The 55,325-nt window shown below is 72.0% G+C and carries 52 protein-coding genes, 1 tRNA gene and 1 pseudogene (1 of these 54 running past the window's edge); 31 read left to right on the top strand and 23 right to left on the bottom strand.

Annotation, left to right across the window (positions count from 1 at the left end; all coding sequences use genetic code 11):
* From AB0F38_RS24170 to AB0F38_RS24160, 3 genes are all read right to left on the bottom strand, one after another.
* Positions 1-643: the 5' portion of a CaiB/BaiF CoA-transferase family protein gene (locus AB0F38_RS24170; RefSeq protein WP_361897041.1), read on the bottom strand. The gene continues 590 nt to the left of window position 1, outside the view; only the first 643 of its 1,233 coding nucleotides appear in the window; it begins with the start codon at positions 641-643; its stop codon lies beyond the left edge, outside the window.
* Between the two features lie 34 nt (positions 644-677).
* Positions 678-1,433, bottom strand: a complete 756-nt coding sequence (locus AB0F38_RS24165) for an ABC transporter permease (protein ID WP_361897284.1) — start codon at positions 1,431-1,433, stop codon at positions 678-680.
* A gap of 74 nt (positions 1,434-1,507) precedes the next feature.
* Entirely contained in the window at positions 1,508-2,476 is a 969-nt protein-coding gene (locus AB0F38_RS24160) for an ATP-binding cassette domain-containing protein (RefSeq protein ID WP_361897038.1), read from the bottom strand.
* A 63-nt stretch (positions 2,477-2,539) separates the two neighbouring features.
* Here AB0F38_RS24160 and AB0F38_RS24155 point away from each other — a divergent pair, with 63 nt between their 5' ends.
* Positions 2,540-3,250: a TetR/AcrR family transcriptional regulator gene (locus AB0F38_RS24155; RefSeq protein WP_361897035.1), complete on the top strand. Its 711-nt coding sequence runs from the start codon at positions 2,540-2,542 to the stop codon at positions 3,248-3,250.
* A 27-nt stretch (positions 3,251-3,277) separates the two neighbouring features.
* Here the strand turns inward: AB0F38_RS24155 and AB0F38_RS24150 are convergent.
* From AB0F38_RS24150 to hmgA, 3 genes and pseudogenes are all read right to left on the bottom strand, one after another.
* Positions 3,278-4,437 (bottom strand): annotated as a pseudogene (locus AB0F38_RS24150) (type ISP restriction/modification enzyme).
* A gap of 112 nt (positions 4,438-4,549) precedes the next feature.
* Positions 4,550-5,326 (bottom strand): GntR family transcriptional regulator, encoded by a 777-nt coding sequence (locus AB0F38_RS24145; protein WP_361897032.1) that lies wholly within the window; start codon positions 5,324-5,326, stop codon positions 4,550-4,552.
* Positions 5,327-5,366: 40 nt separating this feature from the next.
* The gene (gene hmgA / locus AB0F38_RS24140) at positions 5,367-6,686 is read right to left on the bottom strand and encodes a homogentisate 1,2-dioxygenase (protein WP_361897029.1); all 1,320 of its coding nucleotides are present in this window, start codon (positions 6,684-6,686) and stop codon (positions 5,367-5,369) included.
* Between the two features lie 353 nt (positions 6,687-7,039).
* Between hmgA and AB0F38_RS24135 the strand changes: the two genes are divergently transcribed.
* The 8 genes from AB0F38_RS24135 (at position 7,040) to AB0F38_RS24100 (ending at position 16,700) form a co-directional block, all read left to right on the top strand.
* Positions 7,040-7,414: a PadR family transcriptional regulator gene (locus AB0F38_RS24135; RefSeq protein ID WP_361897026.1), complete on the top strand. Its 375-nt coding sequence runs from the start codon at positions 7,040-7,042 to the stop codon at positions 7,412-7,414.
* A complete protein-coding gene (locus AB0F38_RS24130) occupies positions 7,411-8,010 on the top strand; it encodes a hypothetical protein (RefSeq protein WP_361897023.1) in 600 nt (199 codons plus the stop codon). Before AB0F38_RS24135 ends, AB0F38_RS24130 begins: the two co-directional genes overlap by 4 nt.
* Before the next feature lie 214 nt (positions 8,011-8,224).
* Positions 8,225-8,851: a TetR/AcrR family transcriptional regulator gene (locus tag AB0F38_RS24125; RefSeq protein WP_361897020.1), complete on the top strand. Its 627-nt coding sequence runs from the start codon at positions 8,225-8,227 to the stop codon at positions 8,849-8,851.
* 197 nt (positions 8,852-9,048) lie between these two features.
* Entirely contained in the window at positions 9,049-11,226 is a 2,178-nt protein-coding gene (locus AB0F38_RS24120; protein ID WP_361897017.1) for a molybdopterin oxidoreductase family protein, read from the top strand.
* A 121-nt stretch (positions 11,227-11,347) separates the two neighbouring features.
* The gene (locus tag AB0F38_RS24115; RefSeq protein ID WP_361897014.1) at positions 11,348-12,781 is read left to right on the top strand and encodes a citrate:proton symporter; all 1,434 of its coding nucleotides are present in this window, start codon (positions 11,348-11,350) and stop codon (positions 12,779-12,781) included.
* Positions 12,781-14,028, top strand: a complete 1,248-nt coding sequence (locus AB0F38_RS24110; RefSeq protein WP_361897011.1) for an MFS transporter — start codon at positions 12,781-12,783, stop codon at positions 14,026-14,028. The genes AB0F38_RS24115 and AB0F38_RS24110 overlap by 1 nt, the downstream gene beginning before the upstream one ends.
* 166 nt (positions 14,029-14,194) lie before the next feature.
* A complete protein-coding gene (locus tag AB0F38_RS24105; protein WP_361897008.1) occupies positions 14,195-15,589 on the top strand; it encodes an aldehyde dehydrogenase family protein in 1,395 nt (464 codons plus the stop codon).
* A gap of 31 nt (positions 15,590-15,620) precedes the next feature.
* Positions 15,621-16,700, top strand: coding sequence for a Zn-dependent alcohol dehydrogenase (locus AB0F38_RS24100; protein ID WP_361897005.1), 1,080 nt, complete (start codon positions 15,621-15,623; stop codon positions 16,698-16,700).
* A 31-nt stretch (positions 16,701-16,731) separates the two neighbouring features.
* Here the strand turns inward: AB0F38_RS24100 and AB0F38_RS24095 are convergent, their stop codons facing one another.
* Positions 16,732-17,688, bottom strand: coding sequence for a DMT family transporter (locus tag AB0F38_RS24095; protein WP_361897002.1), 957 nt, complete (start codon positions 17,686-17,688; stop codon positions 16,732-16,734).
* Positions 17,689-17,800: 112 nt separating this feature from the next.
* Positions 17,801-18,505: a TetR/AcrR family transcriptional regulator C-terminal domain-containing protein gene (locus AB0F38_RS24090; RefSeq protein ID WP_361896999.1), complete on the bottom strand. Its 705-nt coding sequence runs from the start codon at positions 18,503-18,505 to the stop codon at positions 17,801-17,803.
* A 65-nt stretch (positions 18,506-18,570) separates the two neighbouring features.
* On the opposite strand from AB0F38_RS24090, the gene AB0F38_RS24085 reads away from it, so the two are divergent.
* From AB0F38_RS24085 to AB0F38_RS24075, 3 genes are all read left to right on the top strand, one after another.
* Complete coding sequence (locus AB0F38_RS24085) at positions 18,571-19,722, top strand: acyl-CoA dehydrogenase family protein (RefSeq protein WP_361896996.1); 1,152 nt, start codon at positions 18,571-18,573, stop codon at positions 19,720-19,722.
* Between the two features lie 101 nt (positions 19,723-19,823).
* Positions 19,824-20,114 (top strand): YiaA/YiaB family inner membrane protein, encoded by a 291-nt coding sequence (locus AB0F38_RS24080; protein WP_329212709.1) that lies wholly within the window; start codon positions 19,824-19,826, stop codon positions 20,112-20,114.
* 85 nt (positions 20,115-20,199) lie between these two features.
* Positions 20,200-20,823 (top strand): TetR/AcrR family transcriptional regulator, encoded by a 624-nt coding sequence (locus tag AB0F38_RS24075; protein WP_361896992.1) that lies wholly within the window; start codon positions 20,200-20,202, stop codon positions 20,821-20,823.
* 50 nt (positions 20,824-20,873) lie between these two features.
* Here AB0F38_RS24075 and AB0F38_RS24070 read toward each other — a convergent pair whose 3' ends face one another.
* Positions 20,874-21,335, bottom strand: a complete 462-nt coding sequence (locus AB0F38_RS24070) for a MaoC family dehydratase (RefSeq protein WP_361896989.1) — start codon at positions 21,333-21,335, stop codon at positions 20,874-20,876.
* 165 nt (positions 21,336-21,500) lie between these two features.
* Here AB0F38_RS24070 and soxR point away from each other — a divergent pair, with 165 nt between their 5' ends.
* Positions 21,501-21,974, top strand: coding sequence for a redox-sensitive transcriptional activator SoxR (soxR, locus tag AB0F38_RS24065; protein ID WP_361896986.1), 474 nt, complete (start codon positions 21,501-21,503; stop codon positions 21,972-21,974).
* Positions 21,975-22,047: 73 nt separating this feature from the next.
* On the opposite strand, the gene AB0F38_RS24060 is transcribed toward soxR, so the two are convergent.
* The gene (locus tag AB0F38_RS24060; RefSeq protein ID WP_361896983.1) at positions 22,048-22,659 is read right to left on the bottom strand and encodes a hypothetical protein; all 612 of its coding nucleotides are present in this window, start codon (positions 22,657-22,659) and stop codon (positions 22,048-22,050) included.
* 221 nt (positions 22,660-22,880) lie between these two features.
* On the opposite strand from AB0F38_RS24060, the gene AB0F38_RS24055 reads away from it, so the two are divergent.
* Positions 22,881-25,709: a penicillin acylase family protein gene (locus tag AB0F38_RS24055; protein ID WP_361896980.1), complete on the top strand. Its 2,829-nt coding sequence runs from the start codon at positions 22,881-22,883 to the stop codon at positions 25,707-25,709.
* Between the two features lie 161 nt (positions 25,710-25,870).
* Here AB0F38_RS24055 and AB0F38_RS24050 read toward each other — a convergent pair whose 3' ends face one another.
* Positions 25,871-27,139, bottom strand: a complete 1,269-nt coding sequence (locus AB0F38_RS24050) for a DUF1343 domain-containing protein (protein ID WP_361896977.1) — start codon at positions 27,137-27,139, stop codon at positions 25,871-25,873.
* Positions 27,140-27,311: 172 nt separating this feature from the next.
* Here AB0F38_RS24050 and AB0F38_RS24045 point away from each other — a divergent pair, with 172 nt between their 5' ends.
* From AB0F38_RS24045 to AB0F38_RS24030, 4 genes are all read left to right on the top strand, one after another.
* A complete protein-coding gene (locus tag AB0F38_RS24045; RefSeq protein WP_361896974.1) occupies positions 27,312-28,076 on the top strand; it encodes an SDR family oxidoreductase in 765 nt (254 codons plus the stop codon).
* Positions 28,073-29,740, top strand: a complete 1,668-nt coding sequence (locus tag AB0F38_RS24040) for an AMP-binding protein (RefSeq protein WP_361896971.1) — start codon at positions 28,073-28,075, stop codon at positions 29,738-29,740. Before AB0F38_RS24045 ends, AB0F38_RS24040 begins: the two co-directional genes overlap by 4 nt.
* Before the next feature lie 37 nt (positions 29,741-29,777).
* Entirely contained in the window at positions 29,778-30,371 is a 594-nt protein-coding gene (locus AB0F38_RS24035; RefSeq protein ID WP_361896968.1) for a TetR/AcrR family transcriptional regulator, read from the top strand.
* A 231-nt stretch (positions 30,372-30,602) separates the two neighbouring features.
* A complete protein-coding gene (locus AB0F38_RS24030; RefSeq protein ID WP_361896965.1) occupies positions 30,603-31,931 on the top strand; it encodes a M28 family metallopeptidase in 1,329 nt (442 codons plus the stop codon).
* 44 nt (positions 31,932-31,975) lie between these two features.
* Here the strand turns inward: AB0F38_RS24030 and AB0F38_RS24025 are convergent, their stop codons facing one another.
* Both AB0F38_RS24025 and AB0F38_RS24020 read right to left on the bottom strand, forming a co-directional pair.
* Positions 31,976-33,190: an acyl-CoA dehydrogenase family protein gene (locus AB0F38_RS24025; protein WP_361896962.1), complete on the bottom strand. Its 1,215-nt coding sequence runs from the start codon at positions 33,188-33,190 to the stop codon at positions 31,976-31,978.
* Positions 33,191-33,197: 7 nt separating this feature from the next.
* A complete protein-coding gene (locus AB0F38_RS24020) occupies positions 33,198-34,220 on the bottom strand; it encodes a phosphotransferase family protein (protein ID WP_361896959.1) in 1,023 nt (340 codons plus the stop codon).
* 141 nt (positions 34,221-34,361) lie between these two features.
* Between AB0F38_RS24020 and AB0F38_RS24015 the strand changes: the two genes are divergently transcribed.
* Both AB0F38_RS24015 and AB0F38_RS24010 read left to right on the top strand, forming a co-directional pair.
* Entirely contained in the window at positions 34,362-35,651 is a 1,290-nt protein-coding gene (locus AB0F38_RS24015) for an enolase C-terminal domain-like protein (protein ID WP_361896956.1), read from the top strand.
* Between the two features lie 79 nt (positions 35,652-35,730).
* Positions 35,731-36,666 carry an NADP-dependent oxidoreductase gene (locus AB0F38_RS24010; RefSeq protein ID WP_361896953.1) on the top strand — a complete coding sequence of 312 codons (936 nt, stop codon included), beginning with the start codon at positions 35,731-35,733 and terminating at the stop codon, positions 36,664-36,666.
* A gap of 24 nt (positions 36,667-36,690) precedes the next feature.
* Here the strand turns inward: AB0F38_RS24010 and AB0F38_RS24005 are convergent, their stop codons facing one another.
* The 4 genes from AB0F38_RS24005 to AB0F38_RS23990 are packed head-to-tail and all read right to left on the bottom strand — an operon-like array spanning position 36,691 to position 38,831.
* Positions 36,691-36,999 carry a DUF202 domain-containing protein gene (locus AB0F38_RS24005; RefSeq protein WP_361896950.1) on the bottom strand — a complete coding sequence of 103 codons (309 nt, stop codon included), beginning with the start codon at positions 36,997-36,999 and terminating at the stop codon, positions 36,691-36,693.
* Positions 36,996-37,400 (bottom strand): DUF202 domain-containing protein, encoded by a 405-nt coding sequence (locus tag AB0F38_RS24000; RefSeq protein WP_361896947.1) that lies wholly within the window; start codon positions 37,398-37,400, stop codon positions 36,996-36,998. The genes AB0F38_RS24005 and AB0F38_RS24000 overlap by 4 nt, the downstream gene beginning before the upstream one ends.
* Complete coding sequence (locus AB0F38_RS23995) at positions 37,397-37,927, bottom strand: NUDIX domain-containing protein (protein ID WP_361896945.1); 531 nt, start codon at positions 37,925-37,927, stop codon at positions 37,397-37,399. Before AB0F38_RS23995 ends, AB0F38_RS24000 begins: the two co-directional genes overlap by 4 nt.
* Positions 37,911-38,831 (bottom strand): DMT family transporter, encoded by a 921-nt coding sequence (locus AB0F38_RS23990; protein WP_361896942.1) that lies wholly within the window; start codon positions 38,829-38,831, stop codon positions 37,911-37,913. Before AB0F38_RS23990 ends, AB0F38_RS23995 begins: the two co-directional genes overlap by 17 nt.
* A gap of 162 nt (positions 38,832-38,993) precedes the next feature.
* Here AB0F38_RS23990 and AB0F38_RS23985 point away from each other — a divergent pair, with 162 nt between their 5' ends.
* Complete coding sequence (locus AB0F38_RS23985; RefSeq protein ID WP_361896939.1) at positions 38,994-40,649, top strand: FAD-binding dehydrogenase; 1,656 nt, start codon at positions 38,994-38,996, stop codon at positions 40,647-40,649.
* Positions 40,650-40,843: 194 nt separating this feature from the next.
* Positions 40,844-42,046 (top strand): PQQ-binding-like beta-propeller repeat protein, encoded by a 1,203-nt coding sequence (locus AB0F38_RS23980; protein WP_361896936.1) that lies wholly within the window; start codon positions 40,844-40,846, stop codon positions 42,044-42,046.
* A 121-nt stretch (positions 42,047-42,167) separates the two neighbouring features.
* On the opposite strand, the gene AB0F38_RS23975 is transcribed toward AB0F38_RS23980, so the two are convergent.
* The gene (locus AB0F38_RS23975) at positions 42,168-42,593 is read right to left on the bottom strand and encodes an ASCH domain-containing protein (RefSeq protein ID WP_361896933.1); all 426 of its coding nucleotides are present in this window, start codon (positions 42,591-42,593) and stop codon (positions 42,168-42,170) included.
* A 236-nt stretch (positions 42,594-42,829) separates the two neighbouring features.
* On the opposite strand from AB0F38_RS23975, the gene AB0F38_RS23970 reads away from it, so the two are divergent.
* Positions 42,830-43,792, top strand: coding sequence for a hypothetical protein (locus tag AB0F38_RS23970; protein WP_361896930.1), 963 nt, complete (start codon positions 42,830-42,832; stop codon positions 43,790-43,792).
* A 34-nt stretch (positions 43,793-43,826) separates the two neighbouring features.
* Positions 43,827-45,398, top strand: coding sequence for an APC family permease (locus AB0F38_RS23965; RefSeq protein WP_361896927.1), 1,572 nt, complete (start codon positions 43,827-43,829; stop codon positions 45,396-45,398).
* 293 nt (positions 45,399-45,691) lie between these two features.
* Here the strand turns inward: AB0F38_RS23965 and AB0F38_RS23960 are convergent, their stop codons facing one another.
* On the bottom strand, positions 45,692-47,089 hold the full coding sequence (locus AB0F38_RS23960; RefSeq protein ID WP_361896924.1) for a gluconate:H+ symporter: 1,398 nt from the start codon (positions 47,087-47,089) through the stop codon (positions 45,692-45,694).
* Between the two features lie 9 nt (positions 47,090-47,098).
* Entirely contained in the window at positions 47,099-47,608 is a 510-nt protein-coding gene (locus AB0F38_RS23955) for a gluconokinase (RefSeq protein WP_361896921.1), read from the bottom strand.
* A 131-nt stretch (positions 47,609-47,739) separates the two neighbouring features.
* Here AB0F38_RS23955 and AB0F38_RS23950 point away from each other — a divergent pair, with 131 nt between their 5' ends.
* From AB0F38_RS23950 to AB0F38_RS23940, 3 genes are all read left to right on the top strand, one after another.
* A complete protein-coding gene (locus AB0F38_RS23950; RefSeq protein ID WP_361896918.1) occupies positions 47,740-48,441 on the top strand; it encodes a FadR/GntR family transcriptional regulator in 702 nt (233 codons plus the stop codon).
* Positions 48,442-48,520: 79 nt separating this feature from the next.
* Positions 48,521-49,606 (top strand): S-(hydroxymethyl)mycothiol dehydrogenase, encoded by a 1,086-nt coding sequence (locus AB0F38_RS23945; RefSeq protein WP_361896915.1) that lies wholly within the window; start codon positions 48,521-48,523, stop codon positions 49,604-49,606.
* A complete protein-coding gene (locus AB0F38_RS23940; protein WP_361896912.1) occupies positions 49,606-50,235 on the top strand; it encodes an MBL fold metallo-hydrolase in 630 nt (209 codons plus the stop codon). Before AB0F38_RS23945 ends, AB0F38_RS23940 begins: the two co-directional genes overlap by 1 nt.
* A 24-nt stretch (positions 50,236-50,259) precedes the next feature.
* On the opposite strand, the gene AB0F38_RS23935 is transcribed toward AB0F38_RS23940, so the two are convergent.
* Both AB0F38_RS23935 and AB0F38_RS23930 read right to left on the bottom strand, forming a co-directional pair.
* On the bottom strand, positions 50,260-51,225 hold the full coding sequence (locus AB0F38_RS23935; RefSeq protein ID WP_361896909.1) for a pseudouridine synthase: 966 nt from the start codon (positions 51,223-51,225) through the stop codon (positions 50,260-50,262).
* A 195-nt stretch (positions 51,226-51,420) separates the two neighbouring features.
* Positions 51,421-51,508, bottom strand: a tRNA-Leu gene (locus tag AB0F38_RS23930).
* A gap of 181 nt (positions 51,509-51,689) precedes the next feature.
* On the opposite strand from AB0F38_RS23930, the gene AB0F38_RS23925 reads away from it, so the two are divergent.
* From AB0F38_RS23925 to AB0F38_RS23915, 3 genes are all read left to right on the top strand, one after another.
* Complete coding sequence (locus AB0F38_RS23925; protein ID WP_361896906.1) at positions 51,690-53,024, top strand: M20/M25/M40 family metallo-hydrolase; 1,335 nt, start codon at positions 51,690-51,692, stop codon at positions 53,022-53,024.
* A 145-nt stretch (positions 53,025-53,169) separates the two neighbouring features.
* Entirely contained in the window at positions 53,170-53,403 is a 234-nt protein-coding gene (chpH, locus tag AB0F38_RS23920; RefSeq protein ID WP_361896903.1) for a chaplin ChpH, read from the top strand.
* Between the two features lie 139 nt (positions 53,404-53,542).
* On the top strand, positions 53,543-54,316 hold the full coding sequence (locus AB0F38_RS23915) for a chaplin (RefSeq protein ID WP_361896900.1): 774 nt from the start codon (positions 53,543-53,545) through the stop codon (positions 54,314-54,316).
* A gap of 59 nt (positions 54,317-54,375) precedes the next feature.
* Here AB0F38_RS23915 and AB0F38_RS23910 read toward each other — a convergent pair whose 3' ends face one another.
* Positions 54,376-54,564, bottom strand: a complete 189-nt coding sequence (locus tag AB0F38_RS23910) for a DUF5703 family protein (protein ID WP_361896897.1) — start codon at positions 54,562-54,564, stop codon at positions 54,376-54,378.
* A 47-nt stretch (positions 54,565-54,611) separates the two neighbouring features.
* Between AB0F38_RS23910 and AB0F38_RS23905 the strand changes: the two genes are divergently transcribed.
* Positions 54,612-55,274 carry a hypothetical protein gene (locus tag AB0F38_RS23905; RefSeq protein WP_361896895.1) on the top strand — a complete coding sequence of 221 codons (663 nt, stop codon included), beginning with the start codon at positions 54,612-54,614 and terminating at the stop codon, positions 55,272-55,274.
* Positions 55,275-55,325 lie beyond the last annotated feature (51 nt).

Here is a 55,325-nt window from a genome sequence, read left to right as displayed (position 1 = left end):
GCAGCGGATGCCCCATCCACTCGGCCAGCGAGTCCAGCATCGAGACCTCCACCGCCCCGCCCCGCCCCGTGTTCGCGCGCCGCAGCAGTGCCGCGAGGACCCCGGAGAAGGCGTACATCGCCGCCGCGATGTCGGCGGCCGGCACACCCGCCTTCACCGGCTGCTCCGGGGTGCCGGTGACCGACACCAGGCCCGCTTCGCACTGGACGAGCATGTCGTACGCCCGCTTGTGCGCGTACGGCCCGCCGGCACCGTAGCCGGAGATGTCCACGGCCACCAGGCGGGGGTGCGCGGCGCACAGGGTGGCCGCGTCGAGACCGAGCCGCGCGGCCGCGCCCTGCGCCAGGTTCTGCACGAACACATCGGCGTCCGCGACGAGCCGGCGCACCAGGTCCAGGCCGCGCGGGTCCTTGAGGTCGATCGCGACGGACTCCTTGCCGCGGTTGCACCAGACGAAGTGCGAGGCGAGCCCGCGCGCCGTGGTGTCGTAGCCGCGGGCGAAGTCGCCGCCGTCCGGACGCTCGATCTTGATGACCCGTGCGCCCAGGTCGGCGAGCTGCCGCGTGGCGAAGGGGGCGGCGACGGCCTGTTCGACGGCGACGACGGTGACGCCGTCCAGGGGGAGGGGCTGCGTGCTGCTCATGAGCACCGTGCTTACCGTGTGGGCGGCACCTTTGTCACGCCCTGCCGCCGCGGGCGTACCGCCGCACCGTCAGCGGGACGAACACCGCGAGCAGGAGTGCCGCCCACGCCAGCGTTCCGGCGACGGGATGTGCGGACGGCCAGGCCGCGTCCGCCGCCGGTGCCGCGTTGCCGAAGCGGTCGCGGGTGGCCGCGGCCAGGGCGCTGATCGGATTCCACTCGGCGAGCGTGCGCAGCCAGCCAGGCAGGTCGTCCGTCGGGATGTACGCGCTGGAGAGCAGCGGAAGGATGAACGTCGCGCTGCCGAGCTGGCCCGCCGCCTCCTCGTTGCGGATCAGCAGACCGAGCCAGTAGCCCGCCCAGGACGTGGCGAACCGGAAGAGCAGCAGCAACCCGAACGCTGCCAGGGCGCCGGCGGCGCCGCCCTCGATCCGCCAGCCCGCCGCGAGTCCGACGAGCATCAGGGGAACCAGGCCGGCCGCGGTGGTCAGCACCTCGGCGGCTGTGGAGCCGAGCGGCACCGCGGCCCGGCTCATCGGCAGCGTACGGAAGCGGTCCATCACCCCGCGGTCGCAGTCCTGCGCCGCCTGGAACATGCCGGTCATCAGGCCGTTGGCGGCCGTCGCCGCGAGGAGACCGGGCACCAGGAAGGCACGGTACTGCTGACCGGGCACCGCCAGCGCGCTGCCGAAGACGTAGCCGAAGAACAGCAGCATGGTGATCGGCATGGTCTGGGTCAGGATCAGGACGCCGGGCGCGGCCTTGATCTTCCGCAGGTGACGGCCGGTCATCGCCAGCCCGTCGGCGATCAGGGTGCCGCCCGTGGCGGGCGCCGGGCTCCGCTCGTGGACCAGGATGGTGGTGCTCATGCTGCCGGCTCCTTCGCTGTGCGGACGTCTCCCCGGCCGGTCAGCCGGAGGAAGGCCTCGTCGAGGGTGGGCGGACGCAGGCTCGCGTCGATCAGGGGGACCCCCGCCGCGTCCAGTTCACGGACGATGCGTGGCAGGGTCAGGGTGGGGTCGGCGGCGACGGCGCCGACGGTGCGGTGCTCGGGGTCGAGCACCGGCTCGGCCCCGGTCAGCTGGTCGAGCACCGCAGCCGCGGCCCCGAGCGCCGACGTGTCGGCGACGACGACCTCCGCGTAACCGCCGATGAGCGCCTTCAGCCCGGCGGGGGTGCCGCGGTGTGCGGCCCGGCCCCGGTCGATGAGCACGATGTCGTCGGCCAGCTGGTCGGCCTCCTCCAGGTACTGCGTGGTCAGCAGGACCGTGGTGCCCCGCCCCGCAAGCTCGCGCACGGCGGCCCAGATCTGGTTGCGGCTCTGCGGGTCGAGTCCTGTCGTGGGCTCGTCGAGGAAGAGCACCCGCGGGCGGGTGAGCAGCCCCGCGGCGAGGTCCAGACGGCGGCGCATGCCCCCGGAGTAGGTACGGGCGGGCCGGTCGGCGGCCTCGGTCAGCTCGAAGCGTTCCAGGAGCTCGTCGGCGCGTGCGTGGCCCGCCGCGCCCCGGAAGCGGAGCAGCCGCGCGAAGAGCCGAAGATTCTGCCGTCCGGAGAGCTCCCCGTCGATCGAGGTGCTCTGTCCGGTGACGCCGATCGCCGCGCGCACCGCCGCCGCCTCCCGGACCACGTCGTGACCGGCGACCCGGGCGCTTCCGCCGTCGGGGGCCGTCAGCGTGGTGAGCACGCGGACGGCGGTGCTCTTGCCCGCGCCGTTGGGTCCCAGCACCCCGCAGACGGTGCCCTCGGCGACGGCGAGATCGAGTCCGCGCAGGGCGTGGACGCCTCCGTATCGCTTCTCCAGACCTTCACTAAGTACGGCGTACGTAGTTGTCATGGGCCCACCGTAGCGCACTACGTACGGTGTACGTAACTACGATGGTGGGTGAGGTGGTGATCGATGGTGGGGCGACCCGCTGTACCCGAAGTGATCTGGGCACGCCCCGAGCGTGCGGGGCGCGGGCCGAAGCCCGCGTTCAGCCGTGCCGACATCGCGGCGGCCGCCGTGCGGCTCGCCGACGCGGAGGGCCTCGACGCGGTGTCGATGCGCAAGGTGGCGGCCGAGCTCGGCTGCGGCACGATGTCGCTCTACAACTACGTCCCACGCAAGGAGGACCTGTACGAGCTGATGTTCGACGCGGTCAGCTCCGAGTACGACCTGCCGGAGAAGCCCTCCGGCGACTGGCGGGCCGACATCCTGGCCCTGGCGCACCAGGCGCGCGCGATGATGCACCGTCACACCTGGGTGCCGCGGCTGATGTCCCCCGTCTACGGATTCAGCCCGAATACGCTGGCCTACATCGAGTACACCCTCAGCTGCCTGGACGGGTTCGACGCCCCGTTCGGCGAGAAGATGGAACTCATCGCCATGGTCAACGGTGTGATCACCACCTATGTGGCCAACGAGATCGCCACGGCGGAACGCGGCCGCTCGCTCCCCTGGTCCGAGGAGCAGGAGCAGGAGATCCGCACGCGCTATCTGATCAGCCAGATCGCGACCGGGAGGTATCCCCGCATGGCGGCCGGATTCGCCGAGGACCCCGGACCGATCGACCTGGAAGGGGTCTTCGACCGCGCACTGGGCCGCGTGCTGGACTCGTTCGACGGGTAGCCGCACGAAGCCGCCGCTCCCGGCAGGTCACAGCAGGGCGAACTGGCCCTCCGGGCCCTCCTCGTGGTGGTCCAGCACGGAGGCGGGCCGCCGGGCCGAAGCGGGGACGGGCAGCACCCCGGCCGCGCGCAACCCGTCCCGTGTCAGCCCCGGAGCCTCATCCAGCCGGTTCCGCAACGCCTCCTGCCGGGGCGCCAGTTCGTCGAGCAGGGCCAGGACGGTGATCAGTTCGAGCAGCTCCGAGGTCCACTCCTGCGGCCAGCCGCGCGGGCGCAGCGCAGTCAGCCCCTCTGCCTCGGCCGGCCTGGTACGGCGCCCGAACCAGAGCTCCAGCATCCGCACCCCGTTCACCCGGAACTCCCAGGCCCCGGCGGGGACGGGGGAGACGCGGCCGGTGCCGAGGGACAGCGTCCCGGACCCGGGGTCGTAGTCCAGCCCTTCGGGCCGCGGCGGGATCGCCGCCCGCACATACGGCCGACGGCCGCCCGGCAGCCGCGGGCGCTCCCCGCCGCGCGTGCCGCGCAGCTGCACCCGCAGCACCTCCCGGCCCAGCGCCACCCCCTGCGCCCACAGGGCGCCGTCCGCCGGCAGCGGTACGACGGGCCCGGACGGGGAGGGGCGGCCAGCGCCCAGGCCAGCAGGGACTCCGCGCCGCCGGGGTCCCCGTACCGCGCGTGCAGGAGTCCGGGCAGGCCCGGTGCGAGATTGGGTTCCTGCGCGCCCGGCCGCCGGTAGAGCGGCCGTATCCGGCCGGGGCGGCCCGCCGGTGAGTGCCCGTCGGGCAGCAGCCCCGTCACGGACAGGGCGGGCCCGCCGCCCTGCGGCACGTACCCGTGCTCGACGGCGAACAGCTGGTGCGCGTCGGCGACCCGCCACAGCTCGGGGCGGGCCGCGTCGAGCAGCCGGTGGTCGGGGATCAGCCAGTGCTCGTCGAAGGGGCCGTGCATGATCCGTACCGGATCGGGATACGGCCCCGGGTCCCTGGCGAAGCCGCCCGTCCCGGTGGACCGGCCCGGCAGCGCGGCGGCCGCGGTCTGCGGTGTACGGGAGCGGCTGGGCCGGAACAGGCGCTCCTGCTCGACGCCCTCCGCCTCCACCAGCAGGTCCCAACGGGCCCGCAGGGAGGCCGCGTCCGGGGCGGTCACCCAGGGGCGGCCCGTCCTCAGGGGCCGTACGGACCACGGCATGAGGTCGTCCAGCACCGGGGGTGCCGCGCCCCCGGCCGCCACCTGTGCTGCCACCGTGTCGTCCTCCCCGCCGCCCCCGGCATCGTAACGGCGGGCGGTGGTGGCGGGGTTGTCAGTGCGCGTCCACCGTCACGGAGAAGGAGAAGCGGTCCCCGCGGTACCGGATCCGCGCCACGTCCACCACCCGGCCGTCCTCGTCGTACGTCACGCCCGTGTAGTGCAGGATCGGGCTCAGCAGCGGGACCTGGAGAAGCTCGGCCGTGGCCGGGTCGGCGAGCCGGGCCTCCACGGTGTCGGTGATCCGGGAGATCCGCACGCCGACGGCGTCGCGCAGCACCTTGGTCATCGGCCACCGCTCCAGATCGGCCACGTCGAGCAGGGCCGCGATCTCGGGACGCACCGCGTTCTCCGCCCAGTTGGTGGGCTCACCGGTGTCGTCGTCGCAGCGCAGCCGCCGGTAGCTGACCACCTCGGGGCAGTCCGGGAAGAACTCGGCGAGATCCCCCGGGACGGGGACCGGACCGTGGCCGAGGACGGTCGTCCGCTCGCCCGACTGCTGGGCGACGATCGCGTCGATCGAACCCAGCAGCCGGACCGGCGACACCCGCCGGGCGCGCGGCTCGATGAACGTGCCGCGCCGCCGGTGCCTGCTGATCAGGCCCTCCGTCTCCAGCTCCTTGAGGGCCTGGCGCATGGTGAGGACGCTGACGCCGTAGTGCACGGCGAGCTGCTCCTCGGTCGGCAGCCGGGGCGAGGCGGTCTGGGGGCGGCCCAGTATGGAGGCCCGCAGCGACTGCGAGACCTGATACCACAGGGGCAGCTTCCGGTTCAGCACGAGGGAGTCCGGGGCGAAGGCGGGCTTGTGCCGCACCTCGTTCACCTGATCCATCCGGTTCACCTGGACTTCCTGCGCCGGGCGGCCGCGGGTCTCACGGCCGGAAGTTGCGGCTCAGACCCTGCCATACGTCGTCGTACCCGCGCTGCAGATGGCCCGCACCCGCCGCCTGGGCGGTCGCCGTGACCGGCCAGCGGGTCTCGAACATGAACGCCAGCCCGTCGTCGACCTTCTGCGGCTTCAGCTCCGCCGCGCTCGCCCGGTCGAAGGTCTCACGGTCGGGGCCGTGCGCCGACATCATGTTGTGCAGCGAACCGCCGCCCGGGACGAAACCGCCCGCCTTGGCGTCGTACGCGCCCTCGATCAGGCCCATGTACTCGCTCATCACGTTGCGGTGGAAGTACGGCGGGCGGAAGGTGTCCTCGCCGACCAGCCAGCGGGGGGCGAAGACGACGAAATCGATCCCTGCCAGACCCGGGGTGTCGGAGGGCGAGGTCAGGACCGTGAAGATCGACGGATCGGGATGGTCGTAGCTGATGCTGCCGAGGACGTTGAAACGGCGCAGGTCGTAGACGTACGGCGTGTGGTTCCCGTGCCAGGCGACGACGTCGAGCGGCGAGTGGCCGTACGTCGCCGACCAGAGGTTCCCGCAGAACTTGTTGACCACCTCGACGGGACCCTCGCGGTCCTCGAACGCCGCCACGGGTGCCAGGAAGTCCCGCGCGTTGGCCAGGCCGTTGGCGCCGATCGGGCCCAGGTCGGGGAGGACGAACGGCTGCCCGTAGTTCTCACAGACGTAGCCGCGGGCGGTGGTGTCCAGAAGCTCGACGCGGAAGCGGACACCGCGCGGGATCAGCGCCACGTGGCCCGGTTCGGCGCGCAGCAGACCCAGCTCGGTGCGGAGCAGCAGGCCACCGTGCTCGGGGACGATCAGGAGCTCGCCGTCGGAGTCGCTGAACACCCGGTCCGTCATGGAGGAGTTCGCGCTGTAGAGGTGCACGGCCATGCCGGTGCGCTGCGCGGCGTCGCCGTTGCCGCCCAGCGTCCAGAGGCCGGTCAGGAAATCCGTACCGGGTGCGGCGTCGGGGAGCGGGTCCCAGCGCAGCCGGTTGGGGTCGGGGACCGTCTCGGTGAACGGGGCGGTGCGCAGCGTGCCGTTGTCGATGCGGACGAAGGCGGGGTGGGCCGCCGAGGGGCGGATCCGGTAGAGCCAGGACCTGCGGTTACGGGCCCGGGGTTCGGTGAAGGCCGAGCCGCTGAGCTGTTCCGCGTACAGCCCGAGCGGGGCGCGCTGCGGCGCGTTGCGCCCGTGGGGCAGGGCGCCGGCGACGGCCTCCGAACTGTGCTCGTTGCCGAAACCGGTCCCGTAGTGAAGTTCTTCCGCGGTCTTCCTCGCCTGCTCGATGCCGCTCATCATGCGCTCCCGTTGAGAAAAGGAATCCTGTGGATCCCCTGACGAAGAATCCTATGGACAACCGTAGGAATCGAATCGCGGCCCGTCAACGGCATACGTGGCGCACTCGGGTGTCACGGCGGACGCGGAGGGGCGGGAGGACTCCTGGAGCGGGGGGTGAGGTGAGCGGCCCACGGAGTGCCGGACCCGCGGCGGAGCCCGGAGCCGTCTCCGGTCCGCGGGTCCGTCACCTCACGCGCCTGATCACGGCCTGCCGGTGAACCGGAAGACCGGGAGCACCGGCGCGACCCACGGGTCGGAGGAATCCACCCTCCCCTTTCCGTTCTCTTGCTCCACCAGGTATCTTGCATCGCATGGAACCAGGTGATTCGACCAAGCAGGCCCGGGCGGCCGCCCAGCTGCGCAAGGGCGTCCTGGAGTACTGCGTCCTCGCCCTGATGCGGGACCGCCCCCGCTACGGAGTGGAACTCCTCCAGGCCCTGCAGGACTCCGGTGCCCTGGCCACCAGCCAGGGCACGGTCTACCCGCTGCTCTCCCGGCTCCGCCGCGACGACCTGGTCACCACCACCTGGCAGGAGTCCGCCTCCGGACCACCCCGCCGCTACTACGCGCTCACCGACAGCGGCCGGGCCGCACTCGACGAGTTCACCCGCGTCTGGCCCGGCTTCCGCAACGCCGTCGACGCCTTCCTGACCACCCCGCACCCCTCCACCGGAGACCCCGCATGAAGACCTCTGCCGATCCCGTACGCGACTACCTCCGCGCCGTCGAGCGCGAGGCCTGCGCGCTTCCCGCCGACCGTCGCCAGGAACTCCTCGCCGACCTCGCCGAACACATCGAGGTCACGCGCGCCGAACGTCCCGATGCCGCGATCGGCGACATCCTGGCGGAGCTGGGGGACCCCCGCGCGATCGCGGCGACGGCGCTGGCCGAGGCGGGGAACGGGGCCGCCGGGGCCCCGGCCCGGGGCGGTGCCGGCGCACCCGCCCGGCGCGGCAAGGTGCACCCGCTGGTCCCGCTCCTGATGCTCACCCTGCCGTTCCTCGTCGCGGCGGCCCTCCCCGAGGTCCCTGCCGCGCAGTTCTGCAGCACCTTGTTCCGCGTCATCGGCGCGGTGCTGCTCTGCACCTCGGTGCACTGGACCTCTGTCCAGAAGACCACCGGCGTTCTGCTCGCGGCCGTCCTGCCGACCGTCGCCATCAGCATCTGGGTCTCGTCCGGCGCCGCCCCGGGCGACGACACCCTGGCCCACCTGGCCAACCTGGCGACGCTCGTCCTGCTGGCCGGTACGGCAGCATGGCTCTGGCGGGTCCGTCGCGCCTGAGGCGTCGTTTCCGGTCCGCGGGTGGTCAAGAGCCGCTGGGCGACCGGTGCCGGAGGGTGCCGGTCAACGGGTGACGCGGCGGGTCATGAGGGTGGCGGCCCAGGTGATGAGGGCTCCGGAGTCTCTCCGGTCTGCCCGGAGCCCTCCGCCACACCTTGGCCCGGGCCGCCGGCCCCTGATCGGTCCGGGCCCGGCAACGACTGCGCACGGCATCATGGTGCGCGTGTCCCCTACGCCTACGAACCTCCGGCGCGTCCCGGTGCAGCAGCGCAGCGCCGACCGCCTGGCCCGGATCCTCGACGCCGGTGCCGGACTGCTCGACGAGACCGGGTACGAACAGCTCACCACCCGGGCGGTGGCCGATCGTGCCGGAGTGCCCATCGGCTCCGTCTACCGCTTCTTCCCCAACAAACGGGCCTTGGTCGACGCCCTGGCCGAGCGGAACCTGGACCTCTACGCCGAGCGGATCGTCGGCCGTCTCGCGGTCATCCCGGCGCAGGAGTGGAGCGCGGCCATCGACGCCGTACTCGACGAGTACCTGGCCATGAAACGCTCCGTCCCCGGCTTCGCCCTCGTCGACTTCGGCCCGCCCGTCCCGGTCGCCGATCCGCTCGACGACGCGAACCAGCGGGTCGCGGAACGGCTGACCACCCTGCTCTCCGGCCACCTCGGCCACCGCTCCGGGACCGACGAGGCTCTGCTCCGGACGGTCCTGGTCTGCGTGGAGGCCGCCGACGCGCTGCTCCGGCTCGCCTTCCGCGCGGACCCGTCGGGAGACCCGGCACTGATAGCCGAGACCCGCCTCCTGCTCCAGGCCTATCTGGCCCGGGTCCTCGACTGACCCCACCCGCGGGTGGGGCGGCTGCGGCCGGCCGGAGCGTCCCCGCCCGGCCGGAGCAGGAAGGGGCGCCCACACCCTCGCCACCATCCGTACCGGTCGGTATGCTCGGTCCGGCCGGGAGCCGCGCCCGCTGTGCGGGCCGCGGCCCACCGTCGCACGCCCGCGCGCCACCGCTGTCGCCGCCCCGGGGAGGGCCCATGTCCCACGATTCCCGCACCGCTCTGCGCGTCTGTCCGCTCTGCGAAGCCACCTGCGGACTCACCCTCACCGTCGAGGGGACCACGGTCACGGGAGCCCGGGGTGACCGCGAAGACGTCTTCAGTCAGGGGTTCATCTGCCCCAAGGGTGCGTCCTTCGGCGGCCTCGACGCCGACCCCGACCGGCTGCGCACCCCGCTCGTGCGCGAGGACGGCGTGCTGCGCGAGGCGACCTGGGACGAGGCCTTCGACCTGATCGCCGCGAAGGTCCCGGCACTGGCCGAGGAGTACGGCAAGCAGGCGGTCGGCGTCTACCTGGGCAACCCCAACGTGCACACGATGGCCGGGGCGCTCTACCCGCCGCTGCTGCTGTCCACGCTCGGCACCCGCAACGTCTTCACCGCCAGCACCCTGGACCAGATGCCCAAGCACGTCTCCAGCGGACTGCTCTTCGGCGACCCCCACGCCATCCCCGTACCCGACCTGGACCGCACCGCCCACCTACTGCTGATCGGTGCCAACCCGCTCGAGTCCAACGGGAGCCTCTGCACCGCCCCCGACTTCCCGGGCAAGCTCAAGTCGCTGCGCAGGCGCGGCGGCACCCTCACGGTCGTCGACCCGCGCCGCACCCGCACCGCGCGTCTCGCCGACCGCCACGTCGCCATCCGGCCCGGCGCCGACGCCCTCCTGCTCGCCGCGCTCGCCCAAGTACTCGTCGACGAGAAGCTCGCCGACCCCGGCGCGCTGTCCGACCACCTCGACGGCTACGACGAACTGGCCGACGCGATCGCCGACTTCACCCCCGAAGCCGTGGCCGCCACCTGCGACATCGACGCCGGCACCATCCGGACGATCGCCCGCGAACTCGCCGCCGCCCCCGCCGCGGCCGTGTACGGGCGCATCGGCAGCTGCACCGTCGAACACGGCACCCTCGCCAGCTGGCTCGTCGACGTACTCAACGTCCTCACCGGCAACCTCGACCGCCCCGGCGGCGCGCTCTTCCCGCTCTCCGCCACGGCCCGCGCACCCCGCCCCGCCGCCCCCGGCAAGGGTTTCGCACTCGGCCGCTGGAGGAGCCGGGTCTCCGGCCACCCCGAGGCCAAGGGTGAACTGCCCACCGCCGCGCTCGCCGAGGAGATCGAGACACCCGGGGAGGGGCGGATCCGCGCCCTGATCGTCGTCGCGGGCAACCCGGTGCTCTCGTCCCCCGACGGGGACCGCCTCGACCGGGCACTCGACGGCCTCGACTTCATGGTGAGCGTCGACCCCTACCTCAACGAGACCGCACGCCACGCGGACGTGGTGCTGCCCCCGCCGCCGCCCTCGCAGAGCGCCCACTTCGACTTCGCCTTCAACTCCTTCGCCGTCCACGACCAGGTCCGCTACAGCCGTCCCGCCGTGCCCCTGGAGGACGGCAGGATGGACGAGAGCGAGATCCTCGCCCGCCTCGTCCTCGCCGTCGGCGGTATGCACGGCGCACCACCCGAGTCGGTCGACGACCTGGTCATCGACAGCACGCTCACCAAGGCCGGGGCCCCCGGGACGCTCGCCGACGGGCTGACCGGCAGCACCGGGGCCGAGCGGCGCCTCGACCTGATGCTGCGGCTCGGCCCGTACGACCTCAGCCTGGAGCAGCTCCTCGCGCATCCGCACGGCATCGACCTCGGCCCGCTGAAGCCGCGCCTGCCGCAGGTGCTCAAGACCCGCAGCGGTCGCATCGAGCTGCTCCCCGCGCCGATCGCCGCCGACCTGCCCCGGCTGCGGGCGGCACTCGACGCGGGGCCCACGGGGCTCGTCCTCGTCGGCCGCCGCCATCTGCGTTCCAACAACAGCTGGATGCACAACGTCGCCTCCCTGCGCGGCGGCTCGAACGTCTGCACGCTGCAGATCCACCCCGACGACGCGGCCCGCATCGGACTCGCCGACGGCGACACCGCCCGCATCACCGCGGCGGGCGGTGAGGTCGAGGCGCCGGCCGAGATCACCGACGCCGTCCGGGCCGGAGTCGTGAGCCTTCCGCACGGCTGGGGGCACAGCCGTCCCGGCACCCGCATGTCCGTCGCGGAGGCGGAACCGGGAGTCAACGTGAACCAGCTGCTCGACGGCACCCTCATGGACCCGCTGTCCGGCACCTCGGTGCTCAACGCTGTGCCGGTCTCCATATCACCAGCTCGCTGACCTGGTGTTTTGCTCGTATTGCTCACACGTCAACATCTTGTGAACGCTGCGAGGGGACCCCTAACGTCATCCGAACCGCCGGCCTCGGTGCGAGTTCAAAGGTGAACGTTAGGTATCCCACATGCTGACAGTCCTCGGATTTGCCATGATCGCGACCTTCCTGGTCCTGATCATGATGAAGAAGATGTCGCCGATCGCGGCGCTGGTCCTGATCCCCGCACTCTTCTGCGTCGCCGTCGGGCAGGGCGCGAAGCTCGGCGACTACGTCATCGAAGGCGTCGGCACCCTCGCGCCGACCGCGGCGATGCTGATGTTCGCCATCGTCTACTTCGGTGTGATGATCGACGTCGGCCTCTTCGACCCGATCGTCCGCGGCATCCTGCGCTTCTGCAGGGCCGACCCGATGCGGATCGTCATCGGCACCGCGCTGCTCGCCGCGATCGTCTCGCTGGACGGCGACGGCTCCACCACCTTCATGATCACCGTCTCGGCCATGTACCCGCTCTACAAGCGGCTGAAGATGAGCCTGGTCGTGATGACCGGTATCGCCGCCACGGCCAACGGCGTCATGAACACCCTGCCCTGGGGCGGCCCCACCGCCCGCGCGGCCACGGCGCTCAAGCTCGACGCGGGCGACATCTTCGTCCCCATGATCCCGGCCCTGGCCGTCGGACTGCTCGCCGTCGTCCTGCTGGCGTGCGTCCTGGGCCGCCGCGAGCGCAAGCGGCTCGGCATGCTCACCCTCGACGAGGTGCTCGTGCGCGAGCCCGGGACCGTCCTCGTGGGGACGGGCGGCGGAGCGCTCGTGAAGGCCACGCCGCGGGCCGAGGGCGCCGGTGCGGGCCCGGACGGCGGCGCGGACGGGCCCCACGGGTCCGGGAAGCCGGAGGAGTCGCAGGAGCCGGACGAGGAGTTCAAGGGACTCGACCCCGACAGGTCCACGCTGCGGCCCAGGCTCTACTGGTTCAACGCCGGCCTCACCGTCGCCCTGCTGGCCGCGATGATCCTCGAACTCATGCCGATCCCGGTGCTCTTCCTGCTCGGCGCGGCCCTCGCCCTCACGGTCAACTTCCCCCACATGCCCGACCAAAGGGCCCGCCTCGCCGCCCACGCCGACAACGTCCTCAACGTCTCCGGCATGGTCTTCGCCGCCGCCGTCTTCACCGGCGTCCTCACCGGCACCGGTATGGTCGAGCACATGGCCGACTGGCTCGTCGGCGCCATCCCCGAGGCGATGGGTCCGCACATGGCCCTCGTCACCGGCCTCCTGAGCCTGCCCCTCACCTACTTCATGTCCAACGACGGTTTCTACTTCGGGGTCCTGCCCGTGCTCGCCGAAGCCGGCGCCGCCCACGGCGTCTCCCCGCTGGAGATCGCCCGGGCCTCCCTGGTGGGCCAGCCCCTGCACATGTCGTCCCCGCTCGTGCCCGCCGTCTACGTCCTGGTCGGCATGGCGAAGGTCGAATTCGGTGACCACACCAGGTTCACCGTCAAGTGGGCCGCGCTCACCTCGCTGGTGGTCCTCGGCGCCGGAATCCTCTTCGGCATCATCTGATGCCCACACCGTCACGGCCCGGCAGGGGCTGGCTGCTGCGCCTCGTCATCGCCTTCGCCTTCGCGCAGGGGGCGGTGTCGATGGCGCGGCCGGCCGTCTCCTACCGGGCCCTCTCGCTGGGGGCCGATGAGCGGGCGATCGGCGTCATCGCCGGGGCGTACGCGCTCCTCCCGCTCTTCGCCGCCGTGCCGCTGGGCCGCCGGACCGACCATGGCCGCTGCGCACCCCTGCTGCCCCTGGGCGTCGTCCTGATCACCGGGGGCTGCGCGCTCAGCGGGGGCGCGCGTTCCCTCCCCGCGCTGGCGGCCTGGAGCGGGGTCATGGGCCTGGGCCACCTCTGCTTCGTGATCGGCGCCCAGTCACTCGTCGCCCGGCAGTCCGCCCCCGCCGAACAGGACCGCGATTTCGGCCACTTCACCATCGGCGCCTCCCTCGGCCAGCTCGTCGGACCGATCGCCGCCGGATACCTCGTCTCGGAGCAGGACGGCGCCATGGCCCGTACGAGCGCCCTCGCGCTGCTCGTGTCGGCGGCCGTCGCCGCCGTCTCCTTCACCGCCCTGTGGCGCGTCGAGCACCACGGGTCCGCCGGCTCCCCGAGGCCGCCGGTGCGGAAAAGGGTCCCGGTCGGCCGGATCCTGCGGACCCGTGGCGTCCCGGCCGGCATCTTCATCAGCCTCGCCGTGCTTTCCGCCACCGACATCCTCACCGCCTACCTGCCGGTCGTCGGAGAACAGCGGGGCATCGCGCCCGCCACGGTCGGACTGCTGCTGAGCCTGCGGGCCGCCGCCACCATCGCCTGCCGGCTCGTCATGACACCGATGCTGCGCCTCCTCGGCCGGACCGCCCTGCTCACCACGACCTGCCTGCTCGGCGGGCTGCTGTGCGCGGGCATCGCCCTGCCGGTGCCCGTATGGGCGCTCGCCGTGATGCTCGCGGTGCTGGGCTTCTGCCTGGGCGTCGGCCAGCCGCTGTCGATGACCACCGTCGTCCGGGCCGCCCCCGCGGCGGCCCGCTCCACCGCGCTCGCCCTCCGGCTCACCGGCAACCGCCTCGGCCAGGTCGCGGCCCCCGCGTCGGCAGGGCTGACCGCCGGTGTCGCCGGCAGCGCCGCGCCGTTCCTGATGCTGGGCGCCCTGCTGGTCGGGGCGGCCGGACTCGGCGTGCGCGGCGGCCGGACCGCGGCTCTGCACCCCGCCCCGGCCGTGCCCCGCGCCGAGGAACCCCGCGCGCACCGGACCCCCTCCTGACGGACGGTCCCGCGCGCCGTCGACCGGATCTCGCGGCCGTGCGTGACCTGTGTCTCCAGCCGTTCCCTGGCGCCGAAAAACTAACAGCGCTAGTTTGGGGCCGGGACGGCATCCGTCCGTACGCACGGCTTCGGCGGCAGGCACAGCGAGCCCGGGAGGAACAGCCATGAAGGCGCATGACGGGATGTACATCGGCGGGGAGTGGCGGCCCGCCTTCGGCCAGGACACGATCGCGGTCGTGAACCCGGCGGACGAACAGGTCATCGGCCACGTCCCGGCGGGCACCGCCGAGGACGTCGACGCCGCGGTACGCGCCGCCCGGGCGGCGTTCCCCGGCTGGGCCGCCACCCCGCCCGCCGAGCGCGCCGCCCGCATCGGCGCCCTGCGCGACGTCATGGCCGCCCGCCAGGACGAGATCGCCGAGACGGTCACCGCGGAGCTCGGCTCGCCGCTGCCGCTGTCCCGTGCTGTGCACGCGGGCGTACCGGTGCTGGTCGCGGGCTCGTACGCCGAACTGGCCGCCGGCTACTCCTTCGAGGAGAAGCTGGGCAACTCCACGGTCCTGCTGGAGCCCGTCGGCGTCGTCGGCGCGATCACCCCCTGGAACTACCCGCTCCACCAGATCGTCGCGAAGGTGGCCCCGGCGCTCGCCGCGGGCTGCACCGTCGTCCTCAAGCCTGCCGAGGACACCCCGCTCACCGCGCAGCTCTTCGCCGAGGCCGTCCACGAGGCGGGCCTGCCGGCCGGCGTCTTCAACCTGGTCACCGGCCTCGGCACGGTCGCCGGACAGGCGCTCGCCGAGCACGAGGGCGTCGACCTGCTCTCGTTCACCGGGTCCACCGCCGTCGGCAGGCAGATCGGCGCCACGGCGGGCGCCGCGGTCAAGCGCGTCGCGCTGGAGCTCGGCGGCAAGTCGGCCAACGTCATCCTGCCCGGCGCCGACCTCGCCAGGGCCGTCAACGTGGGCGTCGCCAACGTGATGTCCAACTCCGGCCAGACGTGCAGCGCCTGGACCCGCATGCTGGTCGACGCCGAGCGGTACGAGGAGGCCGTGGCCCTCGCGTCGGCGGCCGTCGCCAAGTACGTCCCCGGGGAGCGCGTCGGCCCCGTCGTCAACGCCAGGCAGCAGGCCCGGGTGCGCGGTTACATCGAGAAGGGCATCGAGGAGGGCGCCCGCCTCGTCGCCGGAGGCCCCGAGGCCCCCAAGGAGCGGGGGTACTACGTCAGCCCCACCGTGTTCGCCGACGTCACGCCCGGCATGACCATCGCGCGGGAGGAGATCTTCGGCCCGGTGCTCTCGATCCTGCGGTACGAGGACGTGGACGACGCCCTGCGGATCGCCAACGACACCGTGTACGGGCTGGCCGGCGCCGTCTGGGGCGCCGACGACGCCGAGGCCGTGGCCTTCGCTCGCCGTATGGACACCGGACAGGTGGACATCAACGGCGGTCGCTTCAACCCGCTGGCCCCCTTCGGCGGTTACAAGCAGTCGGGCGTGGGGCGTGAGCTGGGCCCGCACGGCCTCTCCGAGTACCTCCAGACCAAGTCCCTCCAGTTCTGAGCCCCCCTCCGATCCACCGAGGAGTCTGTTCGTGGTCCGCGCCGCTGTACTGCCCGCCGTCGGAGCTCCCCTGGAGATCACCGACATCATCCTCCCGGAACCCGGTCCCGGCCGGGTGAGGATCCGCCTCGCCGCCGCGGGGGTCTGCCACTCCGACCTGTCCCTGTCGAACGGCACGATGCGGCTGCCCGTCCCCGCCGTCCTCGGCCACGAGGGAGCGGGCACGGTGCTCGCCGTCGGCGAGGGCGTCACCCATGTCGCCCCCGGCGACGAGGTCGTCCTCAACTGGGCGCCGTCCTGCGGGGAGTGCTTCCACTGCGGGATCGGCGAGATCTGGCTCTGCGCCGACGCGCTCAAGGGCGCGGCCGGCATCCACGCCCGTACCGCCGACGGCACGGAGCTCCACCCCGGGCTGAACGTCGCCGCCTTCGCGCAGGAGACCGTCGTCGCGGCGAACTGCGTGCTGCCCGCCCCGGCCGGCGTCCCGCTCACCGACGCCGCGCTGCTCGGCTGCGCGGTCCTGACCGGATACGGGGCGGTGCACCATTCCGCCCGGGTCCGGGAGGGCGAGAGCGTCGTCGTCCTCGGGATCGGTGGGGTCGGCCTCGCCGTCCTGCAGGCCGCCCGCATCGCGGGAGCGTCGAAGATCATCGCCGTCGACGTGTCGCCGGAGAAGGAGGAGCTCGCCCGCCGGGCCGGGGCGACCGACTACGTCGTCGCCTCGGACACCACCCCGCGCGCGATCCGCGGACTCACCGGCGGCCAGGGCGCGGACGTGGCCGTCGAGTGCGTGGGGCGGTCCGCCACGATCCGTGCGGCCTGGGAGTCCACCCGGCGCGGCGGCCGCACCACGGTCGTCGGCATCGGCGGCAAGGACCAGCCGGTGACCTTCAACGCCCTGGAGATCTTCCACTGGGGCCGTTCGCTCACCGGCTGCGTGTACGGCAACAGCGACCCGGCACGGGATCTGCCCGTGCTCGCCGGACACATCCGGGCCGGCCGGTTCGACCTCTCCATGATGGTGACGGAACGCATCGCGCTGGACGGCATTCCGGCGGCCTTCGAGAACATGATCGCGGGCCGGGGCGGCCGCGCACTGGTGGTCTTCTAGCTAGACCGGGCGCAGGACGGCCGGCGGCGGCTCAGGAAGCACGGGCCACCGCCGGCTCCTCGCCGTCCGCGCCCGTACGGGAGGCCGCCCGCGCCCGGGTGCGGGAGATCCCCACCCCGGCCAGGCACAGCAGCCCGCCCGCGACGGTGAGCAGCGCGGGCACCTCGCCGAGCAGCAGCCACGACATCAGCACCACCAGGGCGGGCACCGCGTACGTCGTCGCGCCCAGCCGGCCCGCCGTGGTCCTGGCCAGGGCGTAGGCCCAGGTGGTGAAGGCCAGCGCCGTCGGGAAGACACCGAGATAGATCATGTTCAGCGTCGCGGAGAGCGGCGCGCCGGCCGCCTCGGAGACCAGCACCCCGGTGAACGGCAGGCAGGCGACCGTGCCGGTCAGGCAGCCGAACGTGGTGACCTGCAGCGGTGATCCGTGCCGCAGCGCGGGCTTCTGGATGACCACCCCGCCCGCGTACGACACCGCTGCCAGCAGGCACAGCAGCACGCCTAGCACCGAGGAGCTCCCGTGCCCGGACATGGACAGACCCACCACGACGGCGCCCGCGAACGAGACCCCCATGCCCGTCAGGAGCCGGCGCGGCAGCCCTTCTCCGAGCAGCCGTGCCCCCAGCAGCGCCATCAGGATCGGCCCGATGTTCACGATCATGGCCGCCGTACCCGCGTCGACCTGCTGTTCGCCCCAGTTGAGCACCACCATGTAGAGCCCGAACCACAGCAGCCCGGACGCGATGATGCCGGGCCAGGCGGCCCGCGGCGGCAGCCCTTCGCGGCGTACGAGCAGGATCGCGCCCAGCGTCAGCGTGCCCGCGAGCAGCCGGCCCAGGGCCAGCGCGCCCGGTGAGTACGCCTCGCCCGCGCTGCGGATCGAGACGAAAGCGGAGGCCCACAGGAGCACCGTGGTGCACACGGCGGCCGGGGCACGCCAGTCCCGGACCGGTGAGGAAGCCGCAGGTGCTGCAGGTGTCGTCGTCATGGCGACGACCGTAGAGCCGGAACGCCGAGGCTCCCAGCGAATTGTCAGGACCCGTCAATCGTGGCGGGGGTGAGACCCAGGGGCCCCGGTGCGCGGCCGGGCCCGGGATGCGTCAGGAACCGTTCGGCAGGCGCCGGAGTCCGCCGGTCGCCGTCGCGTCCCGTGCGGCCGTGCCGGTCGTCACCGTCTGCTCGTACTGGAGCGCGAGGCCGTCCAGCAGGGCCCGCAGCCCCGTCTCGAAGGCGCCCTCGTCGACCTGCTGGCGTCGGTCGGCCAACAGGTGGGCCTGCCCGAGGTGGGGGTAGTCGGCGGGGTCGTAGGCGGTCTCGTCGTCGACGAAACCGCGGGCGAAGGAACCGAGCGCGGATCCGGTGATGAAGTAGCGCATCAGCGCGCCGATGTACGTCGCCTGGGCGTGCGGCCAGCCGGCCCGGACCATGGCGCCGAACACCGCGTCGGCGACCCGCAGACCGGCCGGACGTCGGCCGGGGCCCTGGGCCAGCACCGGGACGATGTGCGGGTGAGCGGCGAGCGCCGCACGGTAGGAGACGGCCCAGTCGTGCAGCGCGGCGGGCCAGTCGCGGGGGTCGGACTCCTCGAACATCGACAGGTCGACCTGGGCGGACACGGCGTCGGCGACCGCGTCGAGGATCTCGTCCTTGTTCCGGAAGTGGTTGTAGAGCGAGGGTCCGCTGACTCCCAGCTCGGCCGCGAGCCGACGGGTCGAGACGGCGTCGAGCCCCTCGGTGTCCACGAGCGCGCCGGCCGCCTCGACGATGCGGTCTCTGCTGAGGAGGGGCTTGCGCGGTCGGGCCATGCGGCACATAGTAGGGCCTGCAAGCAGAAAACTAGCAGTGCTAATTAAAAGTGGGGTGTCGCAGGATGAACCTGGAGCTGAGCGAGGAGCAGGAAGCCGTACGGCAGCTCGCCGAGGACTTCGTCGCACGGGAGGTCACCCCGCACGTCGTCGCGTGGGACCGTGCCGAGAGTGTCGACAAGTCGATCGTGAAGAAGCTGGGCGCCCTCGGCTTCCTCGGCCTCACGATCCCGGAGGAGTACGGCGGCTCCGGCGGCGACCACCTCGCCTACTGCCTGGTCACCGAGGAGCTCGGGCGCGGCGACTCCTCGGTGCGCGGCATCGTGTCCGTCTCGCTCGGCCTGGTCGCCAAGACCATCGCCTCCTGGGGGACCGAGGAGCAGAAGCGGCATTGGCTGCCGGGGCTCACCGCGGGCGACGCCGTCGGCTGCTTCGCCCTCACCGAGCCGGGCACGGGCTCCGACGCGGGCAACCTTTCCACGAGGGCCGTGCGCGACGGCGACCACTACGTGATCAACGGCTCCAAGATGTTCATCACCAACGGCACCTGGGCCGACGTCGTCCTGCTCTTCGCCCGCACCGGCGACACCCCCGGTCACCGGGGCGTCTGTGCCTTCCTGGTCCCCGCCGACAGCCCCGGTCTGACCCGGCGCACCGTCCACGGCAAGCTGGGGCTGCGCGGCCAGGCCACGGCCGAGCTGGTGCTGGAGGACGTCCGCGTCCCCGCCACCACCCTCCTGGGGCCGGAGGGCAAGGGCTTCTCCATCGCCATGTCCGCCCTGGCCAAGGGCCGGATGTCCGTCGCGGCCGGCTGCGTCGGCATCGCCCAGGCAGCCCTCGACGCCGCCGTCCGGTACGCGGGCGAGCGCGAGCAGTTCGGCAAGTCCATCGCGAGCTACCAGCTCGTCCAGGAGCTGATCAGCGACATCTCCGTGGACGTCGACGCGGCCCGCATGCTGACCTGGCGCGTCGCCGACCTCGTCGACCGCGGCAGGGACTTCGCCACCGCGGCGTCCACGGCGAAGCTCTTCGCCTCCGAGGCGGCCGTCCGCGCCGCCAACAACGCCCTCCAGGTGTTCGGCGGCTACGGCTACATCGACGAGTACCCGGTGGGCAAGCTGGTCAGGGACGCCCGTGTGATGACCCTCTACGAGGGCACCAGTCAGATCCAGAAGCTGATCATCGGCCGTGCGCTGACGGGGGTCTCCGCCTTCTGACCGCCGTCACGGCCCCGGTCCCTCCGGGGCCGTGACCACTGAGTACCGACTGAGTACGTCTACGGATGTGGCGCACGCCACCGCGCCCGATGCTGTGCAGCATGAGTGAGACAACATCGGTCAAGCAGCAGAGCACCGCCGCCTTCTACGGCCAGGCCGTCCTCTCCTTCGGAGTGGCGATGGGCGCGGTGGCCCTCGGTATCTTCTTCCTCGACGCCGACGCCTGGGTGCGCGCCTTCCTCGCCATCGGCGTTCTCTACCTCGTCACCTCGTGCTTCACCCTGGCCAAGGTCATCAGGGACCGCCAGGAGGCGGGGCAGATCATCAGCCGTGTCGACCAGGCCCGGCTGGAGAAGATCCTCGCCGAGCACGACCCTTTCCAGAAGCTCTGACGATCCCGGCCACCGGCGTCCCCTAAGCGCTTGCTCAGGTTCGCGGTATGGTGTTCGTCCTGCGAGGGGAAAGGGGCACGTGACGATGAGCACGGCGGAGGAGACCGACGGCGAGAACACGCCGTGGAGCGAGGTCACGCCCGAGGCGGCCCGGCGACTGCTCGTCGCCGCCGTCGAGGCCTTTGCCGAGCGCGGCTACCACGCGACCACCACGCGGGACATCGCCGGGCGGGCCGGGATGAGCCCGGCGGCGCTCTACATCCACTACAAGACGAAGGAAGAGCTCCTCCACCGGATCAGCAGGATCGGTCACGACCGCGCCCTGCTCCTCCTGGAGACGGCCGCCGACGGGGACGGTACGGCCGCCGAGCGGCTCGCCGGCGCCGTACGGGCCTTCGTGCGCTGGCACGCCGAGCGGCACACCACGGCCCGGGTCGTCCAGTACGAGCTCGAAGCCCTCAGCGAAGAACACCGCGCGGAGATCGTCGAACTGCGCAGGAAGAGCGACGCCGCGGTGCGCCGGATCATCAGTGAGGGCGTCCGGACGGGGGAGTTCGACGTCCCCGACGTGCCGGGCACCACACTCGCCGTACTGTCCCTCTGCATCGACGTGGCGCGCTGGTTCAACGCGCAGGGGAGCCGGACGCCGGACGAGGTCGGCACGCTCTACGCCGACCTCGTCCTGCGCATGGTCGGCCCCCGGAAGTAGGACCGGCGGCGGTCCCGCGCGCCTGTGCGGCCCTGAGGGGCGTACGCGGCTCAGAAGTAGTAGCGCGACACCGATTCGGCGACGCAGGCCGGCTTGTCGCCGCCCTCACGCTCGACCGTGACGAGGGCGGTCACCTGCACCCCGCCGCCCGCCTCCTCGACGCTCTTGAGCACGGCTGTGGCACGCAGCCGCGACCCCACCGGGACGGTCGAGGGGAAGCGGACCTTGTTGGTCCCGTAGTTGATGCCCATCTTCGCGCCCTCGACCTGAAGGATCTGCGGGACGAGCACCGGCAGCAGCGACAGCGTCAGATAGCCGTGGGCGATCGTCGTGCCGAAGGGACCGGCCGCGGCGCGCTCCGGGTCCACATGGATCCACTGGTGGTCGCCGGTCGCCTCGGCGAACTGGTCGATCCTCTTCTGCTCGACCTCCAGCCAGTCGCTGTGGCCGAGTTCCCGGCCCACCGCGTCCCGCAGCTCCTGTGCGGACGTGAAGATCTTCGGCTCTGCCATGTTCCTGGTCCCTGCCTTCCGGCTGTCAGCCCCGAGGTGCGCGCCCCGAGCGGTGTCCAAGCGCTTGCTCAGCATGGTTGGGCGGTGCGTCCCTGTCAACGACGTACCGCCCGGGTTCTCGAAGTGAGAGGCGGTGGCCGAGGGGTGCCCAGTAGGGTTCGGGGAGTGCCACAGATCCCGCAGACACTTCATGAGCTCACGGTCGGCCAGCTCTCCGCGCGCAGCGGCGCCGCCGTGTCGGCCCTGCACTTCTACGAGTCCAAGGGCCTGATCAGCAGCCGCCGCACCAGTGGGAACCAGCGCCGCTACAGCAGGGACGCCCTGCGGAGGGTCGCGTTCGTCCGCGCCGCGCAGCGGGTGGGGATCCCGCTCGCGACGATCAGGGACGCGCTCGCCGAGCTACCGGAGGAGCGCACGCCGAACCGCGAGGACTGGGCACGCCTCTCCCGTGCGTGGCGCTCGGAGCTGGACGAGCGCATCAACCAGCTGGGGCGGCTGCGCGACCACCTCACCGACTGCATCGGCTGCGGGTGCCTGTCGCTGGAGAACTGCGTGCTGTCCAACCCCGACGACGTCTCCGGTGGACGGATCACCGGGTCGCGTCTGATGCCGGAGCGCAAGGCGGCGGACCGCTCGTAGGTGCGCCCGGACCGGGCTGCGGCCGCGTCCCCGGTCACGCGGGGTGCGCCGCGGTGCGGCGCCCCCGCACTCCTCAGGCCGCCGACGCCAGATCCCTCGTTCGTACCCTCCGGGCCTTCGCCAGTGCTCCCGCGGTCAGCACGGGCCGGGGGACCGCGATCCCGCACCCCGTGCAGACCGGTCCGGACCCCGGTTCGCGGTCGAGGTCCTGCCGCCAGGCGATGCCGGTCCCCGCGCAGACCGGGCAGGCGGCGCCCGGCTCCGAGCCCAGGGCCGCGATCAGCCGGCCCAGCACCTCGGCGAGCGGTGCGGTCGGGTGGATCTCCGGGTCCTCGCAGGGGGCGACGCCGTTGCCGCCCCAGGTCCGCCGGTGCCAGTCGTCGAACGCGCCCGGCCGGCGCAGCCCGTCGTGCTTCTCGCGTCGCCGCCGCTCTGCGAAGCCCGTCTCGTACGCGAGCCAGACGGCCCGCGCCTCCTCCAGCTCCTCCAGTGCGCGGATCAGGCGCACCGGGTCGGGAGCCCGGTCCTCGGGCTCGATCCCGTGCCGGGCACACAGGTGATCCCAGGTCGCCCGGTGACCGTAAGGGGCGAATCGCTCCAGGCATTTGCGCAGCGAGTACCGCCGCAAAGCCAGATCGCCCCGCGGATCGCGGACCTGTCTCGCAAGACTCCGGAAACCGGCCATGGCACTGCCACCTCCGTCGCTCGTACTTCGGCGTCAAGGGATGGACGTACGACTGCCCGATTCGGCTCCATCGAAAGGTGAAAGCGTCCACGGATCGAGACGGTTCCCCGCAGGGCGGTGTGGCGGCGTGTGGTGATTCGGAAAAAGTGACTGGTGTTCATCTTACCGGCGTGGCCTACCGACGGTAACCTCCGGCGCATCGGCCACCCGGAGGAGCACGCATGCCCCCTCGCACCCGCACGCTCAGAGCCGCCACGGTCGCGGCTGTCCTCGCCCTCGGTACGTCCCTTCTCGCCTCGGTGCCCCAGGCCGGGGCGGCGCAGCCGGAACCCGTCGCCGTCACCGACCACTGCCAGGGCCGGTGCGCGGACATCCTGCCGCCCGGCGAGAACGGCAACGCCACCCTCGTCGAGATCCTCGGAAACAAGGCCTTCGGCACCCACCCCGCCCACAGCGACGACCAGCTCGACCGCTACAACGGCCTGGTGGCCGGTCACACGGGCCTCACCGACCAGAAGCTGACCGACTTCTTCAACGACGCCTCCTTCGGGGTCGCCGCCGACCAGGTCGAGTCCGTCACCACGCCGCGCCCGGACGTGACCATCACCCGCGACAAGAAGAGCGGCGTCCCCCACATCAAGGGCACCACCCGCTACGGAACCGAGTTCGGTGCCGGGTACGCGGCCGGGCAGGACCGGCTCTGGCTGATGGACCTCTTCCGGCACATCGGGCGCGGGCAGCTGACCTCGTTCGCCGGAGGGGCGCTCGCCAACCAGGGGCTGGAGCAGCAGTTCTGGCCACAGGCCCCGTACACCGAAGCGGACCTCGAAGCCCAGGTCGAATGGATCAGGACCACCGAGGGCGCGCGCGGTGAGCAGGCGATGAGCGATGCGCAGGCCTATGTCGACGGCATCAACGCCTACCGGGAGAAGTCCAAGAACGGCCGCTACTTCCCCGGGGAGTACGTCCTCACCGGGAAGATCGACTCCATCACCAACGTCGGGGAGATCCAGCCGTTCGAGCTGACCGACCTGATCTCGATCGCCTCGGTCGTCGGCGGACAGTTCGGCGGGGGAGGCGGCGGCGAGGTGCAGGCCGCGCTCTCCCTGCTCGCCGCCCAGCAGAAGTACGGCGTCGAGGAGGGCACCAGGGTCTGGGAGTCCTTCCGCCAGCGCAACGACCCGGAAGCGGTCCTCACCGTCCACGACGGCACCTCCTTCCCCTACGCGGGCAAACCCGGCCAGGCCCGCGGCACCGCCCTTCCCGACGCGGGCTCCGTCACCCCGGAACCGCTGATATACGACCGCACCGGCTCGGCGGGCACCAACGCGAAGGCCCCCGTCGAGGCACCGGCCGCGCTCGAGCCGCTGCAGGGCATGTACGACGACGGAGTCATCCCGGAGGGATCGCTGCCCGGATCCGGCGACGGCGCCCGGAAGCGGGGCATGTCCAACGCCCTCCTGGTGTCGGGCGAGCACACCGCGAGCGGAAACCCCATCGCCGTCATGGGCCCCCAGACCGGCTACTTCGCCCCGCAGCTGATGATGCTCCAGGAGCTCCAGGGCCCCGGTATCAGCGCCCGCGGCGTCTCCTTCGCGGGCGTCGGCATGTACGTCCAGATGGGCCGCGGCCAGGACTACGCCTGGAGCGCCACCTCGGCCGGCCAGGACATCACCGACACGTACGCCGTCGAACTCTGCGAACCGAACGGTTCCGCGCCCTCCAAGGACTCCACGCACTACCGCGACGACGGCGCCTGCACGGCGATGGAGAAGATGGAGCGCACCAACTCCTGGGAACCCACCGTGGCCGACTCCACGGCCAAGGGCTCCTACCGCATGCAGGTCTGGCGCACGGACTACGGCATCGTCACCCACCGCGCCACGGTGGACGGCAAGCCCGTCGCGTACACCTCGCTGCGCACCACCTACCGGCACGAGGCCGACTCGATCATCGGCTTCCAGATGCTCAACGACCCGGCCTACGTCACGGACGCGGCCTCCTTCCAGCGGGCGGCCAGTCACATCGACTACGCCTTCAACTGGTTCTACGCCGACTCGCGGACCGCGGCCTTCTACAACAGCGGCATGAACCCGGTGCGCGCCGCGGGAGTCGACCCGGCACTGCCGGTCAAGGCCGAGAAGGCGTACGAGTGGCAGGGCTACGACCCGGCCGCCAACACCGCCACGTACACGCCGTTCGCCGAGCACCCGCACTCCAGCGGCCAGGACTACTACATCTCCTGGAACAACCGGCAGGCCAAGGACTACGCCACCGCCGCCTTCGGCTTCGGCGCCGTCCACCGCGGCGACCTGCTCGACGACCGGGTGGCGGACCTCGTCCGGGACGGCGGAGTGACCCGTGCCTCCCTCACCCGCGCCATGGCGGAGGCGGCGGTCACCGACCTGCGCGGCGAACAGCTGCTGCCCGAGCTGCTGAAGGTCCTGCGCTCCCGGCCGGTCACCGACCCGGCGCTCGACACGGTGGTGCAGCAGCTGGACTCGTGGCGCGCGGCCGGTGCGCAGCGCAAGGAGACCAGCCCCGGATCGCACACGTACACGCATGCGGACGCGGTGCGGATCATGGACGCCTGGTGGCCGAAACTGATCGAGGCGGAATTCCGTCCGGGCCTGGGCGACGGTCTCTTCACCGCCCTGACCGGGAACCTGGCCATCGACGAGTCGCCGGCCGCGAGCCACGGGCCGAGCGGGGCGCACAGCGGCTCCGCGTTCCAGTACGGCTGGTGGGGCTTCGCCGACAAGGACCTGCGCCAGGTCCTCGGGCAGCCCGTCAAGGGGCCGCTGGCGAGGACGTACTGCGGCAACGGCGACCTGGGCGCGTGCCGCGAGGCGTTGCTCACCACGCTGAAGCAGGCGGTCGCGGTGCCCGCGGCGACGGTCTACCCGGGTGACGACAGCTGCAAGGCGGGGGAGCAGTGGTGCGGCGACGCCATCGTCCACCGCGCCCTCGGCGGGATCACGCACAAGACGATCCACTGGCAGAACCGGCCGACGTACCAGCAGGTCGTGGAATTCCCCTCCCACCGCTGACACCGCCCCAGCCGCCGGACGGGCTCGAACGCAGCCCGTCCGGCGCCTGAGGACGCCCTGGGTGGACAGAACACCCAGGGCGCCACCCGCCCCGGGCGACGCCGCCGGACCCCGGCCCGTCCGGCAGGGACGAGGAACCGGCCGCCGGACGCCCCCGGCACTCACCGGTACAGCAGGTGTTCCTTCCGCAGGGCGCGGAACGCCGCCAGATCCGACTCCCAGGCCCCCACCACCTCATCCGTGTCCGCCCCCGCGTCGATCATCGTGCGGACCCGGGTGTTGCCCGTGAGCTTGTCGATCCAGTTGTCCGAGCGCCACGCGAACCCGCTCCACGTCCGCTTCGCCGTCACCAGCAGCGCGATGCCGGTGCGTACCGGGTCGAAGACCTCCCGGTCCTGGACGTGCAACTGCACCCCGCCCACCGTCCTCCCCTGGAACTTGGAGAACGTCGGCGCGAAGTACGCCTCGCGGAAGGCCACCCCCGGCAGCTCCAGCGCGTTCGCCGCCGCCGCCCACCGGTGGTCGATCCCCTCCGCGCCGATCAGCTCGAACGGCCGTGTCGTGCCCCGGCCCTCGGAGAGGTTCGTGCCTTCGAACAGGCACGTTCCCGAGTAGACCAGCGCCGTCTGCGGCGTCGGCATGTTGGGGCTCGGCGGCACCCACGGCAGCCCCGTCGCGTCGAAGAACCGCGAGCGCCGCCACCCCGACATCCTCACGACGTCCAGCTCCACCGGACGCGCCGACAGGAACTCCGCGTTGAAGAGCAGCGCCAGCTCCGCGACCGTCATGCCGTGCGCCTGGGCGATCTCCCTGCGCCCCACGAACGTGGCGAAGGCCGGATCGAGCACCGGCCCCAGCGCCGCCCGCCCCGTCACCGGGTTCGGCCGGTCGAGGACCACGAGCCGCTTGCCCGCGAGGGCCGCCGCCTCCATGCAGTCGTACAGGGTCCAGATGTACGTGTAGAAGCGGGCGCCCGCGTCCTGGATGTCGAAGACGACCGTGTCCACGCCGGACGCGGTGAAGATGTCGGCGAGCGGCTGCCCGCTTTTGAGATACGTGTCGTAGACGGGCAGCCCGGTCGCCGGGTCGTCGTAGCGCCCCTCCGAGCCACCGGCCTGCGCGGTGCCGCGGAAGCCGTGCTCGGGGCCGAAGACCGCGGTCAGGTTCACCCGGTCGTCCGGGTGCATCACGTCGACGATGTGCCGCACATCGGCGGTGATCCCGGTGGGATTGGTGACGACACCGACCTTCTGACCCGCCAGCGGCCGGTACCCGTCGGCCGCCAGTCGTTCGAAGCCGGTACGGACACCCGGACGCCCGGAACCGGGCCCAGGGCCCGCCGCGGCGGCCGTCCCGGTACCCGCCGCGGTGCCCGCGAAAGCGCCGATCGCTCCGCCGGCGGCCAGCAAACCACGTCTGGACAGGGTCATTCCGGTACCTCCATGATCGCGTCGACTGTCATGGTCACGCACGCTAGCGCGGGTGCGGGCCGCACGGAACGGCCCTGACCGGGCAGAATCCCAGTCCTGCCCCCGACCCCTTCCCGGATCACATACCGACTGGTTAGTCTGCCGGGGAAGACGGCTGAGGAAGGCGGGACCGATGAGTACGGTGCGAGGCGCTGGCGTAGTGGTGACCGGAGCCGGAGGAGGCATCGGCGCCGCTCTGGCACGCCGATTCGCGGCGGAGGGCGCGCGGGTCGTCGTCAACGACCTGGACTCCGCCCGGGTCGAGGCACTCGCCGAGGAGATCGGCGGCACCGTGGTGGCCGGCGACGCCTCGGGGATCGTGGACGCCGCGCGCGACGCGCTCGGCGGCACGGTGGACGTGTACTGCGCCAACGCCGGCCTCGCCTCCGGCGGCGACGCCTTCGCCGACGAGGAGGTCTGGGCCAGGGCCTGGGACGTCAACGTGATGGCCCACGTCCGCGCCGCCCGGGCCCTGCTGCCGGACTGGCTGGAGCGCGGCAGCGGCCGCTTCGTCTCCACCGCGTCGGCGGCCGGCCTGCTCACGATGATCGGTGCCGCCCCCTACAGCGTGACCAAGCACGGTGCCGTCGCCTTCGCCGAGTGGCTCGCGCTGACCTACCGGCACCGGGGCATCAAGGTCCACTCGATCTGCCCCCAGGGCGTCCGTACGGACATGCTCACCGCGGCCGGTTCCGCGGGCGACCTGGTACTCGCCCCCACCGCGATCGAGCCCGAGGCCGTCGCCGACGCCCTGTTCGACGCCATGGAGCAGGACCGCTTCCTGGTGCTGCCGCACCCCGAGGTGGCCGACTACTACCGGGCCCGCGCCAAGGACCCCGACCACTGGATCGGCAGCATGAACCACCTGCAGCAGAAGTGGGAGGAGGCCGGCGCGTGAACGGGTCCAGCTACGCGGCGAAGCCCTGGACCGCCCTGCTCAGCGAGGCACAGCGGGCCCCCGTCCACCCGGCCGAGACCGTGGTGCACGCCTTCCGCGCGGCCGTCGGGCGGGCCCCCGCGCACCCCGCGCTCGCCTACTTCGACGGACGCCTCACCTACCGGGAGACCGACGAGCTCTCCGACTCCGTGGCGGGGCATCTCGCCGCCGAAGGGCTGCGGCGCGGGGACCGTGTGGCGATCATGCTGCAGAACTCCCCGCACTTCGTCCTGGCGCTGCTCGGCGCCTGGAAGGCCGGCGCGACCGTCGTCCCGCTCAACCCGATGTACAAGTCCGGCGAGGCCGGCCACGTACTGAAGGACGCGGGTGTGACCGCGCTGATCTGCTCCGACCGGGCCTGGGAGTCCTTTCTGCGGGACACCGCCGAGGCCGCGCCGGGCGTGAGCATCGCCGTCACCGCCTGCGAGCGCGACCTCCAGACGACCGACGACCCCCGGGTGCTCGGCTTCGAGCGGCTCCCCGCCCCCGGCCCCGACGACCGGCAGGCCGACCTGCTGACCGTCGCCCGGCGCGGCCTCCCCGCCCCCGGGGACCGGGAGCTCACCGCCGCCGACGTGGCACTGATCAGCTACACCTCCGGGACGAGCGGCACCCCCAAGGGGGCCCTGAACTCGCACGGCAACATCATGGTCAACGCGGAGCGGCAGCGCACCGGCCACCCGATCGCCGAGGGATCGGCGTACTTCGCGCTCGCCCCCCTCTTCCACATCACCGGCATGGTGTGCCAGCTCGCCGCCTGCATCGCCAACGCGGGCACGCTCGTCCTCGCGTACCGCTTCGAGGCGGGTGTGGTCCTGGAGGCGTTCGCGGAACACCGCCCCGCCTACACCGTCGGCCCGTCGACCGCGTTCATGGCGCTCGCGGCCCACCCGGAGGCCACCCGCGAGCACTTCGCCTCCTTCGAGGTGATCTCCTCGGGCGGCGCTCCGCTGCCGCCCGCCCTGGTGGAGAAGTTCCGCGAGCGCTTCGGCCCGTACATCCGCAACGGTTACGGCCTCACCGAGTGCACCGCGCCGTGCGCCGCCGTGCCGCCGGAGCACGAGGCCCCCGTCGACCCGGTGTCCGGGACGCTCTCCGTCGGCCTTCCCGGCCCGGACTCGGTCGTCCGGATCATCGACGAGAAGGGCGACGACGTGCCCATCGGTGAACAGGGTGAGATCGCCGTGCGGGGACCGCAGGTCGTCTCCGGCTACTGGAACCTCCCCGAGGCCACCGAGGCCGCCTTCCCGGACGGGGAACTGCGCACCGGTGACATCGGCTTCATGGACGCGGCGGGCTGGCTCTACGTCGTCGACCGCAAGAAGGACATGATCAACGCCTCCGGCTTCAAGGTCTGGCCCCGGGAGGTGGAGGACGTCCTCTACACCCACCCGGCCGTCCGCGAGGCGGCGGTCGTGGGCGTCCCCGATTCCTACCGCGGGGAGACCGTCCGGGCCTATGTCAGCCTGCGCCCCGGGGCCGAGGCCGATCCCGGTGAGCTGAGCGCGTACTGCGAGGAACGGCTGGCCGCGTACAAGTACCCGCGCGAAGTGGAGATCCTGACGGAACTCCCGAAGACGGCAAGTGGGAAGATCCTCAGGCGGGAACTGCGTTCCCCCCGGTAGGACAGGTCAGGCACAGAAGAAAGAGCGGGTGGCGGCGATGGCCAAGGCGACGGACGGGAACGGTACGCCCGTCCCTCAACGGCTGCTGGCCGCCGCCACCCGGCTCTTCGCCGAGCGCGGGTACGACCGCACCTCGGTCCAGGAGATCGTCGAGGCGGCGGGCGTCACCAAGGGTGCGCTCTACCACTACTTCGGCTCCAAGGAGGACCTCCTCCAGGAGGTCTACGCGCGGGTGCTGCGGCTCCAGCAGGACCGGCTCGACGCCTACGCGAACGCCGACGCCCCGATCGAGGAGCGGCTGCGGGAAGCGGCGGCGGACGTGGTCGTCACGACCATCGAGAACCTCGACGACGCCTCGATCTTCTTCCGCTCGATGCACCACCTGAGCCCGGAGAAGAACAAGCAGGTGCGGATGGAGCGGCGCCGCTACCACGAGCGTTTCCGGGCCCTGGTGGAGGAGGGCCAGCGTGCCGGTGTGTTCTCCTCCGCGACCCCCGCGGACCTGGTCGTCGACTACCACTTCGGCTCGGTCCACCACCTGTCCACCTGGTACCGCCCGGACGGCCCGCTCAGCCAGCAGGAGGTCGCGGACCACCTGGCGGACCTCCTGCTGCGGGCGCTGCGCCCCTAGGGCCCCGCAGGCTCCGCTCCCTGAGACGGCCCGCTCAGGCCCGAACGGATCCCCCTGGCAGACCCTGTTCGTTTATCGGACCACTGTGTCCGGATTCAGCTCTTGACGGTACGCGGTCACCTCGTTGAGCATCGGTCACGCACTGCGCACCACCAGCTCCAGGCCCCGTCCGTGCACGGCCGGGGACCCCCGCACGTTCCGTCAGTCCCCGAACGGAATCCGGAGTCCTTCATGAGCCCCTTCCGCTACAGACCCCTGTCCGCAGCAGCCTCCGCGCTCGCCGCAGTGGCCCTGCTCGCCACCGCGGCCACCGCGGCCCCCGTTGCGCAGGCGGAGCCCGCCGCCCGCACGGCGGCTGCCGCGCCCGACATCCCTCTCGCCAACGTCAAGGCGCACCTCACCCAGCTCCAGTCGATCGCCACCGCCAACGGCGGCAACCGAGCCCACGGCCGGGCAGGCTACAAGGCCTCCGTCGACTACGTGAAGGCCAAGCTGGACGCGGCCGGATACACCACCGCACTCCAGCAGTTCACCTCCGGCGGAGCCACCGGCTACAACCTGATAGCCGACTGGCCGGGCGGCGACCCGAACCAGGTCCTCATGGCCGGCTCCCACCTCGACTCGGTGAGCTCCGGCGCCGGCATCAACGACAACGGCTCCGGATCCGCCGCCGTGCTCGAGACGGCCCTCGCGGTCTCCCGGGCGCAGCTCACCCCGGACAAGCACCTGCGCTTCGCCTGGTGGGGCGCCGAGGAGCTGGGGCTCGTCGGCTCCAAGTACTACGTCAACAACCTCGCCTCCACCGAGCGCGCCAAGCTCGCCGGATATCTCAACTTCGACATGATCGGCTCGCCCAACCCCGGCTACTTCGTCTACGACGACGACCCGGTCATCGAGCAGACCTTCAAGGACTACTTCGCCGGCCTCTCGGTGCCCACCGAGATCGAGACCGAGGGCGACGGCCGGTCCGACCACGCCCCCTTCAAGAGCGCGGGCGTACCGGTCGGCGGGCTGTTCACCGGGGCGAGCAACACGAAGTCGAGCGCCCAGGCCCAGAAGTGGGGCGGTACCGCGGGGCAGTCCTTCGACCGCTGCTACCACTCGTCCTGCGACACGACCGCGAACATCAACGACACCGCTCTGGACCGCAACAGCGACGCCGTCGCCCACGCGGTCTGGACCCTGTCCGCCGGCACGGTGACCCCGCCGACCGGCACGGTGTTCAGCAACACCACCGACGTCTCCGTCCCGGACTACGGGGCCGCGGTGACCTCGTCCGTCGCGGTCACCGGCCGGACCGGCAACGCCCCCTCGACGCTCAAGGCGGCCGTGGACATCAAGCACACCTATCGCGGTGACCTCGTCGTCGACCTGCTCGCCCCCGACGGCACCGCGTACCGGCTGAAGAACTCGAGCAGCAGCGACTCCGCCGACAACGTGATCGCGACCTACACGGTCGACGCGTCCGCCGAGACGGCCAACGGCACCTGGAAGCTCCAGGTGCGGGACGTCGCCGCCCAGGACACCGGATACATCGACAGCTGGCAGCTCACCTTCTGACCCGTCGGGGAGGCGCCCGCCCGGCGCGCCTCCCCGCACCGGGCTCAGAGGTACTTCTTGATCTCGCGCCGGGCCAGCGACCGCTGGTGCACCTCGTCCGGCCCGTCCGCCAGCCGCAGCGTCCGTGCCGACGCCCACAGCTCGGCCAGCGGGGAGTCCTGGCTGACCCCGCCCGCGCCGTACAGCTGCACGGCCTGGTCGAGGATGCCGACGACCGCGCGCGGTGTGGCGATCTTGATCGCCTGGATCTCGGTGTGCGCCCCCCGGTTGCCCACGGTGTCCATCAGCCAGGCCGTCTTCAGGACCAGCAGCCGCAGCTGCTCCACCGTCACCCGGGCGTCCGCGATCCAGTTCTGCACGACACCCTGCTGGGCGAGCGGCTTGCCGAAGGCCGTACGGGACACGGCCCGCCTGCACATCAGCTCGATCGCGCGCTCGGCCATCCCGATCAGCCGCATGCAGTGGTGGATACGGCCCGGACCCAGCCGTGCCTGGGCGATGGCGAAGCCACCGCCCTCCTCGCCGATCAGGTTCGAGGCGGGAACCCGCACGTCGGTGAACACGACCTCCGCGTGGCCGCCGTGCGAGTGGTCCTCGTACCCGTACACCCGCATCGCCCGGCGCACCTCCACGCCCGGGGTGTCGCGCGGCACGAGGATCATGGACTGCTGGCGGCGGATGTCCTCGCCGTCCGGGTCCGTCTTGCCCATCACGATGAAGACCGCACAGTCCGGGTTCATCGCCCCGGAGATGTACCACTTGCGGCCGTCGACGACGTAGGAGTCACCGTCCCGGGCGATCCGCGTCTCGATGTTCGTCGCGTCCGACGAGGCCACCTCGGGCTCCGTCATCGCGAACGCCGAGCGGATCTCCCCGGCCAGCAGCGGCTCCAGCCACTGCTTCTTCTGCCCGTCCGAGCCGAACTGGGAGAGCACCTCCATGTTCCCGGTGTCCGGGGCCGCGCAGTTCAGCGCGGTCGGCGCCAGGTGCGGGCTGCGGCCGGTGATCTCGGCCAGCGGGGCGTACTGGAGATTCGTCAGCCCGGCGCCGTACTCCGCGTCGGGAAGGAAGAGGTTCCACAGGCCCTGCCTGCGCGCCTCCGCCTTGAGGTCCTCGACGATCCGCGGGGTGTCCCACGGCGAGGCGAGCTGTGCGCGCTGCTCCTCGGCGAGCTCCTCGTTCGGGTACACGTGCTCGTCCATGAACGCGAGCAGCCTGGTGCGCAGCTCCTCGGTACGGGCGTCGAATGCGAAGTCCATGGGGTGATCAGCCTTCCTGGAGGGTGGTGAGGCCGTGCGCGATGAAGACCGGGACGAGGTCGCCGATGCGGTCGAAGCCGGGTCCGACGGTCCGGCCCAGGGTGTAGCGGTAGTGGATGCCCTCCAGGATCACGGCGAGCTTGAACCAGGCGAAGGCCGTGTACCAGGAGATGGCGGAGGTGTCGCGGCCGGAACGGGCGGCATAGCGCTCGATCAGCTCGGCCGGGGCGGGGTGGCCGGCCGCGCCGCTGGTGGTGGACACCGGGGACGCGGGGAGGTCCAGGTCGGAGCTGTACATCACGAGCAGCCCGAGGTCGGTCAGGGGGTCGCCGAGCGTGGACATCTCCCAGTCCAGGACGGCCCTGATCCGGTCGTCCGGGCCGATCAGCACGTTGTCCAGGCGGTAGTCGCCGTGCACGACGGTGGGCGCGGGGGAGACGGGGAGCTCCCGGCCCAGCGCGGCGTGCAGCTCGTCGATGCCGGGCAGGTCACGGTTGCGGGAGGCGTCCAGCTGCTTGCCCCAGCGCCGCAGCTGCCGGTCCAGGAAGCCCTCCGGGCGCCCGAAGTCGCCGAGACCGACGGCCTCGGGGTCCACCGCGTGCAGATCGACCAGGGTGTCGACGAGCCCCAGCACGGCGGCCCGGGTGCGTTCGGCGCCGAGCGGGGCGAGCTGATCCGCCGTACGGTACGGAGTGCCCTCGACGTACTCCATGACGTAGAACGACGCGCCGATGACCGAGTCGTCCTCGCAGAGCAGGACCGGCTCGGGCACCGGCACGGCCGTCGGGTGCAGCGCGCGGATCACCCGGTGCTCGCGCTTCATGTCGTGCGCGGTGGCCAGCACGTGGCCCAGCGGCGGTCTGCGGACGACCCACTGCCCGCTGCCGTCGGTGACGACATAGGTGAGGTTCGAGCGTCCGCCCTCGATCAGCCGGGCTTCGAGCGGTCCGTTCACCAGCCCCGGCCGCTCGCGGTCGAGATGGCCGCGCAGCAGGTCGAGGTCGAGACCTGGCGGGTGGACTGGGCTCATGGTGCGCACCTCCGGGGCGGTTGGACGATCGGGACCATGATGCCGACCAGTCGGTATGTCGTCCAGTGCCGTCCCGGAATCCAGGGGGTGATCTCGGTGCGCAGTCTGGCGCTGAGTCGTATGGCTGAATAGAGTTCACGTATGGATACAGCATTGTTGATCGACGACGTCCGGCTGACCCCGATCCTCATCGCCGATCCGCCCCTGCTGAACACCCAGGGCGTCCACCAGCCCTACACCCCGCGGCTCGTCGTGGAAGTCGTCACCCGCGGCGGCGTGACCGGGATCGGGGAAACCTACGGCGACGGCACCTACCTCGAACTGGCCGAACCCCTCGCCCGGGCCCTGCCCGGCCGTCCGGTCAGCGATCTGAACGGCCTCTTCGCCCTCGCCGACGAGGTGTGCGGCGACTCACGCGCCGCCGACGAGCGGGTCGACGCGGGCGGCCTGCGGGGCGTGCAGACCGCCGACAAGCTGCGGCTCTCCGTCGTCTCCGGCTTCGAGGTCGCCTGCCTGGACGCACTCGGCAAGGCCCTCGGCCTGCCCGTGCACGCCCTGCTCGGCGGCAAGGTCCGCGACAGCGTCGAATACAGCGCGTACCTCTTCTACCGCTGGGCCGCCCACCCCGACGGCGGTGAGGACGACGACCGGGACGCGGCGCTCGACCCCGCCGGAATCGTCGCCCAGGCCCGGCGCTTCGCCCGCGACCACGGCTTCCGCTCCTTCAAGCTCAAGGGCGGTGTCTTCGAGCCCGACGAGGAGATCGCCGCCGTCCGCGCCCTGGCCGAGGCCTTCCCGGGACAGCCGCTGCGCCTGGACCCCAACGGGGCCTGGTCCGTCAGGACGTCGCTGTACGTCGCCGACCGGCTGGGGGGCGTACTCGAATACCTGGAGGACCCGACCAGCGGCACGGCGGCGATGGCGGAGGTCGCCGCAGGGACGGACCTCCCGCTCGCCACGAACATGTGCGTGACCACCCTCGCGGAAGTCCCCGAGGCCTTCGCCCGCGACGCCGTCCAGGTCGTCCTCTGCGACCACCACTACTGGGGCGGACTGCACCGCACCCGCGAACTGGCCGGCATCTGCCGCACGTTCGGCGTCGGACTCTCCATGCACTCCAACACCCACCTCGGCATCAGCCTCGCCGCGATGACGCACGTCGCCGCCACCGTGCCCAACCTCGACCACGCCTGCGACAGCCACTACCCCTGGCAGACCGAGGACGTCATCACCACCCGCCACACCTTCCGGGACGGACACCTGGCCGTGTCCGACGCCCCCGGACTCGGCGTCGAACTGGACCGCGGCCGGCTGGCCGCACTCCACCGGCGCTGGCTCGACGACGACGGCACGATGCGCGCACGCGACGACGCGGCGGCGATGCGCAAGGCTCACCCGGAGTGGGTGACCCCGCCGATCCCGCGCTGGTGAGACCCGCGGTCCGCTGTCGCTCCGCCACGCGGCCACGGCCTGAGTTGCGGGGACCCTGCCCCGCGCCGATCGTCGGAGGATGAAGGCGATCAGCTACAGCAGGTACGGCTCGGCCGATGTCCTGGAGTACGGCGAGCGGCCCGACCCCAAGGTCGGCCCCGACTCGGTCCTGGTGAAGGTGCGGGCCGCGGCCGTGAACCCCGTCGACTGGAAGGCCCGCGAGGGATACCTCCAGGCGGGGCTCGAAACCGTCTTCCCGGTCATCCCCGGCTGGGACGTCTCCGGGGTCGTGGTGCAACCCGGCGCCGCCGTCGACGAATTCGACGTGGGCGACGAGGTCATCGGCTATGTGCGCGAGGACTTCCTCTCCCGCGGCACGTTCGCCGAGTACGTCGCCGCCCCCGTGCGCACCCTCGCACGCAAGCCCCTGAACCTGAGCTTCGAGGAGGCCGCCGGTCTGCCGCTGTGCGGCCTCACCGCGTACCAGGTGCTGCACCGCACCCTGAAGGTGCGCAACGGCGAGACCGTCCTCGTCCACGCGGCCGCCGGAGGGGTCGGCTCGCTCGCCGTCCAGCTCGCCCGGCACGCGGGCTGCCGGGTCGTCGGCACGGCCGGCCCCCACAACCACGCGTACGTGCGAGAGCTCGGCGCCGAGCCGGTGGAGTACGGCGAAGGACTGGCCCACCGGCTGCGGGCCCTGGCCCCCGAGGGCTTCGACGCCGCGTTCGACACCGTCGGCGGGGAGGCCCTGAGGGTCTCCGCCGAGACCCTCGCCCCCGACGGCCGGCTCGCCTCCATCGCGGACGCCGAGGTCTTCTCCTACGGCGGCCGCTACGCCTTCGTGCGCCCGGACGCGCGGGACCTCGGCCATCTCGCCGAACTGGCCGAGCAGGGCACCATCTCCGTCCACGTCGACCGGGTCTTCCCACTGGAACAGGCCGCGGACGCCTACCGGCTCAACGAGGAGGGACGCACCCGCGGCAAGATCGTCGTCACCGTGGACTGGGAGAGCTGACCGCCGGGAGCGAAGGGCCGGCGCTCAGAACAGCATCGCGGCGGCGAACACCGCGAGCGCCACCGTGCACGCCGCGGTCGTCAGCGCATCGCGTGGCGACAGCGGCGCGGGTTCCGCGGTGCCCATGCCCGCCATCCGCCGGTGCGCCACCCCGAGAAGCCCCAGCCAGGCCAGCAGGCTCAGTGCCACGGAGATCACCCCGGCCCCGCTCGCCCCGCTGTACAGCGCCTGTCGTCCCGCGAGCAGGGCCACCACCGCGCAGGACAGCGTGGTGCGCCGCCAGGCCAGCCGCGTCCGCTCCGGCTGCAGACCCGGATCGCGCCCGGCGGTCACCGGCCCTCCCGGCCGAACACGACCACCACCACCATGACCACCGCGACCACGGCGACGGCCAGGCTCAGCAGCGCCGGGAAGCGCGACACGGGCAGATCCTCACCGCGCCGCATCGCCCGCTCGCAGCGCACCCAGTGGTTGACGGCCCGCAGCGCGCACAGCACACCGGCCGCCAGCAGCGCGAGGGACATGCCCGCCCGGACGCCCCAGGGCAGGTCCGGCAGGAACTGGTCGACGGCGAACCCACCGCCGATCAGGGCGAGGGCCGTACGGATCCAGGCGAGGAAGGTGCGCTCGTTGGCGAGCGAGAAGCGGTAGTCCGGGGTGTCGCCCTCCGCGCGGATCTGCTGCGGTGCGAGCCACAGCCGCAGGCCCCGTACGAAGTCGCCGCCGCGGCTCACGCGCCGGACCCCGCTTCCCCGGCCCGCATCGCCCGCAGCCGGTGGTACGTCTCCAGCCCGTCCGGCACCCACGTCCGGTCGCCGAGCCGGCGCTCCAGCTCCGCATCGGTCAGGAAGGTGTGCCAGGCGACCTCCTCGGGCTGCGGCCGCACCGGCAGCTCGCACCGCACCTGGTACACGTACGACCACCAGCTGTGCCCGGCGGCGCTCGTGTAGAGGAACGTGAACAGCGGTTCGGGGCGGGGCAGCCCCGACACCCCGAGCTCCTCCTCGGCCTCCCGCAGCACCGCGTCGTCGTAGGACTCGCCCGCGCCCACGACCCCGCCCACGAACATGTCGTGGTGCGAGGGGAAGACCAGCTTGGTGGCGGTCCTGCGGTGGACGAAGATCCTGCCCTCGGCGTCTCTGACCTCGACGAAGACGCAGCGGTGGCGCAGCCCGCGCGCGATCGCCTCGCCGCGCGTCGCCTGCCCCACGACCGTGTCGTCCTCGTCGACGATGTCCAGGACCTCATCTGCCGGAGTCATGCCGCCCATCCAACCGCACCTCGCCGGCGACCGTCGATCCGTGCCGCTCCTTGCCCTCGGGCATCGCCGGGTGCAGCCCGAGCAGCACGATTCCGGCCACGATCGCCGCGAGCCCGGCCGCCTCCCAGGCCAGGGCACCCGAGTCGGTGCGCACCCGGTCGCCGAGGAACCCGATGCCGCACGCGATCCCGGCCAGCGGCTGTGCGGCGGTCAGCGCGGGCAGCGAGGCCCGCAGCGGCCCCGCCTCGAACGCACTCTGGACCAGGATCAGCCCTGTCACCCCCAGGACGAGCACCGCGTACGGCTGCCACCCCGTCATCAGCGCCGCCCAGCCGTCCGCCGTCAGCTTCTCCCCGCTGACCCTGGTCAGGGCGTCCTGCAGCCCGTACAGCAGCCCGGCCGCGAGCCCCAGCAGCACCGGGGTCCCCGGGGTCCGGGGATGCCTGGCGAAGGCGGTCAGGAGCAGCGCGGCCCCCGCCACCGTGCCGACCACCAGCCAGTGCCGTACCGGGTCCGTGCCCGCCTGCCCGCCACGCGGCTCGCCGGCCAGCAGGAAGGTGGTGACACCGCCGGCCAGCAGCCACAGGCCGCCCCAGCCCTGCCGGCCCAGCCGCTGACCGGTGAGGCGGCGCGACAGGGCAAGCGCGAAGACGAGATTGGTCGCCAGCAGCGGTTCGACGACCGACAGCTCGCCGTTGCCGAGCGCCAGCGCCCCGAGCACCATCCCGCAGACCATCAGGCCGATGCCGGCCAGCCAGCTCGGCACCCGCATCAGGTCCAGCAGCAGCCGGGGCGAGAGGAAGTCACGCAGGGGCGCGCGGCGGGCCGCGTCCTGCTGGAGGACGAAGCCGAGGCCCAGACAGCACGCGGCGCTCACGGCGAGCAGCAGAACCAGCACCGACACGGTCCCGACGATAGCCCCGCATCGGCACGGGAGCCGGGAGGGCGCCACCGGCCGGGCGGTTGACGTGGGCGCGGCCCGTACCGAAGATCTGAACGCACGAGTAACTTCGCAGCACCGCCCATGACCCGTACCCGCCCCGCATCGCCCCGAAGGATGGAAACCATGGCGTACGACGCTGATGTGATCGTGATCGGGGCGGGGCTCGCGGGGCTGGTGGCCACCGCCGAGCTCGTCGACGCGGGCCGGACGGTGATCCTGCTCGACCAGGAGCCCGAGCAGTCCATCGGGGGCCAGGCGCACTGGTCCTTCGGCGGCCTCTTCCTCGTCGACTCGCCCGAGCAGCGACGGCTGCGGATCAAGGACAGCCACGAGCTGGCCCTCCAGGACTGGTACGGCACGGCCGGCTTCGACCGCGAGGAGGACCACTGGCCCCGGAAGTGGGCCGAGGCGTACGTCGACTTCGCGGCCGGCGAGAAGCGGTCCTGGCTGCACGCCCAGGGGCTGCGGCTCTTCCCGGTCGTCGGCTGGGCCGAACGCGGCGGCTACGACGCCAACGGCCACGGGAACTCCGTCCCCCGCTTCCACATCACCTGGGGCACCGGACCCGGTGTCGTCGCCCCCTTCGAGCGCCGGGTGCGCGAGGGCGTCGCCAAGGGCCTCGTCCAGCTGCGCTTCCGCCACCGGGTGAGCGGCCTCGGCCGCTCGGCCGGGGCCGTCGACACGGTCACCGGCGAGGTCCTCGCGGCGAGCGGCGCCGAACGGGGCACCGCGAGCGGCCGCGAGGCCACCGGTGCCTTCGAGCTCAGGGCCCAGGCCGTGATCGTCACCTCCGGCGGCATCGGCGGCAACCACGACCTCGTACGCGCCCAGTGGCCCGAGCGGCTCGGCACCCCGCCCGAGAAGATGCTCTCCGGCGTTCCGGCCCATGTCGACGGGCTGATGCTCGGCATCGCCGAGGAGGCGGGCGCCCACCACATCAACCGCGACCGGATGTGGCACTACACCGAGGGCATCGAGAACTGGAACCCGATCTGGGCGAAGCACGGCATCCGGATCCTCCCCGGCCCGTCCTCCCTCTGGCTGGACGCCCGCGGCAAGAGGCTCCCGGTCCCGCTCTTCCCCGGCTTCGACACGCTGGGCACCCTCGAACACATCATGAAGTCCGGCTACGGCTACACCTGGTTCGTGCTGGACCAGAAGATCATCGGCAAGGAGTTCGCGCTGTCCGGCTCCGAGCAGAACCCGGACCTGACCGGGAAGTCGGTCCGCGACGTGATCGGCAGGGCGCGCGCGGACGTCCCCGCACCGGTGCGGGCGTTCATGGACAAGGGTGTGGACTTCGTCGTCGAGAAGGACCTCGGCGCCCTGGTCCGCGGGATGAACGCACTGACCGACGAGCCGCTGATCGACGAGGACGACCTGCGCCGCGAGATCACCGCCCGCGACCGGGAGGTCGCCAACCCGTTCACCAAGGACCTCCAGATCACAGCGATCCACGGTGCCCGCGCCTATCTCGGCGACCGGCTGATCCGCACGGCCAGGCCGCACCGCATCCTCGACCCCGAGGCGGGCCCGCTGATCGCCGTGCGGCTCAACATCCTGACCCGTAAGTCCCTCGGCGGACTGGAGACGGATCTGTCCTCCCGTGTCCTGACGCAGGACGGCACCCCGCTGCCCGGGGTGTACGCGGCGGGGGAGGCGGCCGGATTCGGCGGGGGCGGCGTCCATGGCTACCGCTCGCTGGAGGGCACGTTCCTGGGCGGCTGCATCTTCTCCGGACGCGCGGCCGGCCGGGCCGCCGCCGAGGCCACCGGCTGACCGGTTCCGTCACGGCACGGTACGGATCCGTCCACCGCCGTGACGGGAGCTTCACGGGCCTGTCCCGATTGTGTGCCGTTCGGCGTTCGGCCGGAATTCGACGGTTAGCCTTGCGGCGCTCAGGGCGCCCCGGGGGGCGTCGGAACAGTTGGACGGAAGCGGGAACAGACGTGGGCGTACGGAGCGGGAACGCGGTGTCGCGCAGGCAGATACTCAGGCTGGCCGGTGCGGGGCTGGGACTGGCCGTGCTCGGAGCGGGGGCCGTTGCCTGCGGCCCCGAGGACGCGGCCGCGCCGGCCGGCGGTGCCACGCCGGGAGGCGCCGGGAACGGTGACGCCTTCACCACGCCGCCGCCGGGCACCGCGCCCGAGCCGCTGTGGCAGGCCGACACCGCGAACACCAGTCTGTCCGGCAGCGACGCGCTCGCCGTGGCCGGCGGCCTGGTCCTGGTGTCGGGCGACCCTCTGGTGGGGCGGGACGCGGTCAGCGGCAAGGAGAAGTGGTCGCGCACCGGCGTCACCACGCCGGGCGCCGCGCTCATCCTCGGCGGCGGGACGCTCTACCTCGCCAGCGCCGAATACGACGGCGACCTGGTGGGTCTGGATCCGGCCACGGGCAAGGAGACCTGGCGCAGCCGCCTGGGCGACGAGTACCAGCAGCCGCGCCCCATCGCGGCCGACGAGCGCCACGTCTACGTACTGGCCGGCATCCTGGAGAAGGACTTCTCCACGCCGAACAACGTGATCGCCGCGATCGACACCGGCTCCGGCAAGGTCGTCTGGCGCGAACAGCGCGACGCGGGTACCGAGGAGTACGGCATCAACGCCGCGGTCGTCGGCGGGCGCCTCGTCTACACGGACTACCGGGAGAACGTGACCGTCCGCGACACGGCGACGGGCCGGCAGGTCTGGACGAATAAGATCAGCCAGTCCAACCACCGTCACTTCGCCGTGCACGAGGAACTGGTGATCGTGGCGGACGGACAGCGGCTGCGGGCGCTCGAACTGTCCGGGGGCAAGGAGCGCTGGTCGCTCACCACCGAGGAGTTCAGCAAGTTCAACGACCCGCACCTCCTGGACGGGGTGCTCTACGCCTCCGACAGCGCGCGCGGCCTGTGGGCGGTGGACCCCGCCACGGGCAAGGAGATCTGGCACAACGAGGACCTCCTGGACACGGCGACCCAGGCATGGCAGTTCGCCAAGGTGAACGGCACGCTCTACGGAGCGACCGAGTTCGACGAGGACGGCGGCGTGCACGCCTTCGACGCGGCGACCGGCAAGCTGCGCTGGACGTACAACGACGGGACCGGGGACATCCAGCAGTGGTACGTGGCCGCGGCGGGCAAGCGGCTCGCCGTGATGCACGGGAAGCGGCTCTACGCGCTCCCCGCCGTCTGACCGCCCCCGCCCCGCCCGGCCGCCCGCCGCGAGGACGCGCGTGGCCGGGCCGGGCACGGTCGCTCCCACCGCCGTCCCCGCGGCTCCTGGCGCCGGACCGGGTGCGGTGCCCCGAGCCGTGTCAGATCAGCCGCTCCACGACCCGGAACCTCTCCGCCACCACCATCGTGTCGTCGTCCACCGTGAACGACGGATCGCCCAGCGCGTCGCGCATCTCCTCGCTGTGCCAGAACGCCTCGTGCCCGGCGCGCCACTCGGCCACCGACGTGTAGCCCTCGCCCTCGTCGAGCGCGTGCCGCAGACCGACTGACCCCAGCGGCAGCACCCGCACCTCGGTCACCTCGACCACGGCGGTCTCCCGTCCCTGCGAGTCGATGAGCGCGGACCGCTCGCCCACCGGCGGCAGCTCCTCCTTCTCGATCTCGTACTCCAGGAGCAGGCCGGACGTCGACACCTTCTCGCCGGAGAGCACGGCCGCCACCAACTGGTCGCGCAGCGGCCCGGGGAAGGCGAGGAGGAAGGGCTTGAGCGGTTCACGCGTGTCCATCCCGGCAGTGTGGCACGCGTCACCTTTGCCCCTCCGGCCCCCTCCGTACCCCCGCGGCGAGCTGCGCGAAAGGTGTGGACCAGCCTCCCGCGGCGGCCAGTTGTGTGAACGGCGCATGCGGTGAGGGGAGGGCCGCCCTTGACTCGGACCATTCCCTGACGCTTTGCTGTGCGCGATCGTTTGCTCGCACACAGCATCCAACCGCTCACACGCCGCGTCGAAAAGGAAGCCTGCGGATGTCTCCGCCTCCGCCGCCGCTGGGCCGCGCCCGCCGAAAGGGCGGCCGCACGGACCACGCTTTCGACCCGGCTCTCGGCGACACTGAACTCATCGACGTACGAGGACGGTTCACCCAGGGCCGCTGGACCACGGCCCGCTCCCTCCTCGTCACGACCGGCACCGACTGGGACCGCCGCGGCCACCGGCTCCTCGCCCTGGCCGCGGTGCCGTCCGCCGCCGGCTGGGCCGGCGACTGGCTGCTCGCCGAACCGGACAGCTCCGACGCCGCCACTCTCCTCGCCTGCGCCGCCGTCACCCGTGCCCTGCGCCCCGGAGCCGGCGCCCGCGAACGGGACCGGGCCCGGGAGGCCTGCCGGGCCGCCGCCGCCCTCGACACCGCCGACCCCACACCCTGGCTGGGCCTGATGCTGCTGGCCCGCACGCACGGCACCCGGGAGGAGACCGCCGGACATTTCGAGGAGATCCGTAACCGCCACCCCGAACACCACCAGGCGCACCACCTCATGACGGCCCGGCTGGCCGAGACGGACCACGGGAGCGACCCGCTCCACGAGGTGTACGACTTCGCCGCGTGGGCCGCCGAACAGGCCCCGGCCGATTCCCCGCTGGCCGTGCTTCCCGTCGTGGCGCACGCCGAGCGCTACCGCGTCCTGGTCGCCTCGGGCAACGCCTCCGACGACCCGGTGGCATCGGGCCACTGGAGCGGACGCCGCGCCCGGCAGGTGATGAAGGCCGCCTTCGACTGGTGGCTGGAATGGGAACGCGAGGACCACCCCCGCCACCGCGCCGACCTCAACTTCCTCGCCCACGCCAAGATCTGCGAGGGCCGCCCGGCCGAGGCCGCCGCCCTCCTCCACCGCATCGGCTCCCATGCCACCCCCGCCCCCTGGTCGTACTCCGGCCGAGACCCGTACTCCGCGTTCCTCGCCGCGCGCACCCACGCGCTCGGCACCCCGTGACGCACGTCGCTCTCAACGAAGGGACCATCCCGCCATGTCGACGGGCAGAACAGACACGAGCGAGTCCGGCACCGGAAGCACGACGGTCGGCACCGGCGGGATCAACACCTACAAGGGGGAGGAACGCGCGCTGCGGGCCGGCCGGCTCGGCACCCCCGGACTGCTTCTCTCGGTCCTCGCCGCCAGCGCCCCGCTGATGGTCGTCGCCGGGGTCATGCCCACGGTCTTCGGCGTGATGGGCATCGTCGGACAGCCCCTGCTGTACGTCGTCCTCGGCCTCGTCCTGATGCTGTTCGGCGTCGGCTACGCGGAGATGAGCCGACACGTCCACAACGCCGGTGCCTTCTACGCCTACATCGCCCGCGGCCTCGGCCCGACGGCCGGCGCGGGCGCCTCGCTGGTCGCACTGGTCGCGTACAGCGCCATGCAGGTGGGCATCTACGGCATCCTCGGCTTCGAGGTCTCCGGCCTCTTCGCCACCTATCTCGACACGGACGTGCCCTGGTGGCTCCCCGCCCTCGCCGCCGTGGCCGTCGTCGGTGTCCTGGGCTGGCTGAAGATCGACCTCAACGCCAAGGTGCTCGGTGTCCTGCTGATCATCGAATGCGCCCTCGTCGTGATCTTCGACATCGCCGCCGTGGCCGAGCCCGGCCCCGAAGGCCTCTCCCTGCACGCCTTCAACCCGGAGACGCTCACCGGCGCGGGCCTGGGCACCGCACTCTGCTTCTGCGTCGCCGCGTTCGTCGGCTTCGAACAGGCCCCCGTGTACGCGGAGGAGACCAGCCGTCCGCAGATCGTCGTGTCCCGGGTGATGTTCCTGGCCGTCGGCTACGCCGCCCTGTTCCTCGCCGTCAGCTCCTGGGCCCTGACCGTCGCCGCGGGCCCCGGCCGCATCGCGGACACCTCCCTGGAGCAGGGCCCGGGCATGATCTTCGGCCTCACCGAGGAGCGGCTCGGCGCCACCTTCACCGACGTCCTGCACGTCCTCTTCGTCACCGGCATGTTCGCGGCGCTCCTCAGCTTCCACAACGTGGTCGCCCGCTACGCCTTCGCGATGGGCCGGGAAGGACTGCTGCCCGCGCGCTTCGGGCGGACCAGCCGGACCAGTGGCGCCCCCGCCACCGGCTCGATGCTCCAGTCCGCGGTCTCCGTCCTGATCGTGCTGGCCTTCGCCCTCACCGACGACAACCCGGCCGGGGACCCCACCGCGCCCGTCCTGCACCTGTTCACCTGGATGGGCAACGTCGGGGCGTTCGGCGTCATCCTGCTGATGGCGGCTGCCTCCTTCGCGGTCATCGCCTTCTTCCTGCGCCGGGGCGCGGGCCGCGCCCAGGCCCCCCGGCTCGTCGCCTCCGGCCTCGCCGGGATCGCCCTGCTGGCCATCGCCGTCCTCACCGTCCGGGACTTCGACGTCCTCGTCGGATCGGGACCCGGCTCCGCGCTCGACCTGCTGCTGCCCGGAGTTATCGGCGCCGCCCTCGTCGCCGGTCTGGTGTACGGCGCGGTGCTGCGCTCCACCAGGCCGGACGTGCACGCCAGGATCGGCCTCGGCAACGAGGCCTTCCAGCTGGAGAAGGCCGCCGAGAGCACGCAGGCCCCCCGATAGGCGCCACCGGCGCGTGACGTGCGCCCGCGGCTCGCCGGGATCGCGGGGTGCCGTGCCCGTCATGCCCGGCACGGGCCTGCCGGCGTGGCTCACGGACCTCGCCCCGCAGGTGCGGCGCACGGGTGCGACCCTCGTGCGCGAGCGGCCGGCGCCGCCGTCGGCATCGTCCCGGCCGGGCATACGGCGAGGGCGCTCGCCGGCCCGGAGGCACGCCGTGGCATGCGCGCCGGGTCGGTCGAGCGCCCTCGGGCCCGCTCCGGGCACCGCTGCGGCGGGATCCGGAGGAGGAGCGGCTACAGGACCAGCGACAGCAGCAGGACGAAGCCCAGCGAGACGACGGAGATGATGGTCTCCATCACCGACCAGGTCTTGATCGTCTGGCCGACGTCCATACCGAAGTACTCCTTCACCAGCCAGAACCCCGCGTCGTTGACGTGGCTGAAGAAGAGCGAACCCGCGCCGACGGCGAGGACGAGCAGCGCGGCCTCCGGAGTGGACATCCCGGCCGCCAGCGGCGCGACCAGGCCGGCCGCCGAGATGGTGGCCACGGTCGCCGAACCCGTCGCCAGCCGGATCGCGACGGCGATCAGCCAGCCGAGCAGCAGGGCGGGTATCGACCAGTTCTCCGAGAACTCCAGGATCATCCGGCCCACCCCGGCGTCGATCAGCGTCGTCTTGAAGCCGCCGCCCGCGCCGACGATCATCAGCACGCCCGCGATCGGGGCGAGGGACTTCTCGACGGTCGTGGAGAGCCGTGCCCTGGTGAAGCCCGCGGCCCGGCCCAGTGTGAACATGCCGACGATCACGGCCGCGAGCAGGGCGATCAGCGGGGAGCCGAGCACGTCGGTGACCCGCTGGACGTGGTTATCCGGGTCGTCCACCACGATGTCGACCAGGGCCTTGGCCAGCATCAGGACGACGGGCAGCAGCACCGTGACGAGCGTGGCGCCGAATCCGGGGCGGCGCTCCAGCTCCTCCGAGGGGCGCTGCGGGATCATCTTTTCCGGCGCCTGGATGTCCACCCAGCGGGCGGCGTACCGGGAGAAGACCGGACCCGCGATGATCACGGTCGGGATCGCGACGAGCACACCCAGGGCCAGCGTGACACCGAGATCGGCGTCGAGGGCGTCGATGGCGACCAGCGGGCCGGGGTGCGGCGGGATCAGGCCGTGCATCACCGAGAGCCCGGCGAGCGCGGGGATGCCGATCCGCATCAGTGAGTAGTTGCCCCGCTTGGCGACGAGCAGCACCACCGGGATCAGCAGCACGATGCCGACCTCGAAGAACAGCGGCAGACCGATGACCGAGGCGATCAGCACCATCGCCCAGGGCATCGCACGCCCGCTCGCCTTCGCGAGGATCGTGTCGACGATCTGGTCGGCGCCGCCCGAGTCGGCGAGCAGTTTGCCCAGGATCGCGCCGAGCGCGATCAGCACACCGACACTGGCGACCGTGGAGCCGAGGCCTGTGGAGAAGCTGGTGATCGTCTTGTCCAGCGGGGCACCGGCGAAGGCGCCGAGCGCCAGCGAACCGATGGTCAGCGCCAGGAAGGCGTGCACCTTGAACTTCGTGATGAGTACGACGATGACGGCGATGCCCGCCAGGACGGCGATGCCCAACTGGGCGTTGCCGGCCGAGGTGATCGGTTCGACGGCGTCCGCTGCCAGCATCTCGATGCTGAGACTGCTCACGGTGAATCCTCAGGAGTCGAGCCGGCGCAGCGCGGCGACGGCCCTGTCGGTGATTTCTTCGGGGGTGCCGGACACGTCCACGGCCACGCCCGGCTCGTCCTGCTGCAGCGGCTGCAGGGTCGTGAACTGGGAGTCGAGCAGTGCGGTCGGCATGAAGTGCCCCTTGCGGCCCGCCATCCGGCGCTCGATGAGAGCCCGGTCGCCGGTCAGGTGCAGGAAGACGACACCGGGAGCCCCGGCGCGCAGCCGGTCCCGGTAGACGCGCTTGAGCGCCGAGCTGCTGACGACTCCGCCGAGCCCGGCCCTGCTGTGCGCCCACTGCCCGATCGCGTCCAGCCACGGCCGGCGGTCGTCGTCCTCCAGCGGGGTCCCCGCCGACATCTTGGCGATGTTGGCAGGCGGGTGGAAGTCGTCGCCCTCGGCGTAAGGAACGCCGAGGGCGGCGGCGAGCAGGGGACCGATCGTGGTCTTGCCGGTCCCTGCTACGCCCATCACCACGACGACGTGGGGGGTGCTCATTGGTGCCTCGCTGTCTTCTTCGACATCGGTCCGTCGCGCTACTGAAACCCATTACATACGACTTATTCAAGAGGCTGTGACATAAACGTCGTACTTTTCGAGGCCGTGAGCCGCACCGTAGGCTTGTCCGCATGACCACACAGAGCCCGGGGCTGCATACACATGTGCTGGACGCCCTGGGTCTGGAGATCGCCGCGGGCGACTGCCCGCCCGGCCGCGTCCTGCGCACCGACGAGCTCGCCCAGCGCTTCGACGTGTCCCGCACCGTCGTGCGCGAGGTGATCCGCGTGCTGGAATCCATGCACCTGGTCGAGTCCCGGCGCCGCGTCGGTGTGACCGTGCGGCCCACCGAGGAGTGGAACGTCTACGACCCCCAGGTCATCCGCTGGCGGCTGGCCGGGTCGGACCGTCCACGGCAGCTGCGTTCGCTCACCGTGCTGCGGTCCGCCGTCGAACCCGTCGCCGCCGGACTCGCCGCCCGCCACGCCACCGCCGAGCAGTGCGCCGCCCTCACCGCATGCGCCCTCGGCATGGTCGCCACCTCGCGCGGCCAGCAGCTGGAGGGGTATCTGCGGCACGACATCGCCTTCCACCGGATCGTGCTCGACGCCTCCGGCAACGAGATGTTCGCGCGGCTCGGAGACGTCGTCGCCGAGGTCCTCGCGGGCCGCACCCACCACCAGGTGATGTTCGAGGACCCGGACCCGGCCGCCGTCACCCTGCACGTCCGGCTCGCCGAAGCCGTGCGTGAGGGCGACGCCGCGGGCGCCGAGCGGCTGACCAAGGAGATCGCGGTCGGCGCGCTGCACGAACTGGACGTACTCGCCCCCTGACCCGGGGTCCCGCCCCGGTACGGTGGTCGGTGAACGATCTTCAGCAGGACACGGGACAGTCGGGATGGGAGACCACGGTATGGCGCAGCGGGTACAAGGTGTCATCGCACCGGGGAAGAACGAGCCGGTACGGGTCGAGACGATCATCGTGCCCGACCCGGGCCCCGGCGAGGCCGTCGTGAAGATCCAGGCGTGCGGCGTCTGCCACACGGACCTGCACTACAAGCAGGGCGGCATCAACGACGACTTCCCGTTCCTCCTCGGCCACGAGGCCGCGGGCATCGTGGAGTCCGTCGGAGACGGCGTCACCGACGTCAAGCCCGGAGACTTCGTCGTCCTCAACTGGCGTGCGGTATGCGGACAGTGCCGGGCCTGTCTGCGCGGCCGCCCCTGGTACTGCTTCGACACCCACAACGCCAAGCAGAAGATGACGCTGCTGGACGGCACCGAGCTCTCCCCGGCACTCGGGATCGGCGCCTTCGCCGAGAAGACCCTCGTCGCCGCCGGCCAGTGCACCAAGGTCGACCCCGAGGTCTCCCCGGCCGTCGCCGGACTGCTCGGCTGCGGTGTCATGGCGGGCATCGGCGCCGCCATCAACACCGGCCAGGTCGGCCGCGGCGACTCGGTCGCCGTCATCGGCTGCGGCGGCGTCGGTGACGCGGCGGTCGCCGGTGCCCGGCTCGCGGGCGCGGCGAAGATCATCGCGGTCGACATCGACGACCGCAAGCTGGAGACGGCGAAGGGGATGGGCGCCACCCACACCGTCAACTCCCGCACCGACGACCCGGTCGAGGCGATCCGCGCGCTGACCGGTGGCAACGGCGCGGACGTCGTCATCGAGGCGGTCGGCCGCCCGGAGACGTACAAGCAGGCCTTCTACGCCCGCGACCTGGCCGGCACCGTCGTCCTCGTCGGCGTCCCCACGCCCGAGATGCAGCTCGAACTCCCGCTGCTCGACGTGTTCGGCCGCGGCGGCTCGCTCAAGTCCTCCTGGTACGGAGACTGCCTGCCCTCCCGCGACTTCCCGATGCTCATCGACCTGCACCAGCAGGGCCGCATCGACCTCGGCGCTTTCGTCACCGAGACCATCGGACTCGGCGACGTCGAGCAGGCCTTCGCCCGGATGCACGACGGCGACGTCCTGCGCTCGGTGGTGATCCTCTGATGGCCGCCCGCATCGAGCACCTGGTCACCTCCGGCACGTTCGCCCTCGACGGCGGCGAGTGGGACGTCGACAACAACGTCTGGATCGTCGGCGACGACACCGAGGCGGTCGTCATCGACGCCGCCCACGACGCCGCCGCGATCCAGGCCGCACTCGGCGGCCGTACGCTGCGCGCCATCATCTGCACCCACGCGCACAACGACCACATCGACGCGGCCCCCGCCCTTGCCGACGCGACCGGGGCGCCGATCCTGCTGCACCCCGACGACCTCCCGCTCTGGAAGCAGACCCACCCGCACCGCACCCCCGACGCCGAACTGTCCGACGGCCAGGTGCTGGAGATCGCCGGGACGCGCCTGGAGGTCCTGCACACCCCGGGCCACGCACCCGGCGCGGTCTGCCTGCACGCTCCGGAGCTGGCCACCGTCTTCACCGGTGACACCCTGTTCCAGGGCGGTCCCGGTGCCACCGGACGGTCCTTCTCCCACTTCCCGACGATCGTCGGCTCGATCAGGGACCGGCTGCTCGCCCTGCCTGCGGAGACCACCGTCCGCACCGGACACGGCGACTCCACCACGATCGGCGCGGAGGCCCCGCACCTGGACGAGTGGATCGCCCGCGGCCACTGACCGGACGCCGGCCCGGGAGCCCGGTCACGGGCCCACCGGGCCGGCCACGGCTGAGCGGTCCGGCCACACGGTCAGCCGCAGCCCGCTCTCCAGGCGGTGCGGCACGCCCGTGACCGGATCGGTGAACTCCAGCACCCTGGCCAGCAGTTGCAGGGGCCGCCCGTAGTCCTCCCGGCCGGTTTCCGGCCGCACCACCGGATAGACCGGATCGTGGACCAGCGGAAGCCCCAGCGCGTTCATATGGACCCGCAGCTGATGGGTGCGCCCGGTGGCCGGCAGCAGCCGGTAGCGGCCGAGTCCGTCCCGGTGCTCCAGCAGTTCGATCCGGCTCTCGCTGTTCGCCTCACCCGGCTCCTCGCGCGCGGCGACCACCCCGCGCTCCTTGACGATCCGGCTGCGCACGGTGCGCGGGAGCGCCACACCCGGGTCGTACGGGGCCACCGCCTCGTATTCCTTGCGCACCAGCCGGTCCCGGAACAGCGTCTGGTACGCCCCGCGCTCACCGGGCCGTACGACGAGGAGGACCAGGCCCGCCGTCAGCCGGTCGAGCCGGTGTGCGGGCTGCAGGTCCGGCAGGTCCAGCTCCCTGCGCAGCCGGGCCACCACCGTCTCGGTGATGTGCCGGCCGCGCGGGGTGGTGGCCAGGAAGTGCGGCTTGTCCGCGACGACGAGGTGCGCGTCGCGGTACACCACACCGACCGGGAAGGGCACGGGTTCCTCCGGTGCGAAGTCCCGGTGGAACCAGAGGTACCGCCCCGCGGTGTACGGCTCGTCGCCCCCCACCGCACCGCCGTCGGCCCCGACGAACCGGCCCCCGGCCAGCATGGCGTCCACCCGCTCCGCGCCGATCGCCCCCGCGAACCGGTCCAGCAGGTACTCCCGGACGCATCGCCGGTCCCCGCCGGGGTCCTCCGGCAGCCGCACCCGCACTGGATCGACCCCCTCGTGCTGGGGCAGCGGTGCGGCGGGCGGCTTGCCCCGTCCTCTCATCGCGTCGGTCCTTGTCGTGGGTGGGGAGCCTGGCGGACTGTCCATCATGGCACCGGACGGACGGGGGCTCGGGAGCCCTGGCCGCAGGGGGTACCCCACCGTCGCCCACGCCGCAGCCTGGCGCACCCCGTGACGCGCGTACGCGCCAGGATGGGCCTCAAAAGCAAAAAACCCCAGGTGACCTGGGGTTTGTGCTGGTGTCCGAGGGGGGACTTGAACCCCCACGCCCGATAAAGGGCACTAGCACCTCAAGCTAGCGCGTCTGCCATTCCGCCACCCGGACCGGGTGTCGCCGACCGGGCCTGGCCCGTTCCGACGTGGAAAACCATAGCAAACATTCGGGGGTGCTCGATCACGCCCATGGGCGGTGAAAGGCGCGTGACGGGGAGCGGGCGGTCTTGGGTGTGCGGGGCAGGCGCGCGAGTATGAGGGGGAGCACCACCGCGACAGTGGAAGGAAGCAGCGTGAGCGAGACCAGCACGGCCCGGGCCGGCATCGGTGAGTCCGCCGAGAACGAGGTCGTGGACCTCTGTCGTGACCTGATCAGGATCGACACCAGCAACTACGGGGACCACTCCGGACCCGGGGAGCGGCTCGCCGCCGAGTACATCGCCGAGAAGCTCGCCGAGGTCGGGCTGGAACCGCAGATCATCGAATCCCACAAGGGCCGCGCCTCCACCGTGGCGCGGATCGAGGGCGAGGACCCCTCCAGGCCCGCACTGCTGATCCACGGGCACACCGACGTGGTGCCGGCCAACGCGGCGGACTGGACGCACGACCCCTTCTCCGGCGAGATCGCGGACGGGTGCGTGTGGGGCCGGGGCGCGGTCGACATGAAGGACATGGACGCGATGACGCTCGCGGTCGTCCGCGACCGCATGCGCAGCGGACGCAAACCCCCGCGTGACATCGTGCTGGCCTTCCTCGCCGACGAGGAGGCGGGCGGCACGTACGGGGCCCGCCACCTCGTCGACCACCACCGTGATCTGTTCGACGGCGTCACCGAGGCGATCGGCGAGGTCGGCGGCTTCTCGTTCACCGTGAACGAGAACCTGCGGCTCTACCTGGTGGAGACCGCGCAGAAGGGCATGCACTGGATGCGGCTCACCGTGGACGGCACCGCCGGCCACGGCTCCATGACCAACGACGACAACGCCATCACCGAGCTCTGCGAGGCCGTCGGCCGGCTGGGGCGGCACAGGTGGCCGGTCCGGGTGACCAGGACCGTGCGGTCCTTCCTGGACGAGCTGTCCGACGCGCTGGGCACCCCGCTGGACCCGGAGGACATGGACGCGACGCTCGCCAAGCTCGGCGGGATCGCCAAGATGGTCGGCGCCACCCTGCGGAACTCCGCCGCCCCCACCATGCTCGGCGCCGGCTACAAGGTGAACGTGATCCCCGGACAGGCCACCGCTCACGTGGACGGGCGCTTCCTGCCCGGCTACGAGGAAGAGTTCCTGGCCGACCTCGACCGGATCCTCGGGCCGCGGGTGAAGCGCGAGGACGTGCACGGCGACAAGGCGCTGGAAACCAGCTTCGACGGTTCCCTGGTGGACGCGATCCAGCTGGCGCTCAAGGCCGAGGACCCGATCGCCCGCGCCGTGCCCTACATGCTGTCCGGCGGCACCGACGCGAAGTCCTTCGACGACCTCGGCATCCGCTGCTTCGGTTTCGCCCCGCTGAAGCTGCCGCCGGAGCTGGACTTCGCCGGCATGTTCCACGGTGTGGACGAGCGGGTGCCTGTCGACGGCCTGAAATTCGGCGCCCGGGTGCTCGACCGGTTCATCGACCATTCCTGAACGCACGGGCGGTCGAATTCGTCAGCGTGTGCGTACATAACCAGAAAGAGTGAAAGGGGTCGCGCACTCGTAGCCCCCTCACCCCCTCCTCGTTACACGTGATGCGGTCCGCGGCTGGTACCGCACTTGTCAACCAGGAGGAATAATGATCAAGAAGGTCGTCGCAATCGCGGCTGCTACCGGTGGTCTCGTGCTCGCGGGTGCGGGTATGGCGTCCGCCGACGCCGGTGCCCAGGGTGCCGCCGTCGGCAGCCCCGGCGTGCTCTCGGGCAACGTCGTCCAGGTGCCGGTCCACGTCCCGGTGAACGTGTGCGGCAACACGGTCTCCGTGACCGGGCTGCTGAACCCCGCCTTCGGCAACACCTGCGTCAACGCCTGACGTTGAACACCAACCCGTAAGGGTGTGGTCCGGTCGGCCCCGGAGTGCGCGCCATGCACTCCGGGGCTGCTGGGCACCGGTCGCCCGGACAAGCTGAGTCCGGGGGCATTTCGGAAGGCAGAAGGCAGGAAAGCAACCTATGCGACAGGTCACACGTAAAGGCCTGATCACCATGGCAGCGGCGGGCGGAGTGCTCGCGCTCGGTGGCGGATACGCACATGCCGACGCGGGAGCGTCCGGCGGCGCGTCGAACTCGCCGGGAGTGCTGTCGGGGAATTCGATTCAGGTCCCGATCGACATTCCCGTCAACGCGTGCGGGAATTCCGTGAACGTCGGCGGTCTGCTCAACCCCACGAGCGGCAACGACTGCGGAAACGGATCGGCGGGCGCCGGTCACGGACACGCGCCGGACCACGGTGCCCCGTCCGGTCACGGCTCAGGCAGTTCAGGCAGCTCAGGCTCCGGCAGTAACGTGTCCGGGCACGAGGCCCAGGACGGCGGGGCGGGGACCGGCAGGCATCGCGCTCCCGGTGCCACGGCACAGGGCGCGGCGAAGGGTTCGCCCGGCGTCGGCTCCGGCAACCAGGTGCAGGTGCCGGTCGAGATCCCGGTGAACCTCTGCGGCAACAGCATCACCATCGGCGGACTGCTCAACCCGGTCTTCGGCAACGACTGCGAGAACGACGCGGAGACCGTCCCGCCCGTCGTCCCGGAGAAGCCGCACACCCCGCAGGAGCCGACTCGGCCGCCCACGCACGGGTCCGTGCCGCCGGCTCCCGAGCCCCAGCTCGTGACCGAGCAGCTCGCCCACACCGGCGCGGGCGGCCTCGACCTGCTGATCCCGGCGAGCGCGGGGCTGCTGCTCGCGGGTGCGGGCACGGTCCTCTACCGGCGCTCCCGAAGCGCCGCGTAACAGCACCACGACAGCGCGTACAGAGGAGCGGGTTCCGCGTGCGCGGAACCCGCTCCGTGCTACCAGGTGGCGCGGAGCTGGCGGATGATCCGGCGGCGCAACCGCACGCGGCGGCTGCCGTCACGGCGCAGCGTCAGTCGGTCCAACTCCCAGTGCTCGTACTCGGCTCGGTCGGTCAGCAGGCGGGTCGCTTCCTTGCGGGACACCCCGCGCGGCACGTACACATCGACAAATTCGTATTCCGGCATCGCATCTATTGTGCGGGCAGAGCCCCGGTACGGATAGCGTCTGCACTATGTCTGATGCTGCGCAGCCCACCGCTGCCGAGGTACGCGCCGCCGCCGATGCAGTCAAAACCGCGCTCGACCGCCACCTCGAGGCCGTCGAACGCCGTACCGGGGACGACGACCCCACTGTGTACGACGCGTTCAACGCACTGGCCGCTGCGGCCGAGGTCTACGACGAACTGCTCTACGACCGCTACGACGAGGTCACCCCCTTCGAGATCCCGGGTGCTGACGACTCCCTTCCGCCGTACGCCGGACCGGAGGAGCCGCATGCCGTCAGTGTGCTGATCCGGCGCGACTACGCGGTCGTCGAACCCCCGCGGCTGCTCGCCCAGGCGCAGCGGCTCGCCGACCTGGACCCGGAGGGGCACGACAACGCCGCCGCGCCCGTCGTCGGTGCCGGCGTGCATGCCGCGCTGGGGGTGCTCTTCGGCGAGTACGAGGCGGACGAGATCGCCTCCCGGCACAAGGAATTCGGCCTGGAGGAGGGGGACTCCACCCTCTGGGTCTCGGCCGTGGAGGAGCTTCCCGAGCCTGGGGAGTGGCTCGGGGCGCCGTTCGACGAGGCGGATCCGTCCCTGGTCGTATGCCGTTTCGACGTCAGCGCGGTGTTCGACGAGGAGGACGACGCGGACGGGGATCCCGAGATCTCCGTGGCGGAACGCGCCTGATCCCGGACGGCCCGACGGCCCCGGTGCGCAGCTGCGCACCGGGGCCGTCGG

This window comes from Streptomyces sp. NPDC025273 (genome assembly GCF_040638585.1).
Taxonomy (GTDB): domain Bacteria; phylum Actinomycetota; class Actinomycetes; order Streptomycetales; family Streptomycetaceae; genus Streptomyces; species Streptomyces cinereorectus.
The sequence above is the reverse complement of the archived record's forward strand: the minus strand, read 5'-3'. Positions and strand labels throughout refer to the sequence as shown.

Excerpts from the sequence above, each read along its gene's own strand:
- AB0F38_RS24165 (WP_361897284.1), bottom strand. The coding sequence starts at position 1,433 with ATGACCGGCCGTCACCTGCGGAAGATCAAGGCCGCGCCCGGCGTCCTG.
- AB0F38_RS24160 (WP_361897038.1), bottom strand. The coding sequence starts at position 2,476 with ATGACAACTACGTACGCCGTACTTAGTGAAGGTCTGGAGAAGCGATAC.
- AB0F38_RS24155 (WP_361897035.1), top strand. The coding sequence starts at position 2,540 with ATGGTGGGGCGACCCGCTGTACCCGAAGTGATCTGGGCACGCCCCGAG.
- AB0F38_RS24145 (WP_361897032.1), bottom strand. The coding sequence starts at position 5,326 with ATGGATCAGGTGAACGAGGTGCGGCACAAGCCCGCCTTCGCCCCGGAC.
- hmgA (WP_361897029.1), bottom strand. The coding sequence starts at position 6,686 with ATGAGCGGCATCGAGCAGGCGAGGAAGACCGCGGAAGAACTTCACTAC.
- AB0F38_RS24135 (WP_361897026.1), top strand. The coding sequence starts at position 7,040 with ATGGAACCAGGTGATTCGACCAAGCAGGCCCGGGCGGCCGCCCAGCTG.
- AB0F38_RS24130 (WP_361897023.1), top strand. The coding sequence starts at position 7,411 with ATGAAGACCTCTGCCGATCCCGTACGCGACTACCTCCGCGCCGTCGAG.
- AB0F38_RS24125 (WP_361897020.1), top strand. The coding sequence starts at position 8,225 with ATGGTGCGCGTGTCCCCTACGCCTACGAACCTCCGGCGCGTCCCGGTG.
- AB0F38_RS24120 (WP_361897017.1), top strand. The coding sequence starts at position 9,049 with ATGTCCCACGATTCCCGCACCGCTCTGCGCGTCTGTCCGCTCTGCGAA.
- AB0F38_RS24115 (WP_361897014.1), top strand. The coding sequence starts at position 11,348 with ATGCTGACAGTCCTCGGATTTGCCATGATCGCGACCTTCCTGGTCCTG.
- AB0F38_RS24110 (WP_361897011.1), top strand. The coding sequence starts at position 12,781 with ATGCCCACACCGTCACGGCCCGGCAGGGGCTGGCTGCTGCGCCTCGTC.
- AB0F38_RS24105 (WP_361897008.1), top strand. The coding sequence starts at position 14,195 with ATGAAGGCGCATGACGGGATGTACATCGGCGGGGAGTGGCGGCCCGCC.
- AB0F38_RS24095 (WP_361897002.1), bottom strand. The coding sequence starts at position 17,688 with ATGACGACGACACCTGCAGCACCTGCGGCTTCCTCACCGGTCCGGGAC.
- AB0F38_RS24090 (WP_361896999.1), bottom strand. The coding sequence starts at position 18,505 with ATGGCCCGACCGCGCAAGCCCCTCCTCAGCAGAGACCGCATCGTCGAG.
- AB0F38_RS24085 (WP_361896996.1), top strand. The coding sequence starts at position 18,571 with ATGAACCTGGAGCTGAGCGAGGAGCAGGAAGCCGTACGGCAGCTCGCC.
- AB0F38_RS24080 (WP_329212709.1), top strand. The coding sequence starts at position 19,824 with ATGAGTGAGACAACATCGGTCAAGCAGCAGAGCACCGCCGCCTTCTAC.
- AB0F38_RS24075 (WP_361896992.1), top strand. The coding sequence starts at position 20,200 with ATGAGCACGGCGGAGGAGACCGACGGCGAGAACACGCCGTGGAGCGAG.
- AB0F38_RS24070 (WP_361896989.1), bottom strand. The coding sequence starts at position 21,335 with ATGGCAGAGCCGAAGATCTTCACGTCCGCACAGGAGCTGCGGGACGCG.
- AB0F38_RS24060 (WP_361896983.1), bottom strand. The coding sequence starts at position 22,659 with ATGGCCGGTTTCCGGAGTCTTGCGAGACAGGTCCGCGATCCGCGGGGC.
- AB0F38_RS24055 (WP_361896980.1), top strand. The coding sequence starts at position 22,881 with ATGCCCCCTCGCACCCGCACGCTCAGAGCCGCCACGGTCGCGGCTGTC.
- AB0F38_RS24050 (WP_361896977.1), bottom strand. The coding sequence starts at position 27,139 with ATGACCCTGTCCAGACGTGGTTTGCTGGCCGCCGGCGGAGCGATCGGC.
- AB0F38_RS24045 (WP_361896974.1), top strand. The coding sequence starts at position 27,312 with ATGAGTACGGTGCGAGGCGCTGGCGTAGTGGTGACCGGAGCCGGAGGA.
- AB0F38_RS24035 (WP_361896968.1), top strand. The coding sequence starts at position 29,778 with ATGGCCAAGGCGACGGACGGGAACGGTACGCCCGTCCCTCAACGGCTG.
- AB0F38_RS24030 (WP_361896965.1), top strand. The coding sequence starts at position 30,603 with ATGAGCCCCTTCCGCTACAGACCCCTGTCCGCAGCAGCCTCCGCGCTC.
- AB0F38_RS24025 (WP_361896962.1), bottom strand. The coding sequence starts at position 33,190 with ATGGACTTCGCATTCGACGCCCGTACCGAGGAGCTGCGCACCAGGCTG.
- AB0F38_RS24020 (WP_361896959.1), bottom strand. The coding sequence starts at position 34,220 with ATGAGCCCAGTCCACCCGCCAGGTCTCGACCTCGACCTGCTGCGCGGC.
- AB0F38_RS24015 (WP_361896956.1), top strand. The coding sequence starts at position 34,362 with ATGGATACAGCATTGTTGATCGACGACGTCCGGCTGACCCCGATCCTC.
- AB0F38_RS24010 (WP_361896953.1), top strand. The coding sequence starts at position 35,731 with ATGAAGGCGATCAGCTACAGCAGGTACGGCTCGGCCGATGTCCTGGAG.
- AB0F38_RS23995 (WP_361896945.1), bottom strand. The coding sequence starts at position 37,927 with ATGACTCCGGCAGATGAGGTCCTGGACATCGTCGACGAGGACGACACG.
- AB0F38_RS23985 (WP_361896939.1), top strand. The coding sequence starts at position 38,994 with ATGGCGTACGACGCTGATGTGATCGTGATCGGGGCGGGGCTCGCGGGG.
- AB0F38_RS23975 (WP_361896933.1), bottom strand. The coding sequence starts at position 42,593 with ATGGACACGCGTGAACCGCTCAAGCCCTTCCTCCTCGCCTTCCCCGGG.
- AB0F38_RS23970 (WP_361896930.1), top strand. The coding sequence starts at position 42,830 with ATGTCTCCGCCTCCGCCGCCGCTGGGCCGCGCCCGCCGAAAGGGCGGC.
- AB0F38_RS23965 (WP_361896927.1), top strand. The coding sequence starts at position 43,827 with ATGTCGACGGGCAGAACAGACACGAGCGAGTCCGGCACCGGAAGCACG.
- AB0F38_RS23955 (WP_361896921.1), bottom strand. The coding sequence starts at position 47,608 with ATGAGCACCCCCCACGTCGTCGTGGTGATGGGCGTAGCAGGGACCGGC.
- AB0F38_RS23950 (WP_361896918.1), top strand. The coding sequence starts at position 47,740 with ATGACCACACAGAGCCCGGGGCTGCATACACATGTGCTGGACGCCCTG.
- AB0F38_RS23945 (WP_361896915.1), top strand. The coding sequence starts at position 48,521 with ATGGCGCAGCGGGTACAAGGTGTCATCGCACCGGGGAAGAACGAGCCG.
- AB0F38_RS23940 (WP_361896912.1), top strand. The coding sequence starts at position 49,606 with ATGGCCGCCCGCATCGAGCACCTGGTCACCTCCGGCACGTTCGCCCTC.
- AB0F38_RS23935 (WP_361896909.1), bottom strand. The coding sequence starts at position 51,225 with ATGAGAGGACGGGGCAAGCCGCCCGCCGCACCGCTGCCCCAGCACGAG.
- chpH (WP_361896903.1), top strand. The coding sequence starts at position 53,170 with ATGATCAAGAAGGTCGTCGCAATCGCGGCTGCTACCGGTGGTCTCGTG.
- AB0F38_RS23915 (WP_361896900.1), top strand. The coding sequence starts at position 53,543 with ATGCGACAGGTCACACGTAAAGGCCTGATCACCATGGCAGCGGCGGGC.
- AB0F38_RS23910 (WP_361896897.1), bottom strand. The coding sequence starts at position 54,564 with ATGCCGGAATACGAATTTGTCGATGTGTACGTGCCGCGCGGGGTGTCC.
- AB0F38_RS23905 (WP_361896895.1), top strand. The coding sequence starts at position 54,612 with ATGTCTGATGCTGCGCAGCCCACCGCTGCCGAGGTACGCGCCGCCGCC.